The following is a 57,671-nucleotide window of genomic DNA, read 5'->3' on the forward strand; positions in this document are numbered from 1 at the left end:
AATACCCGGTCCCATCCCGAACCCGGAAGTCAAGCCCTTCAGCGCCGATGGTACTGCAACCGAGAGGCTGTGGGAGAGTAGGACGCCGCCGGACAAAATTTCAGGTAGAGGCCGCCCTTTGGGGCGGCCTCTACTGCTTTTACCGACGAATTGGTCTGCGGATCGTTCGAATTCGGCTGCGGTACGCAGCAGTGAGGAAGGCAGCTATGGCTGACGAGCGCCGTAGCAACAGAGGCGGTAAGCCCGCTGGACGCCCCGGGCGTCCGAAGAGCTCAGGTTCAGGTTCATCATCCACCGGTGGCCGTGGCGGCCGATCGGGTGACGGCAAGCCGAGCGCTGGTCGTCCGAGTGGCGGTCGGCCAGGCGCCGGCCGGAGCAGCGACCGCCGCGAGGGCGGAGCTGGCCGTGGCGGCGAGCAGCGTCGTGACGGTGGCCGCGGAGGCGACGAGCGTCGCGACAGCAAGCCGTCGACCGGACGCAGTGGCCCTCGCGCAGGCGGCCGCTCCGACGGTCCGAAGCGCTCTGACGGCCCGAAGCGCGGTAGCACCAGCGACCGCAAGGGCGGTTACTCCAAGGACCGCGGCGGCAAGCCTGGTGGCAAGCCCCCGCGTCGCTTCGACGAGCCGCGCGAGGAGCGCACGGCGGATCAGCGGATCTACGACGGTCCGGAGCTGCCGGAAGAGGTGACGGGCAAGGAGCTGGACCGAGCGATCTCGGCTCAGCTGCGAGGTCTGCCCGAGAAGCTGGCGGCGCGGATCGCCCGCCACCTGGTCGCTGCCGACATGTTCATCGACTCCGACCCCGAGCTGGCCTACCAGCACGCGAAGGCGGCCAAGTCGCGTACGCAGCGGATCGCTGTGATTCGTGAGGCACTGGGTGAGGCTGCCTACGCCGCCGGCCACTACTCCGAGGCGCTCGCCGAGCTGCGTGCAGCCAAGCGGATGAACGGGGCGACGGCGTACCTGCCGATCATGGCGGACTGCCACCGCGCGCTCGGCCAGCCCGAGCAGGCGATCAAGCTGGCGCACAGCCCGTCCGTGGCGAACTTCGAGGCGCCGGCGAAGGCCGAGATGACGATCGTCGAGGCCGGCGCTCGTCGGGACATGGGTCAGTTCGACGCGGCCCTGCGGATCCTCGAGCAGTCGCCGCTCAACAACAAGGGCCGCGAGGCCTGGGTGGTGCGGCTGCGCTACGCGTACGCCGACACGCTCCAGGACGCCGGCCGGGACAAGGACGCGCTGACCTGGTTCCACCGCACCTACGCGATCGACTCCGAGGAGATCACCGACGCCGCGGCGCGGGCCGAGGTGCTCGAGAAGACGGTCGAGAGGGACTGACGTCCCCTCAGAACGAGCAATCAGTGGCGATCGGCATCCGTGCCGGTCGCCACTGGCCGTTTTGCTCCGATACTGGAGATCCTGGGCTCGGTAGGTAAGAATGGACGCACAACTACATCCGTGTGATCACCGAATTGTTCCTTCACGCATGATCGAGCCCGCTGGGGAAGGCGTAGCTCGCGCCGCAACGAAGGAGATATTCGGTGACCACTCAGATCAAGGACCCGAGCGCCTCGCGTGGCATCGCACGAGGCGTTGTGTTCGTGCATTCGGCTCCCTCCGCGCTCTGCCCTCACATCGAATGGGCCGTCGCGGGGGTGCTTGGTGCGCCGGTGAACTTCGACTGGACGGCGCAGCCCGCCCAGGCCGGCACCTACCGAGCCGAGCTCTTCTGGTCCGGTGCGGTCGGATCCGCAGCGGCGATCGCGTCGGCGCTGAAGGGATGGACGCACCTGCGCTTCGAAGTCACCGAGGACGGCACGTCGACCTCTGAGGGTGCGCGCTACTCCTTCACACCCGACCTCGGCGTCTTCCACGCCGTCACCGGGATGCACGGCGACATCATGATCCCGGAGGACCGGCTCAAGGCCGCGGTCGTCAAGGCCGCCCTCGGCGACACCACGCTCGAGCTCGAGGTCGACAAGCTCCTCGGCAAGCCGTGGGACGACGAGCTGGAGACGTTCCGTCACGCTGGGGAGGGCGCCCCCGTACGCTGGCTGCACCAGGTCGTCTGAGCGACCCTGTCGGCCGCAGAGCACGGCTGACGAAGACTGAGGCCCCGGAGCGTGAGCTCCGGGGCCTCAGTCCGTGTCTGACCGGTGCCGGTCAGAGTGGGATGTTGCCGTGAGCACCGCGGCGTACGCCGACGGTCTGGATCGCGTCCTCGAAGGCGGCCGCGATCGCCCCGCGGGTCGCCGACGGCTCGATGACTTCGTCCACGACACCGATCTCGACAGCCTTGTCCACACCGCCGGCCAGGCGCTCGTGCTCGGCCGCGAGCTCCGCCTCGACCTGAGGACGGAGATCGGGAGCGACCTCGGCGAGCTTGCGGCGGTGCAGGATGCGGATGGCGGCGACCGGGCCCATGACCGCGACCTCCGCGCCCGGCCAGGCGAAGACCTTGGTTGCGCCGAGGGAGCGGGCGTTCATGGCGATGTAGGCGCCACCGTAGGTCTTGCGGGTCACCAGGGTGACCCGGGGGACCACGCACTCCCCGAAGGCGTGCAGGAGCTTGGCTCCGCGGCGTACGACCCCGTCCCACTCCTGGCCGACGCCGGGCAGGTAGCCAGGGACGTCGACGACGACGATCAGCGGGACGCCGAGGGCGTCGCAGAGGCGTACGAACCGGGAGGCCTTCTCCGCGGAGAGGGAGTCGAGGCAGCCGCCGAGCCGCAGCGGGTTGTTGGCGACGACACCGACGGTGCGGCCGCCGAAGCGACCGAGCGCGGTGACGATGTTGGGGGCCCAGCGAGCGTGCAGCTCCTGCATGGTGTCCTCGTCGAGGATGTTCTCGACCAGTGGGTGCACGTCGTAGGCGCGCTTCTTCGACTCAGGCAGCTGCTCGGCGAGGTCCTTGTCCTCGACCGCGGCGACGTCGAGGCCGCCCTGGGAGCCGAGGAGGGAGGTGACCGTGCGGGCCTTGTCGAGCGCCTCGCGCTCGGACTCGGTGAGGATGTGCACCACGCCGGAGCGGCGGCCGTGCGGCTCGGGGCCACCGAGGCGCAGCATGTCGACGTCCTCACCGGTGACGGAGCGTACGACGTCCGGACCGGTCACGAAGATGCGGCCCTCGGGGCCGAGGATGACGACGTCGGTGAGGGCGGGACCGTAGGCAGCGCCACCGGCAGCAGGACCGAGTACGACGGAGATCTGCGGGATCTTGCCGCTGGCCTGCGTCATCGCGTGGAAGATGCGGCCGACCGCGTGCAGGGAGAGTACGCCCTCGGCGAGCCGGGCACCGCCGGAGTGCCACAGGCCGATGATCGGGCTGCCGTCGGTCATCGCGCGGTGGTAGGCGTCGACGACCACGCGGCAGCCGAGGTCGCCCATCGCGCCGCCCATGACGGTGGCGTCCGAGCAGAAGGCGACCGCCCGGGTGCCGTCCACCTCGCCGACGGCGGCCAGCATGCCGGAATCGTCGTCGGGGGAGATGAGCTCGACCGTGCCCTCGTCGAAGAGCGCCCGGAGGCGGGTCAGCGGGTTCCGGGGATCCTGGTCGCGAGGAAGCTTCTGCTGCTTCCTCGCGCGCGCAGGTGCGGGGACCGCAATGGTCATCAGATGCTTCCGTAGACGACCGCGACGTTGGCGCCACCGAAACCGAAGGAGTTGTTGAGGGCCGCGATGTCGCCGACCGGCAGGTCGCGGGCCTTAGTGGCGATGTCGAGCTCGACCGCGGGGTCGAGGTTGTCGAGGTTGATCGTCGGCGGCGACTGGCGCTGGTGGATCGCCAGGACGGTCGCGACGGTCTCGAGGGCTCCGGCACCACCGAGCAGGTGGCCGGTCATCGACTTCGTCGAGGTGACCACGACGTTCTCGACCTGCTTGCCGAGGGTGGCGTGGAGCATCAGGCCCTCGGCGATGTCGCCCTGAGGGGTCGAGGTCGCGTGGGCGTTGACGTGGACGATGGTGTTCGGGTCGATGTCGCCGTCCTCGAGTGCGCGCTTGATGGCGCGGCTGCCGCCACGACCCTCAGGGTCGGGCTGGGCGATGTCGTGGGCGTCGGCGGTCACGCCGGCGCCGAGTACCTCGGCGTAGATCCGGGCGCCACGGGCCTGGGCGTGCTCGAGCGTCTCGAGCACGACGATGCCGGCACCCTCACCGAGGACGAAGCCGTCACGGCCGGTGTCCCAGGGGCGGCTGACCGCGGTCGGGTCGCCACCATCGGGGCCGGAGGCGGTCTTGGAGAGGGCCATCATGTTGGCGAACGCGGCCATCGGCAGCGGGTGGATCGCTGCCTCGGTGCCGCCCGCGAGCACGACGTCGGCGCGGCCGAGACGGATCTGGTCGGCGGCCAGGGCGATCGCCTCGGAGCCGGAGGCACAGGCAGAGATCGGGGTCTGAGCCGCGGCGCGGGCGCCGTAGATCAGCGAGATGTTGGCTGCCGAGGCGTTGGCCATCAGCATCGGGACGGCCAGCGGGCTGACCCGGCGCGGCCCCTTGGCCAGAAGCGTGTCGTAGTTGTCGAGCAGGGTGGTGACGCCGCCGATACCGGTGGCGACAGCGACACCGAGCCGCTCACCGTCGAGGCCGGCCTCGGTGGCCGTGCCCTCGAAGCCGGCGTTCTTCCAGGCCTCGGCCGCGGCGACCACGGCGAACTGGGCAGAGCGGTCCAAGCGTCGGGCCTTGACCCTCTCCAGGACCTCGGACGGCTCGACGGCGACGCGGCCGGCGATGCGTACGGGAAGGTCCTGGGCCCACTCCTCGGTGAGCTCGCGGATGCCGGAGCGGCCGGCGATCAAGGCATCCCAGGTGGTGGCTACATCTCCGCCGACCGGGTTGGTGGTGCCCAATCCAGTGACGACGACTCGGGTGCGGCTGCTCATGTGGTCTCCGTGTGAGGTGTTTGGCGCGTTGGGTCAGGTGAAGCAGATCCGGCGGCTCGGCCTGGGAGGGTTGGCCGAGCCGCCGGGGCGCGTCAGGCGTTCGCGGAAGCCTTCTCGATGAAGCTCACTGCGTCGCCAACGGTCTTGAGGTTCTTGACCTGCTCGTCGGGGATGGATACGCCGAACTTCTCCTCGGCAGCGACGACGACCTCGACCATGGACAGCGAGTCGACGTCGAGGTCATCGACGAACGACTTGTCGAGCTGAACGTCGGCGACATCGATGCCGGCGACCTCGTTGACGATCTCGGCGAGGTCGGAGCGGATCTCTTCGGTGGTGGCCATATGTGGTGCTTCCTCTCGGATTTTTGTGTGTTGAAACTCTGGGGTGGTGCCGGACTACGGAACGACGACGACCTGGGCTGCGTAGACCAGTCCGGCGCCGAACGCGATCAGCAGGGCGGTGTCGCCCGACTCAGCCTGACCCTCCTCGATCATCCGCTCAAGGGCAAGCGGGACCGAGGCGGCCGAGGTGTTGCCCATGGTGGCGATGTCGCGGGCGATCTTGACCGTCTCCGGAAGCTTCATGGAGCGGGCCAGGGCGTCGACGATGCGCATGTTGGCCTGGTGCGGGACGAAGCAGTCGAGCTCGTCGGCGGTGATGCCGGCTTTCTCGAGCGCCTCTTGGCCGACCTTGGCCATCGCGAAGGAGGCCCAGCGGAAGACAGCGTTGCCTTCCATCGTCAGCCAGGGAGTCTCCTTGGCTTCGTTCGCGTCGAACCAGTCGGGGGTCTGGATGTGGTTGGCCTTGTCGCCGGAGGAACCCCATACGACCGGACCGATCCCGGGCTCCTCGCTCGGGCCGACGACCGCGGCGCCCGCGCCGTCGGCGAAGATGAAGGCGGTGCCACGGTCGTGCGGGTTCGTGATGTCGGAAAGACGCTCGACACCGATGACGAGTACGTTCCGGGCGCTGCCGCCGCGGATGAAGTCGCTGGCCATCGCGATGCCGTGGCAGAAGCCGGCACAGGCCGCCGAGACGTCGAAGGCGGCCGGGTGGTCGGCACCGAGCTCGTCGGCGATCAGCGCGGCCACTGCGGGGGTCTGGCGCATGTGACTGACCGTGGCGACGATGACGCAGTCGATCTGGTCGATGCCGATCTTGGCGTGCTCGAGAGCCTTGCGCGAGGCGGCGACCGACATCATCTGCACGGTCTCCTCCTCGCCTGCCCAGCGACGCTCGGTGATGCCGGACCGGGTGCGGATCCACTCGTCGGAGGAGTCGATCAGGTCGACGATCTCGCTGTTGGGGACCACCCGGGTGGGGCGATAGCCGCCTACGCCGAGGATACGGGCGTGCGGTGAACCTGTCGGGGCTGAGATCACGTGTGCTGGACTCCTGTCGGGTGCAGACGCAGCAGCGGCTGACCGGGGGAAACGAGGTCGCCGTCCTCGACGAGCCACTCTATGACCTCGCCGCCGTGGGCGGACGTGATCGCAATCGTGTCACGGAGGCTGGCGATGGCGCCGATCTCGGCGCCGGCCGGGATCACGTTGATTCCGGACACGGTCTCGGAGAGCTTGAAGGTGCCCTTGGACGGGGAGACGACCATGCGCCAGGTCGGCGTGGTCTCGATCGGGTTGGCCTCGCCGTGCTTCTCGACGAACGCGCGGGCGTCGTCGAGCTGGTCGGGGGTCTTCAGGGCGAAGGTCTCGACGCCCTTGAGGGCACGCTTGGCGATCCCGGTCAGGGTGCCGGCCGGCGGCATCTCCAGGATGCCGGTCACGCCGATGTCGGACATGGTGTCGAGGCAGAGGTCCCAGCGCACCGGGTTGGCGATCTGGCCGACGATCCGGTCCAGCGCCTTGGCCCCGTCGTGGACGATCTGGCCGTCCTTGTTGCTGATCAGGCGCGTACGCGGGTCGTGGGTCGAGACGCTCTGGGCCAGCCGGGCGAGGTGGCCGACGGCGGGCTCCATGTGCTTGGTGTGGAAGGCGCCGGCGACGCTGAGCGGCATCAGTCTGGCCTTGGCGGGCGGATCGGCGGCGAAGGCCTCGAGCTGCTCGAGGGTGCCCGCGGCGACGATCTGGCCGGGGCCGTTGTCGTTGGCGGGGGTGAGGCCGTGCTTCTCGATCGCGGCCAGCACCTCCTCGCGGACGCCGCCGAGGACCGCGGTCATGCCGGTCGGCGTCTTCGCGGCGGCCTCGGCCATGGCCTTGCCCCGCTCGCGTACGAGGACCATCGCCTGCTCGGCGCTGATCGCGCGAGCGCCCGCGGCGGCGGTGATCTCACCGACGCTGTGGCCGGCGACGGCACCGATCTTGCCGAAGGCGTCCGCGGGCTGCGGGAAGAGCTCGAGGGCCGCTACCAGGCCGGTGGCGACCAGCAGGGGCTGGGCGATCTCGGTGGCGCGGATGGTCTCTGCGTCGGCATTGGTGCCGTAGTCGATCAGGTCGATGCCTGCGACGGTTGAGAGCCACTCCATACGAGCGGCGAAAGCGGGGTCCTCCAGCCACGGGGTGAGGAATCCTGGTGTCTGAGCACCTTGTCCTGGGGCGACAATGACGAGCACGCAACGATAGTCCCGTCTGGAGGGGTGTCGGTTCACCTTCAGCGGCAACGAATATCTGTCGCGCAATCTTGTAGGGTTTCTACAACTTGCGTCGCTGCCAGAGTCAGTGGTCCTGTTGCCGGCCGAGAATCAGGGCAACCTGCAGGGCGAGAGCGTCGCGGGAGTCGGTCGGGAGGAACCCGGTGAGCTCGGCGACCTGCTTGAGCCGATAGCGCACGGTGTTGGGGTGCACGAACAGTGTGCGACCGGTCGCCTCGAGCCCGCCTCCGGCGGCGAAGTACGCAGCCAGCGTCTCGATCAGGGTGCTGCGGGCCTCCACCAGCGGCCGATAGAGATTCTCGATCAGGTAGCGGTGGGCCCACGCGTCGCCGGCCAGGGCACGCTCGGGCAGGAACGACTGGCTGCGTGCCGGGCGAGGCGCGTCGGGCCATCCGGGCGCGGCCCGGTAGGCCGAGAGCGCGGCCCGGGCGGACTCGGCGGCGGTGGCGAGCCCGGCCGCCATCGGTCCGACCACGACGGGCCCGTCGGCGAAGAGGTCGGCGATGCGCTCGGCGGCCTCCAGCGGGTCCTCGATGCCGCCGAGCAGGGCGACGAGGCGATCACCCTGGACCGCGCACAGGGTGTGCAGGTCGTGGGCGCGGGCGCGGCGGCGTACCTCCTCCATGGCGGCGTCGAGGCGGACGCCGTCGGGCGCGTGGCCCAGCACCGCGCACAGCGGCAGGTCGGCGTCCCAGCCGAGCGCGCTGGCCCGGGAGAGGACGACCTCGTCGGTCTCGGCGCGCAGGACCGCGTCGACCACGAGCGCCTCGAGCCGGGCGTCCCAGGCGCCGCGCTGCTCGGCGGCGCGGGCGTAGACCTCCGCCGTGGCGAAGGCGACCTCACGGGCGTAGCGGCCGATCGCCTCGTGGACGTCGGCCGCGTCCTCGGGCCCGAGGAGGTGGTCGATGTTGGCCTCGACCACCTCGATGGAGAGGCGTACGAGATCCACGGTCTGCTGGAGCGTGATGATGCCGGTCAGCGCACGCGGCGCGACGCCGAACATCGACGCGGCCAGGTCGGGCTTGGCGGTGTCGGCGGAGGCGCCGCCGCCGTACCAGCCGACGAACTCCTTGATGCCGGCCTGGACGATCAGGCCGACGAGGGAGCGGTTCTTCGCGGAGAGGTCCTTGAACCACGGCATCGCGTCGTCCATCCGCGACGTGGCGGCCGTCGCCAGCCGGCCGGTCGCGCGCCGAAGCGCCGTCGCCGTCCGTCGACGTGTATCGAGGCTCGCCTGATTGGTCACACTGCTGATCCTTCCACCTGGAGATGCGGCCGGGGGCCCGGAACAGACGCTCCGAGCCCCCGACCTGACGGACAGACGCTCAGGCGTCTCCGCCCTCCTGCATGATGCCCTTCGTCGACGTCGGGTCGTCGATGCGGTAGGTGTCGAAGGCCTTCTTCACCAACGCGGCGTCGATCTCGCCGGCCTCGGCCAGGGCCTGGAGGGCCTGGACGACGACGGACTGGGCGTCGATCTGGAAGAAGCGACGCGCGGCCGGGCGGGTGTCGGCGAAGCCGAACCCGTCAGCGCCGAGGACGCGGTAGTCGTCGGGCACCCAGCGGGCGATCTGCAGCGGGACGGCCCGCATGTAGTCGGAGACCGCGATGACGGGGCCGTTGGACGCCGAGAGCTTCTCGGTGACGTACGGCGTGCGCGGGGTCTCACCGGGGTGGTTGAGGCTCCACTGCTCGGCGTCGATGGCGTCGCGGGCGAGCTCGTTCCACGAGGTGACCGACCAGGTGTCGGCCTTGACGCCCCAGTCCTCCTCGAGGATCCGGGCAGCCTCCTCGACCCACGGGAAGCCGACGCCGGAGGCGAGCAGGCGGACCTTCGGGCCGTCTCCTTCGGCGGTCGAGACCTGGTGGATGCCCTTGAGGATCCCCTCGAGGTCGACGTCCTCCGGCTCCTTGGGCTGGCTGACCGGCTCGTTGTAGACGGTCAGGTAGAAGATGACGTTCTCGCCCTGCGGGTGCTCCTCGGAGGTGCCGTACATCCGCTCGAGACCGCTCTGCATGATGTGGGAGACCTCGTAGGCGAACGCCGGGTCGTAGTGCACGACCGCCGGGTTGGTCGCCGCCAGCAGCGGGGAGTGACCGTCGGCGTGCTGGAGACCCTCACCGGTCAGCGTGGTGCGACCGGCGGTGGCGCCGACCAGGAAGCCGCGGCCCATCATGTCGGCCATCGCCCAGATCGAGTCGCCGGTGCGCTGGAACCCGAACATCGAGTAGAAGATGTAGAACGGGATCATCGGCTCGCCGTGGGTGGCGTACGCCGTGCCGGCTGCGGTCGCCGAAGCCACCGCCCCCGCCTCGGAGATGCCCTCGTGCAGGAGCTGGCCCTGCGCGGACTCCTTGTAGGAGAGCAACAACTTCCGGTCGACGCTCTCGTACTGCTGGCCGCCGGGGTTGTAGACCTTAGCGCTCGGGAACATCGCGTCCATGCCGAACGTGCGGTACTCGTCGGGAGCGATCGGCACGATGCGCTTGCCGATCTCCGGGTCACGCATCCAGTCCTTGAGGAGCCGGACGGTGGCCATCGTGGAGGCGATCTTGTTCTTGCCGGAGCCCTGCTTGAGCTCGGCGTAGACCTTCTCGCCCGGCAGGGTGAGCTGCTTGAACTCGACCCGGCGCTGGGGGAGCGGGCCGCCGAGCTGCTTGCGGCGCTCCATCATGTATTCGATCTCGGCCGACTCGGGACCCGGGTTGAAGAACGGTGCCGCACCGGTCTGCTCGTAGGTCGCCTCGAGCTCCTTGTCGGAGATCGGCAGGAGCAGACGGTCGCGGAACTTCTTCAGGTCCGCCATGGTCAGCTTCTTCATCTGGTGGGTGGCGTTCTTGCCCTCCAGAGCGTCGATCGTCCAGCCCTTGATGGTGTGGGCCAGGATGACGGTCGGCTGCCCGACGGTCTTGGTGGCCGCGTCGAAGGCCGCGTAGACCTTGCGGTAGTCGTGGCCGCCGCGGGGGAGCTTGCGGATCTGCTCGTCGCTCATCTGCTCGACCATCTTGCGCAGGCGCGGGTCGGAGCCGAAGAAGTTCTCCCGGACGTAGGCACCGGTCTCGACCGAGTAGGTCTGGAACTGGCCGTCGGGGGTGGAGTTCATCTTGTTGACCAGGGCGCCGTCGACGTCCTTGGCGAGCAGCTGGTCCCACTCGCGGCCCCAGATGACCTTGATGACGTTCCAGCCGGCACCGCGGAAGTTGGACTCCAGCTCCTGGATGACCTTGCCGTTGCCGGTCACCGGGCCGTCGAGCTGCTGCAGGTTGCAGTTGATCACCCAGACCAGGTTGTCGAGCTCTTCACGGGCGGCGACCCGGATGGCACCGAGCGACTCGGGTTCACCCATCTCGCCGTCGCCGAGGAAGGCCCATACGCGCTGGTCGGAGGTGTCCTTGATGCCGCGGTTCTGCAGGTAGCGGTTGAACCGGGCCTGGTAGATCGAGTTGATCCCGGTCAGACCCATCGAGACCGTCGGGAACTCCCAGAAGTCCGGCATCAGGCGCGGGTGCGGGTAGGAGGAGATGCCCTGGCCGACGCCGTGCTGCACCTCCTGGCGGAAGCGGAAGAGCTGCTCTTCCTTGAGCCGGCCCTCGAGGAACGCACGCGCGTAGATGCCGGGGGAGGCGTGGCCCTGGATGAAGACCTGGTCGCCGCCACCGGGGTGGTCCTTGCCGCGGAAGAAGTGGTTGAAGCCGACCTCGTAGAGGCTCGCGGAGGACTGGTAGGTGGCGATGTGGCCGCCGACCTCCAGGCCCTTGCGGTTGGCGGAGGAGACCATGACGGCGGCGTTCCAGCGGATGAAGGCCCGGATGCGTCGCTCGATGTCCTCATCGCCCGGGAACCACGGCTCGCGGTCGGAGGGGATGGTGTTGATGTAGTCGGTGCTGCGCAGTGCGGGGACCCCGACGGACTTCTCTCGGGCTCGCTCCAGCAGACGCAGCATCATGTAGCGGGCTCGCTCGCGTCCGCTCGACTCGAGCATCGCGTCGAACGAGCCGAGCCACTCACTGGTCTCTTCGGGATCGATGTCCGGAAGCTGGGTCGGTAGACCCTCGTGGATTACGGTCGGCTGGGCGGGGGTCGGGCCCTGCGGACCACCAGTCGTCTCGGTGGATTCTTCGGTCACGTCCTCAATGGTCGCACGCGGTCTAGAGCGGTTGCCCATCCGCGGTGGGTTACTGGACAGTAGGCGGTTTCTGCTGGTCAAACCCGGAAAATTCGTTCGTACGCCGAGTTGCTAATCTGCCGCCGTGACCAGCCTGGATCGTGACAATGCCGCTGCTGACGTCTTGGTGGTAGGTGAGGCGCTGGTCGACGTGGTTACGACGGCCGACGGAGTGACCCAGGACCATCCCGGCGGCAGCGGCGCCAACGTCGCCGTCGCGCTGGGCCGACTCGGCCGTCCGGTGCGCTACGCCGCCTCCTACGCCGACGACGCCCGCGGGCAGGCCCTGGCCGCCCATCTGGCCGACTCCGGGGTCCAGATGGCGTGCGACCCGCACGTGCTGGCCCGCACCTCGACCGCGCAGGCCACCATCACTGCCGACGGGTCGGCGACGTACGTCTTCGACCTGGAGTGGAAGCTCGGAGAGATCGCGGTGGGGACGCCGCGGTTCGTCCACGTCGGCTCGCTCGCGCCCGTGCTCTCGCCGGGCGCCGAGACGGTCTTCGCGCTGCTCGACGGCCTCCCCGACTCCGTCCGGGTCCTCTACGACATCAACATGCGGCCCACGCTGACCGGAACCGGCCAGGAGGTCGTCTCGCGGATCGAGCGGGCGGCGGCGTACGCAGATGTGGTCAAGGCGAGCGACGAGGACCTGGAGACGCTCTACCCCGGTATCGGACTCGACAAGGCGGCCGCGCGGCTGCTCGAGCTCGGTGCCGGCGCGGTCGCGGTGACCCGCGGCGGCGACGGGGCCAGCTGGATCACCGCCTCCGAGCGGATCGATGTGGCGGCCGAGAAGGTGACGGTCGTGGACACCATCGGTGCCGGCGACACCTTCTCCGCGGGCCTCGTCGACGGCCTCTGGGACGACTTCGAGCGCGATCGGCGCGAGGTGCTCGCCCACGGCGTCCGGGCGGCGGCGGTCACCGTCTCGCGCGCCGGTGCCAACCCGCCGACCCGTGCCGAACTGGGCTGAGCAGCTAGCCCGCTTCTTCGAGGCCGGCCCGGAGCGCTGCTCGGGCGCGATGCAGGCGTGACTTCATCGCAGGCAGGCTCAGCCCCAGGTGCTTGGCGACCGATCTGCCGCTGTAGCCGTGTACGTCACGCAACAGCAACACCTGCCGTTGGTCGGGTGGAAGCCCCGCGATGGCCGCGGCGACGAGACGAGCCTCGATTCCTGCCAAGGCGGTCTCCTCCGCCGACGAGCTCGCCCCAAGGGGCAGATCGGTCACCTCGGCGAGGACGTGCCTGCTGCTGATGGCCCAGCGGCGTACGCATTCGTTCCGCACGATCGTGAACATCCACGACGCCAACGCTCCGGTCGCTCGCAGCGTCCCGATCTTGCGATAGAGGATGACCAGCGCCTCCTGCGTCGCATCCTCTGCGTCCTGTTCGCTCATGCACAGCGACGCGGCGAACCGCCGCACGTGCGGGTGGGCCCCTTCGATGAGCACCGAGATCGAGGCCTCGTCGCCGGCCTGCGCCGACCGGACGACGGCCATGTCGGGCCACGGGCGGTGCGTACCACCGACGGTCATGATCACCCCGCGCGTTGCGGCAGGGCGTCGAGCGCCGCGAGGGCATCGCGGTGACGGTAGCCGCCGGTGGGCATGGTGACGATGTCTGCGTACGTGACCCGGCCGGTGGCGTCCACCACGACCGTTCCGGACTGCATCATCGAGCCGAGCAGGCGGCGGGCGAGGCCGAGGTCACCGTGGAGGCCGGGGACGACGGGGAAGGAGACCTGCCGCCGGTCCACCCAGGCCTGGGCCGCTGCTGCTTCCTCCGGGACAGCGATCAGGACCCGGACGCCTCGGTCACGGAAGTCCTTCGCGTTGGACGTGAGGGTGCGTACGTGGGCGTTGCAGATCATGCAGGTCGTGGTTCGCATGAAGTAGATGAGCGTGCCCCGGTGGCCTTCCCCGAGGAGATCGGCCGTCGTGCCGTCGCTCAGCTGCACGGAGGTGTTCTCGATCGTGCTTCCTACGTCGATCACGTGTGTTCCTCTCTGTTCTGCCCGCGGCGCGGGCTATCGCAGATAGGAGTGGTCCAGCGCGCAAAAGGATTCACATCGGCCGCGGCCGGACCTCAGTTCTCGAGCGCGAGCCGCTCGGCGAGCGTACGTCCCAGCCAGGCCGCGGAGCGGATGGCGCTGCCGCAGTTGGCGACGAGGACGCCTGGGCTGGGCTCGTCGACCACCAGCGTCTTCTGTGCGGTGTCGACGCCCCAGAGGATGTCGTCGACGCGGGCATCGCGGAGCCAGGGGAGTGTCGTGGCCAGCCCGCTGTCGAGGATCTCCTTCCAGTGGTCGACGGGGCCCGAGGTGTCCTCGTCCTCGACGATGTCCTCCTGCCCGACGACGACGCGCAGCTGGCCGTCGATGAGCTTCACGAAGACATAGCCGAATCCGTCGCCGATCGGCACGATCGTGTGGGGCAGCTGCTCCCGTTCGGGAGGAACCGGGAGGTCGAGCACGAACAGCTGGCGCTTCTCGGCCTCGGCGCTGACCTGCGGAAACACCGAGGCGTTCGCGGCGCCCATTGCGCCCAGGACCCGGCCGGCGCGGATCGCGCCGCGCGAGGTCTCGACCACATGACCGCTGCCGTCAGGGCGTACGCCGGTGACGAGCGCGTCGACCAACGTCGCTCCCGCTTCCTGCGCCTGGTCGCGGAGCAGCCCGACGAGCCCGGTCGCGGAGACGTTGAGCGCGGGGATGTGCTCGCCGGTGTGCAGCAGGTGGTAGGTGTTCTCGATCATGCCCAGCTCCGCGTCCGCGTCGGCTGCGGCGCCGCGGATGAACTGCTCGGTCTGGGTCGTCATCTCGCGCTTGACCGGGTCGGGCCACGTCCACCGGATGCTGCCGCCCGAATAGCGGTAGGTCGCGACGTGGGCGGGGTCGTCGGCGGGGTCGTGGTCGATGAGGACCACGCGCAGGTCGGGCCGGGCCAGGAAGATGGCCGTCGCGGCGCCGATCGGGCCTGCTCCGCAGATCGCTACGTCGGCCTCTGCGAGCTGAGTCATTGGTTGGTCAGCGGTCAGGTCGGCGGGCAGATCAGTCAACGAAGTCCTTCCGGGTGGTACATCAGGCCGGTGCGCGAATATGCGTCCAGAAGGCTATCGGCTGGGGTCCGTTTCTGGCTCAGCAACTGGTCCAGACAGGCGAGGTGGCCGACTTCGTGCCGCAGGCCAGCACGTTCGGTGAGTGCCCGGCGGGCGGCCGCGAGCACCTCACGGGCGCCGGCGGCGATCTCCGGATCGGCGAAAGCCGCGGTCGCGGCTCGTTGGTGCAGGTCGCGACTGGGCGCGTCGGCCAGCCCGGGAAGGTCGTCGGCGAGGCAGACACCGAGCGTCAGCGCCGCGCCGGCGAGCAGCACGTCGCGGGAGAGGAAGGCGTCGTAGGCCTTGAACTCGATGCGTCCCTCCTCGCGCGGGATCCGCGGCGGATGGACCATGGTGGCCTCGGCGCCGGCGGGCGCGTCGACGAAGCAGCGCGCCGCGACCCGTCGCCAGGTGCGCTCGTAGGTGCGCTTGCTGGGGCCGCGCCACGCCCGGCCGGCGTGGAAGGGCGAGCTGAAGCTGAACGGCACCATGAAGGGGCTGTAGTGGGTCAGCCGACGGGTGACCTCGACGACCTGTTCCGCGGAGAACCCGGGGAAGGAGAGGTTGATGTCGGGGCCGTAGCTCAGGTTGGAGACCTCGGCGTGGTCGTACTCACGATGCTCGGCCCGCATCTTCCGCTCCCACTCGTTGAGCGGCGGGTCGAGGACGTACGCCTCGCGGACCGGGTTGAAGCCGACGATGCCCAACTGCATGCCGAGGGGAGCGAGGCGCTTGGTGATGTCGTCCTGGAGTTCGATCAGCCGGTCGGCGGCCTCGGTCGTGCTCGAGCAGATCGGGGTGCGGATCTCCACCCCCTTGACCAGCATCGTCGTGAAGGTGCCGTCGGCGTCGAACCGCTCGTCGCCTTCGAGATACCAGTAGCCGCTCTTGATCCCCAGGTCACCGCGGACGAGGCCTTCGTCGGTGGTGCCGGAGCCGTCGGCGAGGGCGCGTTGGAGGGTGTCGAAGTCGAGATCCCCGAAGTCATGGAAGATGCCCGTGTCGCGAAACGAGCCCGCGCCTACGTCGGGTGACTCCGTCACGAGGGCATACTCGAACTCGAACCCGGCGGAGTAGAGCACGGCGCAACTCTAGGGCAGTCCGCGAGGCGTCATCCGCATTTCTCGGAAATTAGGTTAGGCTCCCCTCATGTTTCGCGCGGTGAAGCCGGAGTCAAAGCCGGAGACGCGGGTCGTGGTCACCTCGACCCGGCGTCTCAGTGCTGGGATGACCCGCGTCCATTTCCGCTCCGAGGATCTCTCCGCGTTCGAGGGCAGCGTGTGCACCGACCGGTTCGTGCGTCTGGAGATCCCGGTCGGCGACGGCTCGACCGTCTGCCGCACCTATACGGCGCTGGACCCGTCGGTCGCCGAGGGAACTCTGGCCGTCGACTTCGTGCACCACGGCGACGAGGGCGTGGCGGGCCGGTGGGCGGCGACGGCCGGCCCCGGTGACGTGCTCACCGTGCGCGGGCCGGGTGGGACGTACGCTCCGGACCCGGCCGCCGACTGGCACCTGCTCGTCGGCGACGAGTCCGGTCTGCCCGCGATCCGGGCGGCGCTGGCGGCGCTGCCGGCCGATGCCGTGGGCTACGCCGTGATCGAGGTGCCCTCCACGGAGCATCTCCAGCGGGTCGAGGCGCCGGCCGGGGTCGAGGTGCGCTGGCTGGACGCCACCGTCGCACCGCCTTTGGAGGTCGTCGTTCGCGAGCTGCCCTGGCTGCTCGGTCGGGTGCACGCCTTCGTGCACGGCGAGGCCGAGGTCACGATGCAGCGGATCCGTCCCTACCTGCTGCGCGATCGTGGGATGCCACGCGGTGACGTCTCGATCTCCGGCTACTGGCGCCGTGGGAACACCGAGGAGAGCTTCCGTACGTGGAAGCGCAGCCAGGCCGCCGAACGCCAGGTCGCGCACTCAGCACACTGAGATGGAGCCGCGGCCGCCCGGCGAGGGCGGCCGCGGCGTACTCAGTCCGCGGCCAGCGGCGTCACCGTCATCCGGTCGAGGTTCGGGGCCCACGGCGACCGAAGGCCAAGCTCCGGATAGCGGTCGGAGATGTAGGTCTCCCCGTTCCAGTCCGGCAGCTCCTCGGAGCGGAAGGACAGCGTGTTCTCGCCTGCCTTCAGCTCTGCGTAGAACGTCAATGTCCAGAAGCCGTTGTCGTGGAAGCTGTGCGGGAACCAGACCCGGCGGGCCTCGTCGCCGTTGACGCTGACGTCGGCGTGCCGGGCCAGCGGGTCCGGGTTGTAGTGCGAGGCGGGTGACTGCTCGCCGTTGGAGTAGCGCACCGTGATCGCGTACGTCCCGGCCCGAGGTGCCGTCGTGGCCAGCGTCAGCGCGTTGCCGTTGCCCGGGTCGCCACCGACACCGGTGACCGCCTTGCCGCCGTCGGCGAGCGGGTAGGACGCGACCTTCGCCGAGCCCTCGAGCGCCCCGTCCTCGGCCTGGGTGGTCACCGATTTCAGCGCGCCCGCCGACGGACCGACACGGAGCCGGTCGACCAGCAGCCTGCCCTGCTCCGCGGTCAGGGTGATCTTGTTGATGCCGCCGGAGAGGAGCACGTCACGCGAGACCGACCGAGCGACAACCCCGAGGTTCTCTCCGTTCAACGCTAGACGAACGCGCCCGGACCCGAGGGTGTCGAACCGGAGGCGGTGCTCGCCGTCGTCGGGGGAGTAGACCCAGAACGTCGCGGTACCCCGGGCGAGGTCTGCGGCGCCGGACCCGGACACCCTGGCCTTCGAGTAGTCGGCCCGTGCTCCGTCGGTGATCGTCGCGTCCTCACCCTCGTAGGTGCGTTGCGTGGCGGCAGGGTTCGACAAGGAGAGGTCGATCTTGTCGATGATCGCGTCCCCTCGGGTGCCCTCAGTGCCGTCGAGGCTCCGGGCCGCGATCGAGATCGTGTGCTTCCCCGCGGTCAGGTCGACCGTCGTGTCGGCGTGGTCCCACACCACCCACTTGTAGCCGAGCGGCAGGTGGATCTCCTGCTCCTGCTTGCCGTCGACCGTGATGAAGGCGTTGGTCGGACCCTGTTCCTTGACCAGGCCGTAGGTGTTCAGAGAGTTCGCGAACACGCTCAGGTCGTAGGTCCCGTCCTTCGGCACGTCCACGGCGAAGTCGAGCTTCACGTTCGAGTCGGTGCGGATGCCGCCGACGTTGTAGGAGCCGGAGGTGTAGAAGCCGCCCAGGTTGGAGGGGCTGCCCTCGGGGCCGTTGCGGGTGTAACCCGAGCCCGAGTGCGCGGCGTCCTCGGCCTCGTACGTCGCCCGCCACTGCTGCGGCGGCGCGGCCTCCGCGGTCGCGTTGGCGCCGGGCGTGACGATGATCTGGTAGGCGGACTCCGCCGAGAGGGCGGGGACGCCGTCCTTGCCGAACCAGAACCCGACACCGCCGTCACTGACCGGGAGGTTCATCTCCGCGACCTCGGCCGGCCCGCTGTTGTCGCCGAGCTGACCCGACCAGCCGATCTCCTTGATGGCGACGTGCACGCTGGTCCCGAACGTCGTCGGGTCGACGCCTTCGAGGTCGACGTACGACTCCCCGTCGGCACCGCCGATGATCGCCTCTGCCCGTCGTCGATCGCGATCGAGGGCCGCGACGCCCTGAAGCGTGTAGCTCTCGTTCGGACGGGGCGGGGTCAGCTTGACCGTCTGGCCGGTCATCTGGCTGTAGGCGTTCAGCAGCCACCACTGCCCGTTGGCCTTGTTGGCCTCGACGGCGGAGTCGGACAGGTTGCCATCGATGTTCCAGTAGGCGATGTCGCCGTCGACCTTGCTGTCCTCGAGCGCTGAGACCCACTGGATCATCTGACCCGGGACGGACGTGTGGTAGTTGAACGCGTACTCGTTGATGTTGATCGGCAGATGCTTCCCCACGTACGGGGTGCCCTGGTAGATCGTGTCCTCCCACCCGCGGAACCTCGCCACGTTGGTCCGGATCGAGGCCGGGTTGCTCAGCTCGTGCCAGGTGATCACGTCCGGCATCGTGTCGTTGGCCAGCGCGTGCTTCATGAAGCCCTGCACCTGGTCATAGAGGATGCTCGTGTTCGGACCGGCGATCCGGGCGTCGGGGAGCTCGCTCCTGATGAGGGCGTGGACCTCGTCCCAGGCCTTGAAGTAGTGCTGCGGGTCGTCGAGCCAGCTGACCTTGTTGTAGCTCCATTCGCCGGTGCCGAACATGTTGCCCTCGGGCTCGTTGAACGGCACGAAGACGACGTGGCTGCGGTACTTCTCCGGCAGCGCCTTGACCTGCTCGACCTGGGTCCTGATCTTGGCCTTGAAGTCGTCCAGCTTGGCCTGCGGGGTGTCGCCCGGCCACTGGTAGGGGAACCCGCGGTAGATGTCGGTCATGTAGATGTAGACGTCGCCGCCGGAGCCGTCCACCAGCGGCTCGAGCACCTCGAGGGCGTCCGCGCCCGGGTGCTGCGGACCGTCCTGGGCCTTGGTCGACACCGTACGCAGGTTGATCCCGTCGATCAGGTTGCTCGACGGGAGGTCCTTGCCGTAGACCCCGTAGAGCGTCCCGGACGCGCCTCCCATGACGTCACCGGTGGGCTTGGCCAGGTCGATGTCGACCTGGTTCTCGTATCGAACGGTCACCTCGGCCGAGACCGGCCGCCCGGCGGCGGCGCCGGTCACCGTGAACCTGCCGCGGTCCGCGTACTTCGCCGGATCCACCTCGTCCCAGGTGATCGGTACGTCGCGGTCGTAGCCGTCACTGAACGTGGCCCGCACCGAGGCCGGCAGGTCCGGCTCCTTGCCGACGTCGGTGTAGACGTCGAAGGAGGTCTTTGTCGGCTCGACGATCGTGGGAGGGGTGGCTCCGGTGGCCTGGACCAGCTGCTCCGGGGTGAGTGCCGCCCCGTAGAACGTCACGTCGTCGAGCGAGCCGCCGAACAGGTTGTCGGCGGGGAACATCGACCTGCCGAGGTACCCGCTCGTGGACGCGCCCTCGACGAGGTCTGAGGCGGTGATCTTCGTGGTGGCGGTCGCGACGGCGGCGCCGTCGAGGTAGGTGGTGAGCCGGTCCGACTCGGTGTCCAGAGTGACCGCGACGGTGTGCCAGGACTTCTCCGGGAGCGGGGCGTAGCCCGAGTTGGTCGCCTCGGCGCCAGTGCCCGCCACGGCCGCCGTACGCAGCACCGACCCGTTCGACGGCGTGAGGAACAGATAGCGACTGGTGTCCTTGCCCAGGTCGAGGATCCGCTGCCAGGAGCCGCCACCTCCGTCCCAGCTCACCCGCGCGGTGACGGTGAGGTCGGTGCGTCCCTCGAGGACGCCCTTGGGGAGAGTGACGTAGGCGCCGTCCGACGAGGACGGCCCGCCGGGCAGGTGCAGAGCCTGGCCGCCGCCGTCTCCGGGGACGGTGTTGGCGGTGCCGCCGTTCACCAGGACGCCGTCGAGCCCGTTGCCGGAGTCGTCGGCGACCGTGCCGGTGGCCGGGTCGTCGTCGAAGGCGTAGTGGACGACCGGGTCAGGCACGGCGACCTCGGCGGCACCGGCGCGTGGGACCGCCCCGGGCATGGCCAGCGCGATCGCGGCGACCGCGGCCACGGCGGCCGCCCGGGTTGGTGTGGACATGAAGGGTGATCTCATCGGTAGCTCCTTCTGTTGTGGGGTCAAGACCGCCGAACGTGATCGGCGGCGAAGAGGAGGTAGACCGCGGCGGTCCAGGTGTAGGCGCGGTCACGCAGCCCCGCGCCGGTGCGGGCGTCGAAGTTCTCGGCGAAGCCGGACTTCTCGCACAGCGCCCTGAACCGCTCGCTGACGACGTCGGCGACGGCCGTGAACCCGCTTCGGCGCAGGCCGTCCTCGATGAGCGCGGTCGACGGCGCCCAGATCGGGCCTCGCCAGTAGCCGTCGTCCTGGTAGTGGGGCGAGGAGACCGGCTCGGTGGCAAGTCCGTAGTCGGTCAGGTGATCGCCGAGCCGGTCCGCCATCGTCGTACGGATGTCGGACGGGAGCCGGTCGCCGAGCACCAGCGGCAGCAGGTTCAGCAGGCTGGTTCCGGTGCTCCGGCGACCCGAGAGCGCGCCCACGGCGACGAACTCGGTGCCCGTCCAGAGCTGGTCGACCAGCGTACGAACGAGCTCGTCGCCGACCTTGCGCCAGCCCGCCGAAGGGTGGCCGAGCTCGTCGGCGAGGTCGGCGAGGACCTCGAGCTGCACCGCGAGGAACGCGGCGAGGTCGGGTGACTCGATGACCCGGTCGAGGTCGAACGTGGTGGAGTTGTCCCACCCACTGTCGTTGCCGTGCTGGTAGTAGGGCAGGTCGTGGCCCGGCCGTCGCCTGGAGTCGATCCAGAACCGGCTCCATCGGACCAGGCCGTCGTGGATGCGCTCGAGCTCGTCGGTGTCGAAGGCCCGGGCCGAGGTCGCGCGCAGCCGGCTCAGCGCCCAGCCGTGGATCGGCGGCTTCACGTAGTTGTAGAGGACCTCGGTGTGCGTCACCGAGTCGGGCAGCGCGCCGCGGTCGTCCTGGTGGTCGAACGGCGCGAGGAACTGGTCGAGCGCGGCGTCCGGACGGCCGGGGGCGAGCGCCATCGCGTTGAAGCAGTGGTCCCAGCTCCACAGCTTGTCCATCCAGTGCTTTGACATCAGCACCGACTCCCGGCCCAGCAGACCGCTGGGAGCGACCGTCGCCGACCACAGGACGTACGCCGCCAGCGCCGCCGCCGGGGTGCGCCCGTCACGCCACGGGGCGAGGTCGTCGAGATAGCCGGCGAAGTCCTCTGCCGAGTCCGCGACGACCTCCTCGAAGGTCGCTGCCTCCGCCGGCACCGTCTGCTGCGAGGTCGCCTCGCGTACCTCGGCCTCCCAGTCGCCGCCGTCGCTTCCGAGCAGGATCGACCTCGTCGCCTCGCCGAGGGCCTCGGAGCCCTCGACCGAGTGCTCCCCGCGGAGCATGGTGACGCGGTAGCGGTGACCGGTCTCGTAGCTGGTGAAGACGACGGCACCGTCGCTCGGGTCGGTGAACAGGTAGGTTCCGGTGAACGGGGTGAGCCCGGCAGCGGCATCGCCGAGCCGCAGCGCGAGGCCGGACCCACGGAGCCGTACGGCGTCCGTGCCGGCGAAGGCCGCCTCGACTCGGCCGTCCTCCCGCGCCCAGGTCAGGACCGCAGGTTCCGCGGACCAGGTCGTCTCGACCGGCCGGCCGACGCGCTCCGGTCGCAGCGCGAGCACGCCGTGGAACCCGTTGCGGTGGGAGACGAGGTGGATCGTGTCGGTGCGGGTGTGCAGGGCGACCACGGGGGAGAGGTCGAGCCAGGAGCCGCGCCGGGAGAACGGGATCTCCCGGACGTCGAAGGCGGCCTCGGTCGAGGTGTCGTGCAGCGGCATGCGGGGTGTCCTTCAGTCCTTGACGGCGCCCGCCGTCACTCCGGCGGCGACGTACCGCTGGGCGACGACGAGCAGGATGGCGGTGGGGATCGAGGCGACGACGGCGGTCGCCATCAGCGGGCCCCACTCCTGGTTCTGGGAGCCGATGTAGTCGTAGAGCCCCATCGTGATCGGGCGCAGCGCGCCGCCCTCGCGGTTGAGGGTGGAGGCGAAGATGAAGTCGGACCACGCCCACAGGAAGGCGAACAGCGAGACGGTCACCGCCGAGTTGCGCGAGATCGGCAGGACGACCTGGGTGAAGGTCTTCCAGTGGCTCGCGCCGTCGATGGCCGCGGCGTGGAGGAGGTCTCGCGGGATGCCCGCCATGAACGCGGAGAACAGCATCACGCCGAACGGGATCGCGATCGTGGAGTCGGCGACGATCAGGCCGGGGACGGTGTCGAGGATCCCGAGGTCGGTGTAGACGGTGTAGAAGCCCAGCGCCATCACGACGCCGGGGACCATCTGCGCCACGATGAGGCAGAAGTTGAGCACCCGCCGGCCCGGGACGAACAGCGACGACATCGCGTAGCCGGCCGGGGCCGAGACGAGCAGCGTGAGCGCGACCGTCCCGATGCCGATGACCAGGCTCGTCCCGAGATAGGGCAGCTGGTCCTGCAGCACCACCTGGTAGTGGTCGAGGGTGAACGCCTTCGGGAACAGGCCGCCGCTGCGGATGGCGTCGCGCTGGGTCAGCGAGACGTTGATCATCCAGTAGAGCGGGAACAGCATCATCGCGGTGAGGACGAGGCCGATGCCGGTCTTCAGCCAGGCAGAGGCGGTCCGTGTGGTTCGAGTCGAGGTGTCCATGTCAGGCCTCCTTGCGCTGGACGGCGACATAGACCAGCCCCATGAGCAGAGCGACGAGCAGCAGGATCGTGCCGACGACGGACGCCTGGGAGTACTCGATGACTGCCGAAGTGCCCTTCCCGAAGGCCATCCCGTACGCCCAGGTCGCCAGCGTCTGGGACGACCCGGCGCCGGCTGTCATGATCCAGATGATGTCGACGACCTTGAGGGTGTAGACGAAGCCGAGCAGCAAGGTGATCGCGGTGACGGGCCGCAGCAGCGGGAACGTGATCGACCAGAACCGGCGCCACGGGCCGGCGCCGTCGAGAGCGGCCGCCTCGTAGAGCTCGGCCGAGATGTTCTGCAGCCCGGAGTAGAGGATGACCAGGTTGAACGGGATCCCGAGCCAGATGTTCGCGATCATCACGGCCCACAGCGAGTTGTCGGCGCTCAGCCACCAGACGGAGTCGACGCCGAAGGCTCCGAGGAACCGGTTGACGATGCCCGAGTCCGCGTCCATCATCCACTGCCACGTCGTCGCCGAGACGATGATCGGGAGCAGCCACGGGACCAGGAAGAGTCCACGCAGGAGCACCGACAGCGGGAAGTGGCGGTGGAAGTACGTCGCGAGCGCCAGCCCGATGACGTACTGGAAGACCAGCGATCCGACCACGAAGATCGCTGTCTGCTGCACGATCGGCCAGAACTGCGGCGCGGTGAGCACTTCGCGGTAGATGTCGGTCCCGGCGAAGGGCGCCTCACCGGTGACGTACGTTGCCCGGGTGAAGCGGTGCAGGCTCATCGACACGTTCTCGGCCAGCGGATAGGCGTAGAAGACCACGAGGTACGTCACCAGCGGAGCGACGAACGCCACGCCGGCCCAGCGGCGGCGGTGATGCCGGCGCCGGGGAGGGGGCGCCGAGGCCGGCACCGTCTCCGGTGCCGTCCGGCGTTCCAGTGTCGAGACTGTGGGATTCCTGGTCACTGTTTCGTCCGTTCTCCAGGGTCCGGTCGCGGGTCAGTTGCCCTTGGCTTCCTGAGCCGCGGTCTCGAACGCTTCCTTGACCTGATCGGCGTCACCGGCGGCGTTGAGCGCGGCCTGCTCGGCCTTCGACAGTGCGGCCGAGGTCGCGAGGTAGCTGGTGCCGAGGTCGGTCGTGCGGCCCTGGGCGCTGGAGATGGCATCGGCCCACGGCTGGTAGTGCTCCGTGGAGGCGATCTGCTGCTTGCGAGTGGCCTCGGAGGCGGTGAAGTAGCCGAGCATGTCGTCGGTCTCGACCTGCGTCTTCGAGCCGAGCAGGCAGTCGAGCACGTCCTTGGCGGCGGCGTAGTGGGCGTCGCTGTTCTCCTTGTGCAGCGGCACCACGCCGAACTCGCCGCCGGTCGGCACCGGCGCCGCGCCGCCGTCCTGGCTCGGGATGGGCATCATCTTGATCGGGAATTTCTGCTCGGTCGCCGCCTGGGCGAACCACGAGCCGTTCTCGGCGAACGCGTAGTCGCCGGTGAGGAACAGGTCCCAGGACGCGGACTGGTTGTCGGTGACGGCCGACTTGGGGGTGTACCCCTTGCCGATCCAGTCCGAGACGAGCTGGCCCGCCTCGACGGCGTCGGCCGAGCCGATGTCGGACAGGTCAGCGCCGGATCCCCAGAACCACGGCAGGAACTGGAAGGTGCCCTCCTCGCCGGGGACGCCCGCGAACGTGATGCCCTTGTGGCCGGCTCCGGTCACCTTCTCCAGGGCGGCGTTCAGGCTCGCCCAGTCGGTGATGCTCGCCGGGTCGACGCCGGCGTCGGTGAGGACCTTCTCGTTGTAGTAGAGGCCGAGGGTGTTGGCGCCGACGGGGACGCCGTACGTCTCGCCGTCCACGGTGCCCGGGCCGGCGAGGTTGGCATCGGCGTCGGTCGCCTCGAGGCCGACCTCGTCGATGGGGGCCAGCAGGCCGGACGCGGAGGCCTCGGGCATCGCCGGGTTGTCGAGGAACACCACGTTGGGTGCGTTGTCCTCGCGGACGGCTGTCGTGAGGTTGTTGATCAGGTCGGTGTTCGGGGCGGCGGTGCGCTTGATGGTGGTGCCCTCCGGTGCGCACGACTTGACGTACTTGGCCCAGTCCGAGCTGTCGTCGTACTGGGGGTAGGGGTCCCAGAACCCGATCTCGGTGACCTTGCCCGACTCTTCCGAGGAGCCGCACGCCGCCAGAGACATGGTCAGCGCGGCCGCGGTGAGGAGGGCGACCGTACGACCGTGGGGGCGGCGTGTGGTGGGGGTGCTGTTCATCTCGTGTCCTCTCGCATCATTGCGTGGGTTGTTGAACCGGTTCGACATTGGGCGCGACGAGGCGCTCCGTACGATCCCGGCGGTGGGTCAGCTGGTGCTGCCGCGGTCGCGGAGCACCGGGGTGACGAACCGGACGATCGGCGGTCCGGCCGTGACCGGGTCGGTGACCCGGCCGATCAGCCGGGAGACCGCCTGGCGTCCGAGCTCGTCCGCGGCCGAGTCCACGGCTGTATAGGGGAGCGAGAACTCCTCGCCGAAGTCACGCGAGTAGAGGCTGACCACGCTGAGGTCCTCGGGGACCCGAACCCCACGATCGCTCAGGATCGAGGGCAGCGCGGCGACCGTCGCGTCGTTGTGGACGATCAGGCCGGTCGCGGTCGGGTGTGCGTCGAGGATGCGGTTGACGGACTCGCCGATCGCAGGCTGGCGCGACTCGCCGTGGTAGCAGTGGATCTGGATGCCGTGTCGCGCCGCGCGCTCGACGGCCGCGTCGCGGAACCGCCAGGCGTAGGTCCCGCCGCGCTCGACCACGTGGTGCGGCGGCGCGATCAGGATCAGCTCGCGATGATCGCGTTCGTGCAGGTGGTCGACGAGCATCCTGGCCGCCTCGCCGAAGTCGAGGTCGACGAAGTCCAGGCCGGCGGTGTCGCGGGCGAGGCCGAGCAGCACGCCGGGCTTGCCGACCTTTCTCAGTGCCTCGAGGCGCGGGTCCTCGGCGGTGACGTCGAGGAGGACGATGCCGTCGACCATGCGGGAGTCCGCGATCCGGTGGATCGCGGAGGGGCCGTCGGGGTCGGTCACCATCAGGATGTCGTAGCCGAGCTCGCGAGCCCGCATGGAGATCGGCAAGACGTACTGCAGCATGGCCGGCGCGAACTCGTCCTCGTGGAACTGCAGCAGCAGCCCGAGCACCATCGTCTGCGAGGTGGCCAGTGCGCGTGCGCCGGCGTTCGGGGTGAAGCCGAGCTCGCGGATGGCCTGCTCGATCCGCTCCCGCGTCTCGGTCGAGATCGTGCGCTTGCCGGAGAGGGCGTAGGAGACGGTGCTCCGCGAGACGCCCGCGTGCCGCGCTACGTCTTGGATGGTGGCCAACTCGCTACCTGACTTTCGAACCGGTTCGACACTGGAATTGACTAGAGTGTGATGAGGATCACGCGTCGTGTCAAGGGGTCTCGACAGGGTTCGACCGTCGCCGGACGTGAGGTCACGACGGCGGGGAAGGTGGCTGAGGTCAGCGGGAGCGGGTGGGCGGGACGATCTCGACCGGGCCGTCGACCCGGGCGGCGACCCAGGCGCGGTGGAAGTCGCTGCCAGGGGCGACCTCGGCGCGGCGCTCGGGTTCGCTGGTCAGGTCGACGGGGCACTCGAGCCGCTGTCGTGGCGTGGGTGTGGGGCGAGGGCCGCTGTGCTCGGCGATCGCCTCCGCCAGTGCCTCGGCGACGGGCTTGCGGCGGTGGTCGACGGTGAAGAGACCGAGGTCGTACTCGCGATCGGGGAAGTCGACCAGCGATCGGTCCAGGTCGTGGGAGCACCACCAGGTGATGCCGTACAGGGCCGGGTTCTGGACGACGTGGTCGATCGTGCCGGTGACGAACTCGCGCACGCTGTCGGGTCCGATCTCCGGCAGGGGAGCGCCGATCTCCTGGAGCCAGACCGGGCGCCCCGGGTCGACGGCGTACGCAGCGGCCAGCTCGACCAGGTAGTCGGCATGCGTGAGCGTGGCCGGCCCCAGGGGCGCGTCGATCGCGCCGACGCCGTTGAAGACCCAGGAGTGCACGGTGCTGAGGTCGCCGAGAGTGGTGACATCGGCGGGCCCGAAGGGGTGGTCGGGCGCGTAGAAGGCATCGTCGAAGAGCGAGTGGAGGCAGAGCAGGCCGGGAGCGGCCTTGCGGGCGGTCTCGAGGAGCTCCTCGGCCCAGGAATGCGACTCGGCGATGGTGGTCGGGTTGGACGGCCACAGGTTGTTGACCTCGTTGCCGAGGGTCAGCGCGAAGACATTGTCCCGGGTGGCGACCGCGCCGGAGAGGGTGTCGACGTAGGTGCGCAGGCCGTCTCGCACCTCCGGGTGGCTGAACAGCGATCGCTGATGGTGGGTGAGCACCCAGGACGGCAGGAAGTCGAAGCTCGACAGGTGGCCCTGGACCAGGTCGACGCAGACGTCGAGCCCGCGGGTGGCGGCCAGGTCGATGGTGGTGAGCACGTCGTCGACCGCCGAGGACCGGATCAGCGAGCGGTTGGGCTGGATCCACGGCCAGACCGGGAAGATGCGTACGTGGTCGAGGCCGAGCCCGGCGAGGTCGTCGAAGTCGCGGGCGATCTGGTCGGCGTCGAAGTCGAGCCAGGAGTAGAACCAGCCGGATGAGGGCACGTGGTTGGCGCCGAAGCGCAACGGGGCAGTGGCTGAGGGCGTCGGAAGAGCTGGCACCCGCGCAATATAAACCGATTAAGTAAACAGGGGCAATCAGTGTCCGGCAGGCGGAGCCGTGCTCTCCCGCGGGACGAGCACCGGGGTGCTCGACTGATGACGGACCGTGAGACTCGGGTCGGCGATCAGCCGGAGCAGCCCGCGAGCGGCCTCGGTGGCCCAGCCCTGGGTGTCGCGGGTCAGGGCGGTCAGCGAGGGGTGGGTGAGCCGGGCGAGCAGCGAGTCGTCGAAGGAGAGGATCGAGAGGTCCTGCGGCACGCGCACGCCCATCTCCAGGGCGACCCCGAGGCCGGCCACGGCCATCACGTCGCTGTCATAGACGATTGCGGTGGGCCGCTCGCGCCGCGACAGCACCCGGCGGGTGATGACCGCTCCCTCGGAGTCGCTGTAGTCGGTCGGGATCGAGACCACCTCTGCGAGCTCGTGGCGTTCCTTGGCCTCGGTGAGCACGTCCATCCGGCGTTTGGTGTGCAGGAACTGCGGCATGCCGGCGACGTGGACGACGTGGCGGTGGCCGAGCGCGGCGAGGTAGTCGACCGCCTCGTGCATGGCCTCGCTGTCGTCGGCCCAGCTGAAGCTCAGCGATGTGTCTTCGAGCGGCCCACCGAGCACCATCACCGGGACCTCGAGTGCCTCGAGCGCCGCGAACCGGGGATCGTCGATGAGCGGGTCGAGCAGCACGAAGCCGTCGACCCGCTGCTCGGCGGTCCAGCTGCGGTAGGCGGCCATCTCGGCCTCGGGGTCCTCCACCACGAGCAGCTGCAGCGCCGTGCCGTCCTCGGCCAGGCCGGCCTGCAGGCCGGAGACGATCTGGCCGAAGAACGGCTCGAGGCCGAGCGTACGTGCGGGGCGGGGCAGGATCAGGCCGACGGCTCCGGCGCGGGAGTTGCCGAGGGACCTGGCCGCGCGATGGGGGCGCCAGTTCATCTCGTCGGCGACCGCGAGGATGCGCCGCCGGGTCTCCTCGCTGACCCCCGGCCGTCCGTTGAGCGCAAACGAGACGGCGCCCTTGGAGACGCCGGCGCGCTCTGCGATGTCCGCGATCGTGGGTCGTGCCATCGACAAGTCCTTCCTGGGACGAGGCCGGGAGCGATTGTGGCGCCCCTCACACGGATGCCTTGACGGCACACCTCGTTCGGTGAATAGTACGGCCCGAACTTAACCGCTTTATCAAAAGCTTTCAGCAAGGAGCCAAAAATGAGCGTACGCCGGTTGGTGGGGGTCGCCGCTGGGTTGGCCATGGGCATCACTGCGATGACGGGTTGCGGGGCCGGTGACGAGCCGTCCGCCGGTGACCTCGAGGGCAAGATCGAGGGCAAGGTCTCGATCCAGACCTGGGCGCTGAAGCCCAAGTTCACCGACTACGTCGAAGGCGTGATCGCCGACTTCGAGAAGGAGAACCCGGGCGTCGAGGTCACCTGGCTCGACCAGCCCGGCGACGGCTACGACCAGAAGGTGCTCACCCAGGCATCCTCCGGCGACCTTCCCGACGTCACCAACCTGCCTCCGGACTTCGCTCTTCCGCTCGCCCAGCAGGACCAGCTCCTCGACCTCGAGGAGACCGACGTCGACCTGGAGGGGACGTTCGTCGAGGGTGGACTGCAGGGCTACCAGTACGACGGCCTCGACGGCACCTACGGCTACCCGTGGTACCTCGGCACCGATGTGAACTACTGGAACAAGGACATGCTCGCCAAGAACGGGCTCGACCCGGCCAGCCTGCCTACCGACCTCGACTCGCTGATCGAGCAGGCCAGGACCCTCAAGGAGAAGTCCGGCGGCAAGGTCTACCTGATGACCCGCAAGCCCGGGCTCAACGACCTGCAGCAGGCCGACGTACCGATCTTCAACGACGAAGGCACCGAGCTCACCTTCAACACCCCTGAGGCCGTCGAGCTCGTGCAGAAGTACGCCGACGCCTATGCGGACGGGCTGCTGCCGAAGGACATCCTCACCGACACCTTCCAGGGCAACGCGGAGCTCTACAACCAGGAGAAGGCCGCTTGGACGACCGGCAGCTCCAACATCTCCGGTCTCGAGGAGGCCAACCCGGCGCTCGCCAAGGGCACCGAGATCTCGCCGGCCTTCGGCGACGGCCCGCTCTACGTCCAGGGCCTCTCGGTCAACGCCAACAGCGAGAACCTCGCCGCCGCGAACGCGCTGGCCCAGTTCGTGACCAACCCCGACAACCAGCGCGAGTTCGCCAAGCTGGCCCCGGGTGTCTACCCGAGCACCGTCGCCTCGCAGGAGGACCCCTACTTCACCGAGGACGACGGCTCCGTGGCCGCCAAGGCGAAGGTCACCGGCCTGAAGACCCTGACCACCGCCATCCCGAACAACCCGAGGGTCTCGCCGGCCATGTCGACCATCATCGACCAGCAGATCGGCCTCGCCATCAGCGGTGATGCGACGGCACAGGAAGCCCTCGACAAGGCCGTCGAGGAGTGCAACAAGCTGCTGGCGCAGTGACGGACTCCCCAGTGCCCGACTCCACCGGGATGACCAATCGGGTGCGTGAACACAAGTGGTTCACGCCCTGGTTGCTCGTCGCGCCCGCGACCCTGTGGCTGTGCGTGTTCAACCTCTATCCGGCGTTGAACACGGTCTACATGGCCTTCACGAACAAGAAGCCGCTCGGCGGAGGAGAGTTCGTCGGGCTCGCCAACTTCGAGCGGATGCTCGATGACGACCAGCTCGTCTACGCCCTGACCAACTCGGTCCTCTACATGCTGGTCTGCGTACCTCTGCTCACCATGCTGCCGCTGCTGCTGGCGGTGCTGGTGGAGAAGAAGCTGCCCGGCCTGACCTTCTTCCGGGTGGCGTTCTACACCCCGGTCGTCGCCTCGGCAGTGGTCGTCGCGCTGATCTGGAACTGGATGCTCGACGACCGGGGCGCCATCAACGCGATCCTGCAGGCGCTCAAGGTGGTCCAGGAGCCGCTGCCGTTCCTCACCGACCGCTGGTTGCTGCTGTTCAGCGCGATCAGCCTGACGGTCTGGAAGGGCCTGGGCTACTACATGATCATCTACCTCTCCGCGCTCGGGAACGTCGGCAAGGAGCTGCACGAGGCCGCCGCCGTCGACGGTGCCGGCCCAGTGCGCCGGTTCTGGAGCATCACGGTGCCCGGCGTACGCGGCACGATGCTGCTGATCACCATCTTGATCACGGTCTCCTCGCTGCGGGTCTTCTCCGAGCTCTACGTGATGACCGGCGGCACCGGCGGACCGGGAGGCCGGGTCAGCTCGGTGGTGATGCTGATCCAGATGTACTCCACCGGCTTCACCGGCCACCTCGGCTACGCCTCGGCGCTGAGCCTGCTGCTCTTCGTTCTGACCCTCGTGCCGATGGTGCTGCTGGTCCGTCTCAACAGGAAGGACGGCTGATGACCAACGACAGGAAGCAGAAGTCGTACGCCTTCCACCGGATGTCGGTGGGGGAGGTCGTGCTGCGCTACGCGCTGCTGGCGGTGGTGCTCGTCATCACGGTCCTGCCGTTCGTCTGGCAGCTGTCGACGTCGCTGAAGGGGATCGACGAGAACATCTACACCTCGACCCCGCGGTTCATCCCGGAGGACCCGACGTTCGCCAACTACACCAAGGTCGCCGAGGTCGTGCCGGTCATCGACTACGCGATGAACTCGCTCATCGTCGCGGTCCTGGTCGTGGGCGGCAACGTCCTCGGGGCCACCATGGCGGGCTACGCGCTGGCGAAGCTGCGCTTCCGCGGGAGCAGGCTGGTGCTCGGTGCGCTGCTGGCCACCCTGATCCTGCCGGGCGAGGCGACGATCATCGCCCAGTACGTCACCGTCCGATCGCTCGGGCTGACGGACACCCTGCTGGGCGTCGCGCTGCCGGGCATGATCGGGATGATCAACGTCCTGCTGATGCGGGCGGCGTTCACCGCGATCCCGGACGAGCTCGAGATGGCCGCCAAGGTCGACGGTGCCAACGCCTGGCAGCGGCTGATCCACGTCAACCTCCCCGGCGTACGCGGCATGCTCAGCGTCATCTCGATCTTCGCGTTCATCGGGGCCTGGGACGACTTCCTGTGGCCGCTGATCGTGCTGACCGACCCGGAGAACCTCACGCTGACCGTCGGCCTGCAGTATCTGTCGGGCACATTCACCAACAACCCCCGCCTGATCGCGGCAGGCACGATGATCTCGTTCGTCCCGATCGTGATCGTCTTCGCGGTGCTGCAGCGCTACTTCTTCCGCGGGGTCGAGGAAGGGGCCATCAAGGGATGACCGACCTGCAACTGACCACCGCCGAGATCGCCCGCTTCGAGGAGGAGGCTTCGCGCCTGCTGTCGTTCGCCCGGGCCTCCCGTCACGACGGCGGGGGCTTCGGGTGGCTCGACGAGCGCGGTCGGCTCTCTCCCGAGCGGCCCGTCGAGACCTGGATCACCTGCCGGATGACGCACGTCTTCGGGCTCGCGCAGCTGCGCGGTGACGCCTCGGCTGCTGCGTACGTCGACCACGGGGTCGCCGCACTGACCGGGCTGCTCCACGACGACGACAACGGCGGCTGGCACTCCGCGGTCTCCCCGGAGACCGGCGAGGTGGTGAGCACCGTGAAGGAGGGCTACGCCCACGCCTTCGTCGTGCTCGCCGCCACCACCGCGTACGCCGCCGGCCACCCCGGCGCGGAGGCGCTTCTCGACGACGCGCTGAGCCTGATGGAAGAGCGGTTCTGGCGCGAGGACGACGGCATGATCCTCGACGTCTGGAGCGCCGACTGGGCCACCTTGGACGGCTATCGCGGCGTCAACGCCAACATGCACGCCGTCGAGGCGTTCCTCGCGGTCGCCGAGGTGACCGGGCGCCGGGTGTGGCTCGAGCGTGCGCTGCGGATCCTGGAACGGGTCGTGCACGGCTTCGCGCGCGAGCACGACTGGCGGCTGCCGGAGCACTTCGACTCGTCCTGGACGGTGCGGCTGGACTACAACGTCGACGAGCCGGGCCACCCGTTCCGGCCGTACGGCGTCACCATCGGGCACCTCTTCGAGTGGGCGCGGCTGGCGCTGCACGCGCGCACGCTGCTCGGGGCATCGGCTCCTTCGGGGCTGCTCGAGGATGCCGTGTCGCTCCTCGCGGCGGCGGCCTCGCGCGGGTGGTCGGTCGACGGAGCTCCCGGCTTCGTCTACACGACCGACTTCGCCGACAAGCCGGTCGTGCGCGAGCGGATGCACTGGGTCGCTGCCGAGGCCGTCGCCGCGGCCTGGACCCTCTTCCGCGACACCGGCTCCGCCGCCGCGCTCGCGGACGTACGCCGCTGGTGGGCCTATTGCGAGGAGCATCTGGTCGACCGGGAGGGTGGTTCGTGGCATCACGAGCTCGACGCCCACAACCAGCCCTCGGCCACCGTCTGGCCGGGCAAGCCGGACGTCTACCACGCCTACCAGACCGTGATCCTGCCCCTGCTCCCTGCCGGCGCTAGTTTCGCCGGGGCAGCTGTCTCGCTGGTCGGGGCCACTTCGTTCAGACCCGGCGAGCGCCAGCGAGCCGGTGTCGAGACCAGCGGGAGGACTGCGTGAGTCACTTTCTCGGGAACGGGCCGGCCGACCCGGTCAACGCGCGTGCGGGCGTGGGGTACTCCTCGTCGCAGGCGTGGTGCTTCGAGGTGGAGCCCGGGGTCGGTGATGTGGAGGCCGAGCTTCCGCTGGAGGCGCCGATCGAGGTGGCCGACGGGGACGAGCTGCGCTTTGTGGTCTTCCCGGAGTCGGCGTCGACCGATGAGCGGCGGTGGGACTCGACGTACGTCTGTCTCGACGCGGTCCTCGATGACGGGCGGCGGCTCGGCGAGATCGGGCTGGTCGACCAGTACGGGCAGGCGCTGACTCCGGCCGCGCAGGGGGAGGGGCGTCGGGCGTGGGTGGACCAGTGGAACCTGCGGCGCGTCGCGCTGGCCGGGCTGGCCGGCCGGCGGATCGAGCGGCTCCTGGTCGTGGCCCGTGCCGCTGAGGTGCCGCTGCGGGTGTGGGTCGATGACGTCGGCGCACGCCCGGCCCGCCCGCTGCCGGCGGAGCCGCTCGACCAGGTCGACATCCGCCGCGGAACGCACTCCAGCGGCAGGTTCTCGCGTGGCAACAACGCGCCACTGGTCGGGCTGCCGCACGGGGGCGTCTTCGGGCTGCCGATGACGAACGCCGCCGCGGGCAACTGGCCCTACGCCTGGCACGCGCACAACCGCGACACGGCCGGTGGGCCGAATCGGCCGGCGATCGAGGCGTTCGCGACCTCGCACATCCCGAGCCCGTGGATGGGCGACCACGGGGTGTTCGGGGTGATGCCGAGCCCGCTCATCGAGCCCGACGACGACCGGCGCGCGCGGGCGCTGGGCTTCGACCATGCCGACGAGGAGGCCGGGCCGCACCGCTACGCGGTCGCGCTCGACGGTGGCGTCACCGCCGAGCTCGTCCCCGGCGACTTCGCGCTCGGGATGCGGTTCACCGGCGCCCGCTCGCTGGTGCTCGACCACCATGGCGAGATCCGGTCGCTGACCTGCGCCAATGATGTGTACAGCGGCAGGGAGGGCCTGATCGTCCGCGCCCTCCTCGACGACCGCGAGGGCAAGCCCGCCCAGCACATCCACCTCCGCGTCGAGGGCACCTCCCAGCTGCGTCTGGGCGGGGGCCGGCTCCGCGGCCACATCGCGCTGAACGGGGCGGGGACCGTCGACGTGCGGCTGGGCATCTCGACCGTCAGTGACGAGCAGGCGGCAGCCAACCTCGCGACCGCCGGGAGCTTCGACGAGATGGCCGAGACAGCCCGTGCAGCGTGGGAGCAGGCGCTGGCGACCGTCGAGGTCGAGGGGGCGAGCGAGGACCAGCTGGTCTCGATCCGGTCCGGGCTCTACCGGCTCTTCCTCTACCCCAACCGCTACGGCGAGGGGCCCACACACGCGCACACCTCGCCGTACGACCTGACCACGGTCAGGCACGCGCCGATGACGGTCACCCACGGCTTCTGGGACACCTACCGCACGGCCTGGCCGCTCCTCGCGCTGCTCGACCCGGCCGGCGCCGGCGAGCTGGCGGGGGGTTTCGTCGAGCACTTCCGTGACCGTGGCTGGACGCCGCGCTGGAGCGCTCCTGCCGCCGAGGACTGCATGACCGGGACCACCTTCGACACGGTCCTCGCCGACCTGGCGCTGCGGGGCGTCCCCGGGATCGACCTCGAGACCGCCTACGCCTCGGCGCTGAAGAACGCGACCGTGCCGGCCGATGACGCCCGGGTCGGGCGCAAGGGGCTGCCGCGCGCGATCTTCCGCGGGTACGTCGACACCGAGACCCACGAGGGCATGTCCTGGACGCTCGACAACGCGATCAACGACTGGGGCATCTCCCGCCTGGCCGGTGTCCTGAACGAGGACCGGGCGAATGAGGACCTGGCCGCCGAGGAGGCCTACTTCGCGCGCCGGGCGCTCGGCTACCGCAACGTCTTCGACACCTCGCGCGGCTTCTTCATCGGGAGGACCCCGGCCGGTGACTGGCGCGAAAGCTTCGACCCCGACGAGTGGGGGCACGACTACACCGAGACCAACGCCTGGGGGACCGCCTTCACCGCGCCCCACGACGGTGCCGGGCTGGCCGCGCTCCACGGCGGCGAGGACGCGCTTGGCGCGAAGCTGGACGAGCTCTTCGCGCGTCCCGAGACCGGCGCGGCATCGCTGTCGGGCCACTACGGGTTCGCGATCCACGAGATGACCGAGGCCCGGGACGTACGCATGGGGATGCTCGGCCTCTCCAACCAGCCGGCCCACCACATCCCGTTCATGTACATGTTCGCCGGGCGCCACGACGACGCCCACCGGATCGTCCGCGAGTGCCTCGGACGGCTCTTCGTCGGGTCCGACCTCGGCCAGGGGTATCCCGGCGACGAGGACAACGGCGAGATGTCGGCCTGGTACGTCTTCGCCACGATCGGCCTCTACCCGCTGGTCCCCGGCTCGGCCTCGTACGTGATCGTGCCGCCGTCGGTGCGCCGGACCGTGCTGCGGCCACGCGACGGCAAGGAGATCCTGATCGAGGCGGTCGGGAGCGGTGGCTTCATCCGCTCGGTGACGCTCGACGGCGCGCCCTGGGACGAGATCTCGATCCCGCACGCGCGCCTGGTCGACGGCGCACACCTGGTCATCGAGCTCTCCGAGGTGCCGTGCGGCTGGGCGCAGGATTCCCGGCCGCCGTCGGCCTCGCGGATCGCGCCGGGGCTGCCGGTGTCCGACGTTTCCGTCGTTGTCGCGGGCTCGTTGACCGACGACACAGGCGAGACCGCGATCGCGCTGACGGCGGGGGAGCAGGTGGAGGTCCCCCTCGTCGGCGAGCGGCGGCTCTCCCTCTACACCGTGACCTCTGCCGAGCCGGGAGATCTGGCCTGGGCGCTGGACTACCTCGATGCCGACGGTGCGACGGTGGCCCGCGAGGAGCGGGTTGCTGAGACGTACGCCTGGGCTGGTCAGACCCGGGTTTTCCGGATCAGGCGCGGCGGCCCGGTCGTGGCCGGCGCCGTACGGTTCACCGCGTTGTCCGACTGCGTGCTCACGCAGCTGGAGCTCATCGAAGACGACCTCGAGAACAGACAGGACGAGCACTGATGCACGACGACGTACATCTCACCGAAGGCCGCGTGAGCCGGGTCCTCAAGGAGCGCCTGTGGCCGGCGGTCCACACCACCGCGGCGCCCGTGAGCGTCGAGTGGCACGAGCTGCCGGGGGAGCCGATCGCTCCCGCGGAAGGGCTGGCGCTGGCGTACGAGAAGGTCGAGGTCGGCACCGACTGGGGTCCTGCCTGGGGAACGACCTGGTTCCGGATCACCGGGACCGTGCCCGCGGAGTGGGCCGGCAAGCGGGTGGAGCTGGTCTGCGATCTCGGCTTCGACGTCAACATGCCCGGCTTCCAGTGCGAGGGGCTGGTCTACACACCTGACGGCGAGCCGATCAAGAGCCTCAACCCGCGCAACCAGTGGGTGCTGGTGGCCGAGGAGGCGACCGGCGGCGAGGAGATCGAGCTCTTCCTGGAGGCCGCGGCCAACCCGGTGCTGCTCGACTATCACCCCTTCCTGCCCACCCAGGAAGGCGACATCCAGACCTCCTCGCCGAAGAAGCTCTACACGACCCGGCGGATCGAGCTGGTCGTCTTCGAGAAGGACGTCTTCGAGCTCTGCCTCGACCTGGAGACGCTCCACGAGCTGCAGGTCGAGCTGCCCGAGGGGCCGCGCAAGTTCCGCATCCTGCAGGCCATCGACGACGCCCTCGACCGGGTGGACCTGCAGCGGATCGCGGAGACGGCGGCTTCGGCCCGCTCGGCTCTCACTGGGGTCCTCGAGGCGACCTCGCACGACTCCGCCCACCAGATCTCCGCGATCGGCCACGCCCACATCGACTCCGCCTGGCTGTGGCCGGTTCGCGAGACGATCCGCAAGGTCGCCCGCACCACCTCCTCGATGACCGAGCTGCTCGGCGAGGACCCCGACTTCCGCTACGGGATGTCGAGCGCCCAGCAGTACGCCTGGCTCAAGGAACACCGTCCCGAGGTCTACGCCAAGGTCAAGGCCGCGGTCGCCGAGGGCCGGTTCATCCCGCTCGGCGGCATGTGGGTCGAGTCCGACACCACTATGCCGTCGGGGGAGTCGCTGGTGCGGCAGTTCCTCTACGGCCAGCGCTTCTTCGAGACCGAGTTCGGGATCCGCTGCCGTGGCGTCTGGCTGCCGGACTCCTTCGGCTATTCGCCGGCCCTACCGCAGCTGATGAAGCGGGCCGGCTTCGAGTGGTTCTTCACCCAGAAGATCTCCTGGAACCAGGTCAACAAGTTCCCCCATCACACCTTCGAGTGGGAGGGCATCGACGGATCTCGCATCCTGAGCCACTTCCCGCCGATGGACACCTACAACTCGCGGCTCTCCGGCGAGGAGGTCGCCAAGGCGTCGCGCCAGTTCCGCGAGAACAGGCTCGCCACCGGCTCGATCGCCCCTGTCGGCTGGGGCGACGGCGGTGGCGGCACCACCCGCGAGATGGCCGGCAAGGCCCGTCGTCTCGCGGATCTGGAGGGTTCCGCCCAGGTGTCGTGGCGCCACCCCGACGACTTCTTCGCCGAGGCTCGTGAGGAACTCGCCGAGCCGCCGGTGTGGGTCGGCGAGCTCTACCTCGAGCTCCACCGCGCCACCCTCACCTCCCAGCACCTCACCAAGCAGGGCAACCGGCGCTGCGAGCACCTGCTCGTCGAGGCCGAGCTGTGGTCGGCCACCGCCACTCTGCGCGGGCTGGCGGACTACCCCTACGACGAGCTGGACGCGCTGTGGCAGCAGATCCTGCTGCAGCAGTTCCACGACATCCTGCCCGGCACCTCGATCGCCTGGGTCCACCGCGAGGCGGCCGCCCAGTATGCCCGGGTCGCCGAGGCCGCTGCGGCGCTCATCGACCGGGCGCTCACCGCGCTCGCCGGCGAGGGCACGGTCGCCCTGCGTGCCGACGGGCGCTCGGGTGCGGTCACCGCGGCCGAGCCCGTGGCGGCGGTCTCTGTGGTCGAGCAGGGTGGGACGTACGTCTTGGACAACGGCCTCGTCCGGGTCAAGGTCTCCGCCGAAGGGCTGATCACCTCGGCGCTCGATCTGGAGACCGGGCGCGACGCGATCCCGGCCGGGGCCGAGGCCAACCTGCTCCAGCTCCACCAGGACTTCCCGAACATGTGGGACGCCTGGGACGTGGACCGGTTCTACCGCAACCGGGTCACCGACCTGCGTGACGTCACCTCCATCTCGGTGACCCCCGATGGGCTGGTCATCGAGCGGCCCATCTCCGCCGACTCCTCGACCACGCAGGTGCTGTCACTCGCTCCCGGCTCAAGGGTGCTCGACATCTCCCAGAGCACCGAGTGGCACGAGACCGAGAAGTTCCTCAAGGTCGCCTTCCCGCTCGACATCAAGGCCGAGCAGACGCTCGCCGAGACCCAGTTCGGCTACCACCGCCGCCCGACCCACACCAACACCTCCTGGGAGGCGGCGAAGTTCGAGACCTCGATGCACCGCTGGGTGCTGGCTTCGGAACCTGGGTTCGGCGTCGCGCTGGTCAACGACTCGACGTACGGCTTCGACGTCACCCGTCCTTCCGCGCTGACCACAGAGGTGCGGCTCTCGCTTCTGCGGGCCCCGCGCTTCCCCGATCCGGAGACCGACCAGGGCGTACAGACCCACCGCTACGGCCTGGTCATCGGTGCCTCCGTCGCGTCGGCGACCGAGGCCGGGGCCGCGCTCAACACGCCTGCCCGCTCTGTGTCGGGAGCCCAGCCGGTCGAGCCGCTGGTGACCGTCTCCGGCGAGGGTCTGGTGATCTCGAGCGTGAAGCTCGCCGCCGACCGCTCCGGCGACCTGGTCGTACGTGTCTACGAGTCCACCGGTGCGCGTACGCAGGGGGAGCTGCGCGTCGGAACAAGCTTCGGGCGGGTCGATGAGATCTCGCTCGTGGAGGACCCGATCGCGGAGGTGAGCGCTGACGGCGGTGTCGTCGCGCTCAGTCTCGGTGCCTTCGAGGTCCGCACCCTGAGGTTCCACCGCAACTAAAGGAGATCCGCCACATGTCAGTTCCCCACATCTCACGCAGACGCATGCTTCTCGGTGCCGGAGCGGCAGGCATCGCGGCCACCGGCCTCGGCTTGGCCTCGTCGGCGAACGCGGCGCGCCCGCTCGCGTCGCCGACGCTGATGACCGGCTATGTCGAGGTCAACAACTACAGCGTCGGCAACGTCGCCAAGTACGAGCTCGCCGGAGGCGGCAACGTCTTCGACATCGGCCTGATCTTCGCCGCCAACATCAACTACGACGGCCAGCGGGCCTACCTCTACAACAACCCGCAGGTGCAGGCGCAGCTCGACGCCGCGGACGTGCACATCCGCCCGGCCCAGGCCAAGGGCATCAAGATCCTGCTCTCGGTGCTCGGCAACCACCAGGGCGCCGGCTTCGCCAACTTCCCCGACCGTGCCGCCGCCGAGGCGTTCGCCGACCAGCTCGCCGAGGTGGTGAACCGCTACGGACTCGACGGGATCGATTTCGACGACGAGTGGTCCAACTACGGCGCCAACGGCACCGGCCAGCCCAACGACTTCTCCTTCGTCTACCTGCTCCAGGCGCTGCGCTCGCGGCTTCCGGACAAGCTGATCACGCTCTACTTCATCGGCCCCACCGCCGAGCGGCTCTCGTACGGCGGGGTCAACGCCGGGGACCTGCTCGACTACGCCTGGAACCCCTACTACGGCACCTGGGGCGTCCCCGACGTACCCGGCCTCGGCAAGCCCTCGCTGGCGCCCGCGGCCATCAACATCCAGGGCACCTCCTCCTCGACCGCCGCCAGCCTCGCCTCCCGCACCGTCTCCCAGGGCTACGGCGTCTTCAACACCTACAACCTCGGCTCCGCCGACGCGAGCGCCTACCTCTCCACCGTCACCCGCAACCTGTACGGCAAAGCGACCGTCTACACCGGCTGACCTGGGCGCGTCGGTTTCCTCCAGGGTTGGCGGCTCCGCGCTGCCGCATTCTTGGCCGCCGACCCTTTTGGGAGGGTCTTCTCGATTGTCCCCGGAGTAAAGGACGGCCTTCGGCCGCCGGCTTCGCCGGCCGCTTCGCGGTCCTTGACACCGGGGACAATCGAGAAAAACTTGGCTGGCTATCGGGTCGGCGGCCAGCCCTGTCGGGCTTCGGTTTGGGTTGGGTGCCGGCGCCCGCCGGCGCTGGTTGGTGGCTTCTTCGTCGGTTGACGTATCTGCGCCATTCCAGGGACTGGGAATGGCGTCAATGTGCCATCTGACCTGGGGAAATACGGTTCTCAGGTGCACTGTGCTCTGGTAAAATATGGGTCATGGAAGCACTCCTCGACCCGGGCGACACGACAGGCAGTTTGCTGGCTGCGGTGCGTACGTCTCGGGCGATCGCGGAGCAGGCTGATCGGGATGTGTTGATCGCTGCCGCCAGGTTCGCGGCGCTGCATTCGGTCGACTCGCTTGAGGAGTCTGCGCGGCTGGATGCGGATACGTTCGGGGACCGGATGCTGCCCCTGGCCGGCCCCGGGGCGCCGCTAGTGTCGGAGGCCGCGGCGGTGGAGTTCGCGGCTGTGTGGGGCCGATCGACCCAGGCGGGCAAGAAGTTCCTCGGGGACGCGGTCGAGCTGCGCTACCGGCTCAGGCATGTCTGGGCGCGGATCCTGGACGGGTCGCTGTTGGTGTGGCGGGCTCGACGGATCGCTGACCTGACCCGGCACCTCGATGCCGAGGCTGTGGCCTGGGTCGACAAGCAGGTCGGTCCTCATGCTCACAAGATGGGTCCGGTCCAGTTGGAGCGCGAGGTCACTCAGGCGGCCGCGCTGTTCGAACCCGACCTCGCCGCTGCGATCGCCGAAACTGACGCGGTCGAACATCGCTCGGTGACCATCACGACCAACCAGACGACCCCCTTCGTCGGCGCAGGTGCCGAACAAGGACAGGCGGTCCTGGCGCTGGGCTATGTCGACGCGGTCCTCGACGCTGCGGACGCGCTGGATCTGGAGCAGGCCATTGCCGCGATCGCGCACGGTCTCCTCGACCAGGACGGCTACGCCGATGCAAGCCTGGACGTACGACGGGCCGCGGCGCTCGGGGTGCTCGGGCGGGCCTACAACTCAGGTTCCCTCGACGGCGTCCCCGGAGCGGCCCGGGTGGTCGAGCTGGTCATCCACACCGACACACGCGAACTAGCCGGAACCGGCCTGGTGGGTCTCAGAAACACTCGTGGTCTGGCCAGCATCGAACGCCTCGAGCAGTGGGCCACCACCCCCGGCACGGTCGTCAAGCCGATCATCGTGGTCGACCTCGCCGAAGCCATCGAGGCCGCCGGCTATGTCCCGACCGCCCGGCAGCGGCGTCAGGCCGCACTGATCCACCAGAAGTGCTCCTTCCCCTACTGCCAGGCGCGCGCTGAGCACTGCGACCTTGACCATCGAGTCGCCCACGCCGACGGCGGTCCGACCAGCAGCCACAACCTCACTCCGCTGTGCCGACAACACCATCGGATGAAGACCCACTACGGCTGGCGCTACCACCGGATCCGAGCAGGCACCTACCGATGGCGCAGCCCCCATGGCTACGAGTACGTCGTCAGCCCAGTCGGCACGATCGATGTGAGCAACGACCTCGCTCCACCACTCACGCTTGCCGCGTGATCTGGTCGAGCGCACGGATCGCGGGATACGTGTTGATGTGCGGGAAGTCGGTCCGGTAGTACTCCGACCAATAGCTCGTCGCGCGCGCTCGTGTGAGCGCGATGAAAGCCGGGTTGGACCCAGCGAAGTGCTGGAGCCCACGGGCCACGTTCGGATAGGTCATCGCCCCGTCAGCCAGGAACTCCTCGATGTCGATGCAGATCTCGACGACGTACTCGCCGAGCAGTTGCACGACGAAGGGCGCGCACCAGTCCATATCCGCGCTCAACGCGAGGCCGAGGGCGCGCTGTCGGGTTCGTCCGTCGGGGTGCCGGGTATAGATGCAGCCCGCAGCTGCTCGGCTCGGCGGTGTGAGGCGCTCGAACGCGCCTGCTGGAAAGACGTTGTAGATCCGGTTCGGAATCTCGAGATGCTCGCCGTGAATCGTGACCTCGGGCCACTCGGCGTTGTTGGTCTCTTGGATCAGGCCCGGGGACGAGAACTCGGCTGGTGGAACCAGGTCGACGGCGTGATGAGCGGCCGAAAGTGCAACCGAGGGGAAGGCACGGAGCAACTGGGATCGCAGCTGTTCCCCTCGATCTGGTTCCGCCCGGTCGATCACACGGACATTCTCTACCCGGTCGGGACCGCGGAGACCTGGCGCCTGGGAGTATCGTTCGCCCCCGGACCGCGGCGGCCGGTCCTGAGGGAGAAGAGGCGGCTTAGATGGGTGTCACGAGCGAGAGCGGTCGGATCGTCGCGGGTGGCCGGAAGGGCAACTACGTACGTCTGGCCGAAGGCCCGCAGGAGCGCCACGTCTCGCGCACCGATCTGGCCCGGAGGCCTGAGGAGCTGGGCGACCCGGTGCTGACCGTCGCGCACCTGTCCGACATGCACATCTGCGACCACCAGTCGCCGGCTCGGGTCGAGGTCCTGGACCGGCTCATGGACCCCGACGCGACGACCCGCGAGCTGATCGACGAGATCGGGACGTACCGGGCCCAGGAGCTGCTGACCGCGCAGGTCGGCGCGGCGATGGTCGAGGCGGTCAACGAGATCACCGAGGGCCCCATCGGCGGTGGCCCGCTCGACCTGGCGATCGCGACCGGCGACAACACCGACAACGGGCAGTACAACGAGCTCGACTGGTATCTGACGCTGCTCGACGGCGGCCGGCTGACTCCCGACTCCGGCGACATGCTGCACTACGAGGGCGTCGCCGACCTGCCCGACAAGCGCTTCTGGCACCCCCAGGGCGAGACGTACGACATGCGCCGAGGGGACCACGGCTTCCCGCTCGTCCCAGGGCTGCTCAAGGCCGTGCGCAAGGCGATCGACTCACCCGGGTTGGAGGTGCCGTGGCTGGCCGTCAACGGCAACCACGACGGGCTGCTGCAGGGCACCGTGCCGGGCACCTCCGCCATCGGTGAGATCGCGGTCGGCGATCTGAAGGCGATCGCCATGCCCGAGCACTGGACCGACGAGGCCAAGGCGAAGCTCATCGCCGGGCTGATCTCCGGTGACCCGGTGGCGCTCGGGATGCTGGCCGAGCTCGAGCCGTACGAGGTGACTCCCGACCGGCGCCGTCGGCAGACCACGCTGCAGGAGTTCGTCGACTCCCACGTGCACGACGAGGCGAAGCCGCCGGGCCACGGCTTCCACGCGGGCGGAAATCCGTACTACCGCTACGACGTCAACGACGAGGTCACCTTCGTCGTCCTCGACACGGTCAACCCGGCCGGCGGCTTCCAGGGGTCGATCGACGCCGAGCAGCTGGACTGGCTCGACGCGGTGCTCGCCTCCACCGACTACGACGAGCGGCTCGCGGTGATCGCCAGCCACCACGACGTGGCCTCGCTGGTCAACGACATGGGCGGCGCCGGCGGCAAGCGGCGGGTGCTCAGCGACGAGGTCGAGCAGACCGTCTCACGCCATGAGAGCGCCGTGCTCTGGCTCAACGGGCACACGCATCGTACGTCGGTGAAGCCTCGCGGCTCCTGGTGGGAGGTCACCGCTCCGTCTCTGATCGACTGGCCGCAGCAGGGCCGGATCGTGGAGCTCATCTCCGACGGGGACGTGCTCACCATCGCCACCACGATGCTCGACCACGCCGGTCCGGCGCGCTGGAGCGGGTCGATCGAGGAGGTCGGCCATCTCGCCTCGCTCTCTCGTGAGCTGTCCGCCAACGACTGGCAGGGACCGAAGATCCGCCTCGCCGAGCACCCGTCAGCAGGGACGGCGCAGGATCGCAACGTACTGCTCCATCTGCTCGATCCGAGGGCCTGAGGGGCGTCCGACACGCCGTTATCTAGCGAATGACAGGCGAGTGGGGTTGCGTGGACCAGCGTTCTCCGCTGGACTACCACCAACCAAGTTCATGCAAGCGGCGTGGACATCAAGCTTTTGGAGGAACGACACGTGAGCTCGACCGCAGCCACAGGGCCTGCGGACCGGCTGGGCCTCAAGTCCGGCATGGTCATCCAGGAACTGGGCTGGGACAACGATACTGATGACGAGCTGCGGGTCGCCATCGAAGATTCCGTCGACGCGGACCTGGTCGACGGCGACTACGGCAACGTGGTCGACGCCGTGCTGCTGTGGTGGCGCGACGACGACGGCGACCTCGTCGACGGTCTCGTCGACGCGCTGACCGACCTTGTCGGAGGTGGCGTCATCTGGTTGCTGACGCCGAAGGTGGGCCGCCCTGGTGCGGTCGACCCGGCCGACATCGCCGAGGCCGCGCCGATCGCCGGACTGTCCCAGACCACCACCGCATCTGTGAGCAAGGACTGGGCCGCGACGCGTCTGCTGGCGCCGAAGACTCCGGTCTGATGCCGGCGATTCTAGGGACCGCTGGACACCCACAGGAGACCTAGTGTGAGCCTGGCTAGACTCCCAACGGTGTTCTCGACTACGGCTGCCAAGGCGCGCACCGCCGGATCCGCGGCGATGATCCTGGCCGGCTCCGGCATCGTCCGGCCGGTCAACCCTCTCGGGCTCGCACGGACCGGTCTGGCGCTCGCGCGCTGGGGCACCGGGCCGGCCGGAGGATTCATCGGCCTCGCCCACCGCTACCCGCGACGCACCGCGCTCATCGATGAGCTCGGATCGTTGACGTACGCCGACCTCGACCGCCGCTCCAACGCGATCGCCCGGGCCCTGGCGGCCCGGGGGATCGGTGAGGGCGACGGGGTCGCGATCATGTGCCGCAACCACCGCGGTTTCGTCGACGCGACCCTGGCGGTGGCGAAGCTGGGCGCCGATGTCCTCTACCTCAACACCGCCTTCGCCGGTCCGCAGCTCGTCGGGGTGCTGGAGCGGGACAAGCCCGCCCTGATCATCCACGACGAGGAGTTCACCGGGCTGCTGTCCTCGGCGACCTCGGCCGAGCGCCTGGTCGCGTGGGTCGACTCCGCGGATCCTGGTGAGACGACCGGAGCGAGGTCGAGCGGCGAGCTTGCTCGTCCGCTCGCGCCGAGCGAGGGAGTAACCGCGCGAAGCGCGGAGACCCTCGAGTCGCTGGTCACCGGCGACGCGCGGCCGGTGCAGCCGCCGAAGCGGCACGGCCGGATCGTGATCCTCACCTCCGGCACGACGGGGGCGCCCAAGTCGGCGCCGCGTCCGGAGGCAGGGTTCGACGCCGCCGTCGCGCTGATGTCGCGGATGCCGATGAAGGACGGGTGGCGGTGCTTCATCGCCGCGCCGCTCTTCCACACGTGGGGGCTCGCCCACCTGCTCTTCGCCGAACTGCTCGGCACCACCATGATCCTGCGCCGCCGGTTCGACCCGGAGGACGCGCTGGCGACGTTGGAAGAGACCCAGGCCGACTCGCTCGTGGTCATCCCGGTCATGATGCAGCGGATCCTGTCGCTGCCGGAGGAGACCCTGGCTGCGTACGACCTGGAGGGGATCGCCTCCCGGCTGAAGGCCGTCGCGTCCTCAGGCTCGGCACTGCCCGGCGACCTGGCCCTGGAGTGGATGGACCGGTTCGGCGACAGCCTCTACAACGTCTACGGCTCGACCGAGGTCTCCTACGCCTCGATCGCCGACCCGGTCGACCTGCGCGAGGCGCCGACCTCGGCCGGCAAGGTGCCCTGGGGCACCCAGATGCGGATCCTCGACGGCGACGGCGTCCCGGTGCCCGATGGTGAGGCCGGCCGGATCTTCGTCGGCAACGGGCTCCTCTTCGAGGGCTACATCAGCGGCGGCGGCAAGGAGGTCATCGACGGTCTGATGGCGACCGGCGACGTCGGGCGGTTCGGTCCCGACGGCCGACTCTACGTCGAGGGTCGCGACGACGACATGATCGTCTCTGGCGGCGAGAACGTCTTCCCGCAGGAGGTCGAGGACTGCCTCATCCGTCACCCGCTCGTCGCTGACGCTGCCTGTGTCGGGGTCGACGACGCCGACTTCGGCAAGCGGCTGCGCGGGTTTGTGGTGCTGGTCCCTGAGGCCGAGGACGACGTCGATGCGGCATTGAAGGACTGGGTCAAGGAGAATCTGGCTCGCTTCAAGGTGCCGCGCGAGATCGTCGTGACCGACGCTCTGCCGCGCAACGCGACCGGCAAGGTACTCCGGCGCGAGCTGGCCACCTGGGACATCGAGGCGGCAGGATCGAACGGCGAGAAGGTGGCAGAGCAGTGAGTGGACTCGAGATCGGTGGACCGGCTCCGGACTTCACGCTCCGCGACCAGTTCGGCGCCGACGTCACGCTCTCCGACTTCCACGGCAAGAAGGCGGTCGCGATCTTCTTCTTCCCGTTCGCCTTCTCCGGCGTGTGCACCGGTGAGATGAGCGGCCTGCGCGACCGGCTCGACGAATTCGTCACCTTCGACACCGAGGTCCTGGCGATCTCGTGCGACCCGGTGTACGCGATGCGGCAGTTCGCCGACACCGACCGGCTCAACTTCTCGGTGCTCTCCGACTTCTGGCCGCACGGCGAGGTCACCCAGGCCTACGACGTCTTCAACGACCGCACCGGCGCCCCGCGACGGTCCTCCTACATCATCGACAAGTCGGGCGTCGTGCGGTGGGCCGTACACAACGACAACGCCGACGGCCGCGACCTCGACGAGCATCTCCGGCAGCTCCACGCGGCGGTATGGGGGAAGTAGTTTACGGGTCATCAAAGGTCCGTTAACAGCCTGGTTACATGGCTTTTCCTATGCCCTGGGTGGGATCTAGTCTTGAGTTGTTGAGCCGCTGATGACCCGAGACGTCAGCGGCTCAACTTCCATTTACGGCCCGGTTTCTCTGGCCCGCCCCTGATCGCGTACTCTTGGGGCGCTTCGGACGCATAGCTCAGTTGGTAGAGCGCCTCCCTTACAAGGAGGATGTCGGGGGTTCGAGTCCCTCTGCGTCCACCACCTTGTTTCGCCAGGTCAGGACCCTGTTTCGTCACCGTCCTCATCCTCTCCGGCCTCCTCGTCGGGCTCAGATGCCCCCAGGATGCCCCCGAGCCGCTTGGCCGAGTCCCAGAGGTTGTCGTCGATCAGGTGGCCATAGAGGTCCATCGTCATGGCTGCTGAGGCGTGCCCCAGGATGCGCTGCAGCACCTTCGGGTCAGCGTCGGCACCCAGCCAGAGTGAGGCGCAGGTGTGGCGGAGATCGTGAACCCGGAGTGTGGGACGACCGATCGTCTTCACAGCCTCGGCCGCCGGGCAAGTTGCCCGACCCGATCGGCCGTTACGACAACTTCGATCCCGTCGAGCCGCTACCGTTCCGCCCCATGGATGCGCTCCTGCTCATCGTCGTCGGCCTCGCGATCGTCGCCGCCATCACCATCGCAGTCGTCGCGCTTGTCGTGTACCTCGTGAAGCGATAACCGAAGCCGTCCGGACTCAGCCATGCCTGCGACCGGGTCCTATCGCCGATGACGAGGGCGGGGGCAGCCGTAGCGGCGTAGGCACTCCAGCCCTCGACGAGTCGACCAGGCGTAGGCTCTCGTACGTCAGGGGCAAGCCCCCGAACCCCCGCCAAGGGGGCCAGGTGCTGGAATGGGTGACGCTCCGCCCCCGCGATACGGACTCCCAGCGATGCCCCCGTGGTGTTCCCAGAGCACTCGAAACGGCCCCGAAGAGCCATGAACATCCATGACGAAAAGCCAGTGGGCGTAAGGGTGGGGGGAGTAGGGCACCGCTTCCCGCATCTGACTTACACGGAGGATGTCGGGGGTTCGAGTCCCTCTGCGTCCACCAACGCCGCCGGTCAGCCCACATCCTGACTCAGCGGTTCTCGTGAGATTTCCGTGCGTTGGCCGCGAGCTCCGCTCCCGCCTCAGTGAGGTCGACGACTGGCTGGCAGATCTCGGTGGAGGCGCCGGGCGCCCGTTCTTGACTCACCTGTCGTTGACGACGTCGGGACGGGCGAGCCATGATCGGTGGATTCGAGGTGTCGACTCGAGGTCCGTCTGACCAGATTGCCGGGAGGTGCCATGGGAGTTCCCGCATTGGCGCGCCTGACGGCGGATCGCGGACGCGCGGTGCTGTCGGAGACCGAGGACGCCGACCAGGTCATCGAGGCGTGCACCGGTGCTCTGCGCCCCCACTCCCTTGCGGTCCGCCAGGGTGGGGCGCAGCTCGCGACGACCCTGACCCACGTCCCGCTGCAGGACGCGTCGGTGAATCTGCTGCGCTACGGGGCCGAGGTCACGGTCAGTTCTGGCGACGGGGTCCTCGACGACTACCTCCTGACCCTCCCGGTCGCTGGCGCGGGCGTCTTCCGTTACGGAGGCGCGGAGGTGCTGGCGACCCCGGGACGCGGTGTCATCATCGGTCCGCACCGGGAGTTCGAGTTCGCGTTCGACGCGGAGTGGGACCAGGTGATCGTGCGTCTCGACCGGGCCCGGGTCGAGTCGGTGGCGGCCGCGCTGACTGGGGAGGTCGGACCGGTCCACTTCGATGTCGCCCTGGCCGAGAGTGTCATCAGCCTCGACGGCTTGCTGGAGTCGGCCGTCAGTCTTGTCGACTCGGCCACGGTCGAGCATCGTCCGCAGCTACTGTGGCAGCTCGAGCAGGTGATCATCGAAACCCTGCTTCTCGCGCAGCCGAACAACCGGACTTCCGCCGATCCAGAGCGTGCCCGGCCGGTGTCGCCGCGCTTGCGGCAGGCGATGGACTTCATGCTCGACAGGCTTGGCGATCCGGTGACCGTCACGGCGGTGGCGGGGGCGAGCGGTATGAGCGTACGTAGCCTTCAGGCTGGCTTCCGGCGTGAGCTCGGGACCACCCCGGTGCAGTGGCTGCGTTCCCAGCGGCTCGAGCGTGCGCACGCCCTGCTGGCCGGCGGCGCTCCCGGGCTGTCGGTGACCGATGTCGCCTACAGCTGCGGTTTCTTCCACCTCGGCGAGTTCGGCACCGCGTTCCGCAGCCGTTACGGCGTCACCCCCTCCGCCGTTCTCGCTGAACGTCGCTGACCAACCTCCTCGCGCAATCCCGAGTGCGCGACGGCGTCTTTCCGATATCGGGTGTGGCCCCGATCACAAGATCGTTGGGGCATGCAGATGTCGCTCCTCCAGCTCGCCAGTCCGGACCGTGAATCGGTCGAAGACCGACTTGCCCGCGTCGACCGTACGGTCCGCGCCGAGCGTGCCTTGCACGACGTCGATCTGCTGGTCCTGCCGGAGATGTGGACAGCCGGCTACTTCTCCTTCGAGCAGTACGCCGAGCGCGCCGAGCCTTTCGAGGGCCCGACTCTCTCCGCAGCTCGAGGCTGGGCCGCTTCGCTCCAGCTGTTCGTGCACCTCGGTAGCTTCGTCGAGGTCGACGCCGAGGGTCGGTTGCACAACACCTCCGTCGTCGTCGCCCCTGACGGCAGGGTCGTTGCTCGATACCGCAAGGTCCACCTGTTCGGCTACGGCTCCCGCGAGTCGGAGCTGCTGACGCCGGGCGATGGCCTCGGCGTCGGCCCGGCAGCGGGTCCCACCACCGGAATCACGACGTGTTACGACCTGCGCTTTCCCGAGCTCTTCCGGTGCCTGGTCGACGAGGGCGCGGAGCAGGTGGTCGTCTGCGCCGCCTGGCCCGCAGCTCGCCTCGAGCATTGGCGCTTGTTCACCTCCGTGCGCGCCGTCGAGCAGCAGGTCAACCTGATCGCCTGCAACGCGGTCGGTGAGCAGCAGGGCGTCGCCCTCGGTGGGCACAGTCGCGTGATCGCGCCAACCGGCGAGGTCCTCGTCGAGGCCGGCGCCGACGAGGGCTTCACGTACGCAGGAATCGACCCCGGCCTGCCGAGCCGGTTCCGCGCTGAGTTTCCCGCCCTGGCCGACCGCCGCTGGCCAGCCACGCCCCGATCAACGCCCACCCAGATGAAGGAGTACGCATGAGCACGACCGCGACGCGCCTCCGGCTCGGCACCACCGACGGTGTCGACGTCGAGATCGCAGCCACCCACCTCGTCGTCGCCGGATACACCGGCCGCGACCAGGAGGCGGTCCGCCACCACATCGACGAGCTCGCCGCGATCGGCGTGCCGGAGCCGGAGACGGTTCCGGCCTTCTACCCGCTCGACGTCGACCGACTGACCACCGCCGGCCACATCGAGGTCGGCGGCGCCGAGACCTCCGGCGAGGTCGAGCCGGTGCTCATTCGGGCCAACGGCACCTACTACCTGACCGTCGGCTCGGACCACACCGACCGAGAGATGGAGACCGTCGGCATCCAGCTCTCGAAGGCCGCCTGCCCCAAGCCGATCGCCTCCACCCTCATCGAGCTCGGTGACCCGCCTGCCCTCGTCGACTGGGACGCCATCGTCGTCCGTAGCTGGGTCGACGGCGACCTCTACCAGGAGGGCACCCTCGCCTCGATGCTCCCGATCACCCAGGTTCTGGCCGAGTGGGACCAGATCGGCGGCAGCGCCGACGTCGCCCTGGTCCTCTTCGGCGGCACCCGGCCGCTGATCGACGGCACCTTCCGCTACGGCCGGGACTGGCGCATGCAGCTCGAGGTCCCCGGCCACGCACCCATCGAACTCACCTACACCGTCTCTGTCAGGAGCAACTGATGCGTACCAGCACCGACTACCTCGCCTCCCTCGACGACGGCCGCCGCGTCATCATCGACGGCAAGCCCGTCGAGCACGTCGCCAGTGACCCGGCCTTCGCGCCGATCGCCAGCACCATCGGCGCCCTGCTCGACCTCGCTGTCGATCCCGCCAACGGGATGCAGGTCCACGACGAAGCGACCGACCGCCCGGTCAACCGCCTCTTCCTCGCGCCCCGCAGCCCCGAGGACCTGCAGTCCTGGCGCGACGCGGCCCAGGTCTGGGCCGACCACACCCACGGCTGGGTGGGACGCTCGCCCGACCATGTCGGCGCCTTCGTGGCCGCGTTCTCGGCCCACCCGGAAGCATTCGCGACCGAGCGTGGTCTGGCCGACAACGTGCTCGCCTTCCACCGCCGCGTCGTCGAGAACGATCTGTACGTTTCGTACGCGATCATCCCGCCGCAGGTCTCGCGGGCCACGACCGCGCACGCCTGGGAGGGCGACTTCATCCAGGTCGGCGTCAAGGAGGAGCGCGAGGACGGCATCGTCGTCCGCGGTGCCCAGATGCTGGCCACCGGTGGCGCGGTCGCCGACGAGATCCTGGTGTCGTGCATCAAGCCCCTTCAGGCCGAGGATGCCGACTTCGCGGTCAGCTTCACGGTCCCGGTCAATGCTGACGGCCTTAGCCTCTACTGCCGCCGTCCCTACGCGCCGGGCGTGACGAGCGAGTACGACTACCCGCTCAGCTCCCGCTTCGACGAGACCGACGCGCTGCTCGTCTTCGATAACGTGTTCATCCCGTGGGAGAACGTCTTCGTCTACAAGGACGTCGTCGGTCTCCGCAAGCAGTTCTTCGAGACCGCAGCTCACGTCCTCGGCAACTTCCAGGCCCAGATCCGGTTCGCCACCAAGCTGAAGTTCCTCGCCGGCATCGCCCGCAAGGTCGCGGCCGTCAACGGCGTCGACAAGTTCCCCGGTGTCGTCGAGAAGCTCGGCGAGCTGGCCAGCCTGGTCTCGGTCGTCGAGTCCGGCGTCAACTCCGCCCAGTTCACAGCGACGACCGATGCGCAAGGCCTGATCCGCCCTGGCGCCCAGGCGCTCTACGGTGCGATGGGTCTCCAGGCTGAGATCCACCCGCGCGTCATCGGCATCCTGCGCGACCTCGTCGGCGGTGGCGTCCTGCAGGTCCCCTCGAGCGTGCACGAGCTCGTCGAGGAGGCCACCCGCGACGACATGGAGCGTTACGTCAGCAGCCCCGGCCTCTCCTCGATCGACCGGGTGAAGCTGTTCAAGCTGGCCTGGGACGCGATCGGCAGCGAGTTCGCCGGCCGTCATCAGCAGTACGAGCTCTTCTACTCCGGCGCCCCCTTCGTCGTGAAGGGCTACGCGTTCCGCAACTTCGACTACGACGGGCCGCTCGCGTCCGTCGAGGAGTTCCTGGCGTCGTACGGCGTCACCGAGCTCGCCGCCATCACCGAGGAGGTCACCGCATGAGCAAGCCCGAGATCGAGTTCACCGCGATCACCGACATCGACTACACCCTGTGCCCGGGGGACAACCCGCTGATCAAGGAGCGGATCCTCGCGACCGACCCCATCGGCGGCACCGCCACCCGCATCCTGCGCTATGAGCCCGGGGCCGACTCCACCGAGCTGGGCGTGCAGAAGCACGAGTTCTGGGAGGAGGTCTACATCATCGAGGGCTCGTTCCACGACCTCTCGTTGGACCGGACCTTCGTGGCGGGCGAGTTCGCCTGCCGCCCACCGGGCATGCCACACGGCCCATGGCGCACCGACGAGGGCGTGACCACCTACGAGGTCCGCTATCACGCCCGGGCCGAGGACTGAGGGAGATGGGGACGATGACCGCATCCCTGGTCGACTCGATGGCGATGCGGCAGACCATGGGGCGCTTCGCCACCGGCGTCGCCGTCATCACGACCGAGCACGACGGCGTCCCGCACGGGATGACCGTTAACTCGCTGACATCGGTCTCGCTCGATCCGCCGCTGCTCCTGGTTTGTTTAAACCACGGAGCCCGCAGCGCGGAGGCGGTCACGTCCGCCGGGCGGTTCGCGGTGAACATCCTCGCGTCGCGACAGCAGCCCATCGCCCTGCGCTTCGCCCAGCGGGGGGAGGACCACTTCGCCGGACTGGGCCTGGAGTACGACGGGCACCGAGTGCCCGTCGTACCGAGCGCGCTGGCCCACCTCGACTGCGACGTCGAACGGGTGGTCGATGCGGGCGATCACACGGTCGTCTTCGGGGCTGTCAGGGGTGTCTGCTCCCGCGAGGGAGATGCCCTCGGGTTCCATGGCGGACGCTTCGCAGACGTCACCCCGCACGGGCACGACCCCGAGCACTGGTTCTTCTAGGCCTACCTGGCCGGAACGAGAAAGGCCCCGGCGGCTGCTGCAACAGCCCCCGAGGCGAGGTCATCGGACACGCACCCTTCAGGAGAGACCCATGTCCCGAACAACCCTCGATCAACATAGCAAGCAGTCTCAGCGAACGTCGCACACCAGCCTTCCGGTCGTCGCCGGCTCGAGCCTCGCCGGCACCGCCGTCGAGTGGTACGACTTCTTCCTCTACGGGACCGCCTCGGCGCTGGTCTTCAACACCCTCTTCTTCCCGGCGTCCGACCCGCTCGTCGGCACGATCCTGGCTTTCGCGACGTACGCCGTGGGCTTCCTGGCGCGTCCGATCGGCGCCATCGTCCTGGGCCACTTCGGCGACCGGCACGGACGCCGCGCGACGCTGATCGCGAGCCTCCTGCTGATGGGAGGATCCACCTTCCTGATCGCGTTCCTGCCGAGCTACGCGACGATCGGGATCGGCGCGCCGATCCTGCTCGTGGTCCTACGCCTGGTGCAGGGCTTCGCGCTGGGCGGCGAGTGGGGTGGCGCCGTACTTCTCGTTTCCGAGCACGGCGACGAGAAGCGGAGGGCGTTCTACGCCTCCTGGCCCAACATCGGCCCGCCCCTCGGCAACCTCGCGGCAGCAGGTGTGCTCCTCGCCCTCAACAGCGCGCTCTCCGAGGCGGACTTCCTGTCGTGGGGCTGGCGGATCGCCTTCGGCCTCTCGGCGCTGCTCGTTCTCATCGGTCTGTGGCTGCGTCTCTACGTCGCCGAGACCCCGCTCTTCGAGCAGGCTCAGAAGCGTGCCGATGCCCAGCCCAAGGGGCTGCCCGTGGGCGTCGTCGTCCGCAAGCACTGGAGGATGGTGCTGCTCGCTGCCGCAACTCGCTTCGGCGAGAACGCCGGCTTCTACATCTACTCGCTGTTCGTGATCACGTACGTCACCAAGATGCTCCACCTCGACCAGTCGACAGCTCTGACGGCCGTGCTGATCGGCCAGGGTGTCGCGGTGGTGGCAATCCCCTTGATCGCGGTGCTGGCGGACCGCATCGGCCGACGCCCGATCTACCTGGCCGCGTCGATGGCGACGATCGTCTGGTCCTTCGTCTTCTTCGGCCTGCTGGACACGAAGAACACTGGCTTGATCGTGCTGGCCGTCACCGGGGGTCTGCTGATCTTCGCCGCCTTCAGCGCGGTGATCGGCGCCTTCTTCTCCGAGCTCTTCCCGACCGAGGTGCGCTACTCAGGAGTCTCGTTGGCCTACAACCTGGCCTCCGTCCTCGCCGGCTCACTCGCTCCGATCATCGCGATCGCGCTGTATCAAAAATTCGGCACCGGTTACGCGATCGCGGCCTACCTCGCCGCGATGGGCGTGGTGTCGCTTGTCGCCTCCCTGATCGCGAAGGAGACCCGGGAGACGGACCTGGCCACCGTCGGGCAGGACTGAACGCGCTCGGGGCTCAGGCTGTCGACGGGCCGACCTCGGCGGCCACGCCGGCCAACATCATCCGGAGACCGCACTCGAAGGCGGCCTCTGCGCGGTGGGCGGCGTCGCGCTGCGAGGCCAGGGCAACGGCGAGACGGGGGACATCGACTCCCTCGGGGATCTCCCACATCACATCGGGTGCCGCGAGGTCGAGCGCGGAGCCGATGACGAAGCTCTCTACCGCCGTCAGCACCTCCATGGCGTGGTCGACAGGGAAGCCGACTTCCTCCAGGAGAATGACCATCCGGTCGTACGCAGCCAGCACCTGCGGCGACCGGATGGTCGTTGTCGTGAGAAGCGGCACGACGCGCGGGTGCGCGGCGAAGACTGCGCGGTAGGAGCGGAAGAAGCCCGAGACGGCGACGTCCCAGGGGCTCTGGTCGAGCGTGGAGGTGTCCATTTCGGCGCTCACCTGCTCGCGCAGCAGTTCGATGACACCCGTGCGGCCATCGACGTGGTGGTACAGCGAGGCGGTCTGCACTCCGAGCCGGCGGGCCAGCTCGGGAAGGGTGAAGTCGCCGGTCTCGTCGACCAGTTCGAGCGCCGTGGCGCCGATCCGGTCGCGGTCCAGCAGCGCCTTGCGGGGGCGTCCGGCGCGCCGCTGAGTGATCTGTGTCACGAGAAACTCTTCCCTTCGGGGCTCAGGAGTCGTACGCTACCGCACAACCTAAATCTAATCGGTTTCGATTAATAAGGAGACCGCCCCATGTCCACCACCACCCACACAACCGGGTCATCGCCCGGCCTCAAGCGCGACGCCCTCGGCACCAGTGATCTCGTCTTCATCGTCGTCTCGGCCGCCGCACCACTGATGGTGATGGTCGGCGTCGCGCCGCTTGCGCTGATGATCGGCGGCATCGGGGCACCGGCCGCGTACGTCTTCGCGGGCGTATCGCTCGCCATCTTCGCCGTCGGCTTCACGACCATGTCGCGGCACATCGACAACGCCGGCGCGTTCTACTCCTACATCGCGGTCGGCCTCGGTCGTACGGCCGGTGTCGTCTCCGCGCTCGTGGCGCTGGTCTCCTACAACGCGCTCCAGATCGGCGTCTACGGTCTCGCCGGCGTCGCCATCCAGAGCACCTTCGCCGAGGTGTTCGGGATAGATCAGCCCTGGTGGGTCTACGCCATCGTCTGCGTGGTCGTCGTCTGGTACGTCGGCTTCCGCAGCGTCGACTTCGGTGCGAAGTTCCTCGCGGTGCTGCTCACCGCGGAGACGGGCCTGCTGCTGGTGCTCGCCATCGCGATCCTCGTCCAAGGTGGCAGCAGCGAGGGGCTCGGCCTCGACTCGTTCGCACCTGACAACGTGTTCGTGCCGCCGATGACCGTCATCCTGCCGACCGCGTTCGCTGCCTTCATGGGCTTCGAGGCCACCGTGATCTACCGTCGCGAGACCCGCGACCCGCGGCGCACCATCCCGCGTGCGACCTACCTCGCCGTCGCGGTCCTCGCGGGCACCTACGCGTTCATCGTGTGGAGCATCGTCCAGGCATTCGGTGCCGCTGGAGCGGTCGAGGCGGCTACCACGAACGGGGTCGGGATGTTCTTCGTCGCCGGCGAAACGTACCTCGGCACCTGGTTCACCACGGCCATGCACCTGCTCATCGCCACCAGTGTGGTCGCGAGCCTGGTTGCCTTCCACAACGCGGTGACCCGCTACGCGCTGGCCATCGCCGCCGAGGGTCTGCTGCCCGCGGTCCTGACGAAAGTGCATCCGAGAACTCGGGCGCCATACGTTGCTGGACTGCTGCAGACCGCGCTGGCGCTGGTCATCGTCGGAGGCTTCGCGATCGCGAACGCCGACCCCTACACGCAGCTGCTGATCTGGGTGAACACCCCCGGAATCTTCGGGATCCTGCTGCTACAGGTCGCCGCCGCGATCTCGGTCGTCGCCTACTTCCGCAAGCGGTCCACAGGCGAAGGGGTCTGGCGCACCGTCATCGCCCCGGTCGTCTCCGCCGGCCTGATGCTGTTCGCGATCGTGCTGTCCGCGAAGAACATCTCCTTCCTGACAGGAACCACCGGTCTGGTGAACCAGGTGCTGCTGCTCACCATCCCCATCACCTGCGTTCTGGGTGTGGTGTGGGCGGTCTGGCTGCGCCGCAACCGCCGCGACGTCTTCGACGGCGTCGCTGCGACGTGCGACAGCACCCCGGAGGTGGCGGCGTCGTGAGTGCCGACCTGCTCCTCGTCGGGGCCACCGTCCGTACCCTCGACCCGGCTCGTCCCGCGGCCCGCGCCGTCGCGATCCGCGGGGATCGGATCGTCGGGCTCGACGACGATGCCCTGGCTTTGCGGAGCGCCACGACCGAGGTCGTCGACCTCGCCGGCGCCACAGTGACGCCCGGCCTTGTCGACGGGCACCTGCATGCCCTGTTCGGGGTGACTGCCTTCGTCGGCGTCGACCTCTCCGGCTGCCGAGACCTCGACGACCTGCGTACCGCGCTCGCGGGCGCATTGCCCGGCAGGGACGGTTGGGTGACGGGCTTCGGCCTCGACCACAACGTCTTCGGTGGTGCCCCGATCACCAACAGGGAGCTGGAGGAGGTGCTCCCGGGAGCCGCGGTCGTGATCGTCCTGTACGACGGCCACTCGTCGCTGGCCAGCGACGAGGCGCTGCGCCGAGCCGGTGTCACCGGCCCCCGCCGGTTCGAGCAGCGTGCCGAGATCGTGTGCGACGACGCGGGGCGGCCGACCGGGCTGCTGCTGGAGCATGCCGCGATGGAGACCGTGCGCGACCTCATCCCACCGATGGAGCAGGCCGAGCTCCACAAGCGGCTCCTCGAGGTGATGGACGGCATGGCGGCTACCGGGCTCACGGGCGGGGTGATGATGGATGCAGAGGGCGGCGCGCTCGACGTGCTCGCCGCTGTCGAGGCGGCCGCCGAGCTGCCGGTTCGGCTGCGGGTGATGCCGTGGTGCATGCCGGAAAGCGACCTCGCGGCTCTCGATGCTCTACAACGGCGCCGTGGCCGGCGCTGGGCCGTGGGCGGCGTGAAGTTCTTCATCGACGGAACCGTCGAGGGCGGCACCGCCTGGCTCGGCCACGCTGACGGCCACGGGCAGGGGG

Annotated in this window: 47 protein-coding genes, 1 tRNA gene and 1 rRNA gene (1 of these 49 running past the window's edge); 27 read left to right on the forward strand and 22 right to left on the reverse strand. The window is 69.0% G+C overall.

Going from position 1 to position 57,671, the window contains the following annotated elements; genetic code table 11:
• The 3 genes from rrf to ABTW65_RS27070 form a co-directional block, all read left to right on the forward strand.
• Positions 1-94 (forward strand): 5S ribosomal RNA (gene rrf / locus ABTW65_RS27060); the annotation flags it as partial.
• Positions 95-206: 112 nt separating this feature from the next.
• The gene (locus tag ABTW65_RS27065; RefSeq protein WP_350665960.1) at positions 207-1,337 is read left to right on the forward strand and encodes a tetratricopeptide repeat protein; all 1,131 of its coding nucleotides are present in this window, start codon (positions 207-209) and stop codon (positions 1,335-1,337) included.
• 203 nt (positions 1,338-1,540) lie between these two features.
• Entirely contained in the window at positions 1,541-2,071 is a 531-nt protein-coding gene (locus tag ABTW65_RS27070) for a DUF3145 domain-containing protein (RefSeq protein ID WP_160028558.1), read from the forward strand.
• A 91-nt stretch (positions 2,072-2,162) separates the two neighbouring features.
• Here ABTW65_RS27070 and ABTW65_RS27075 read toward each other — a convergent pair whose 3' ends face one another.
• The 7 genes from ABTW65_RS27075 to aceE form a co-directional block, all read right to left on the reverse strand.
• Entirely contained in the window at positions 2,163-3,611 is a 1,449-nt protein-coding gene (locus tag ABTW65_RS27075; protein WP_350665961.1) for an acyl-CoA carboxylase subunit beta, read from the reverse strand.
• Positions 3,611-4,879, reverse strand: coding sequence for a beta-ketoacyl-[acyl-carrier-protein] synthase family protein (locus tag ABTW65_RS27080; RefSeq protein WP_350665963.1), 1,269 nt, complete (start codon positions 4,877-4,879; stop codon positions 3,611-3,613). Before ABTW65_RS27080 ends, ABTW65_RS27075 begins: the two co-directional genes overlap by 1 nt.
• Positions 4,880-4,971: 92 nt before the next feature.
• Positions 4,972-5,223 carry an acyl carrier protein gene (locus tag ABTW65_RS27085; protein WP_091051955.1) on the reverse strand — a complete coding sequence of 84 codons (252 nt, stop codon included), beginning with the start codon at positions 5,221-5,223 and terminating at the stop codon, positions 4,972-4,974.
• A 54-nt stretch (positions 5,224-5,277) separates the two neighbouring features.
• Positions 5,278-6,264 (reverse strand): beta-ketoacyl-ACP synthase III, encoded by a 987-nt coding sequence (locus ABTW65_RS27090; protein WP_350665965.1) that lies wholly within the window; start codon positions 6,262-6,264, stop codon positions 5,278-5,280.
• A complete protein-coding gene (locus tag ABTW65_RS27095) occupies positions 6,261-7,451 on the reverse strand; it encodes an acyltransferase domain-containing protein (protein ID WP_350665967.1) in 1,191 nt (396 codons plus the stop codon). Before ABTW65_RS27095 ends, ABTW65_RS27090 begins: the two co-directional genes overlap by 4 nt.
• A 103-nt stretch (positions 7,452-7,554) precedes the next feature.
• Positions 7,555-8,736: a PucR family transcriptional regulator gene (locus tag ABTW65_RS27100; RefSeq protein ID WP_350665969.1), complete on the reverse strand. Its 1,182-nt coding sequence runs from the start codon at positions 8,734-8,736 to the stop codon at positions 7,555-7,557.
• 79 nt (positions 8,737-8,815) lie between these two features.
• Positions 8,816-11,617, reverse strand: coding sequence for a pyruvate dehydrogenase (acetyl-transferring), homodimeric type (gene aceE / locus ABTW65_RS27105; protein WP_350665971.1), 2,802 nt, complete (start codon positions 11,615-11,617; stop codon positions 8,816-8,818).
• A gap of 124 nt (positions 11,618-11,741) precedes the next feature.
• Between aceE and ABTW65_RS27110 the strand changes: the two genes are divergently transcribed.
• Positions 11,742-12,632: a carbohydrate kinase family protein gene (locus ABTW65_RS27110; RefSeq protein WP_350665973.1), complete on the forward strand. Its 891-nt coding sequence runs from the start codon at positions 11,742-11,744 to the stop codon at positions 12,630-12,632.
• A gap of 4 nt (positions 12,633-12,636) precedes the next feature.
• On the opposite strand, the gene ABTW65_RS27115 is transcribed toward ABTW65_RS27110, so the two are convergent.
• The 4 genes from ABTW65_RS27115 to ABTW65_RS27130 form a co-directional block, all read right to left on the reverse strand.
• On the reverse strand, positions 12,637-13,194 hold the full coding sequence (locus tag ABTW65_RS27115) for an RNA polymerase sigma factor (RefSeq protein ID WP_350665975.1): 558 nt from the start codon (positions 13,192-13,194) through the stop codon (positions 12,637-12,639).
• Positions 13,195-13,196: 2 nt separating this feature from the next.
• Positions 13,197-13,652, reverse strand: a complete 456-nt coding sequence (locus ABTW65_RS27120) for a peroxiredoxin family protein (RefSeq protein WP_350665977.1) — start codon at positions 13,650-13,652, stop codon at positions 13,197-13,199.
• Between the two features lie 92 nt (positions 13,653-13,744).
• The gene (locus tag ABTW65_RS27125) at positions 13,745-14,716 is read right to left on the reverse strand and encodes an NAD(P)/FAD-dependent oxidoreductase (protein ID WP_350665979.1); all 972 of its coding nucleotides are present in this window, start codon (positions 14,714-14,716) and stop codon (positions 13,745-13,747) included.
• Positions 14,713-15,837 carry a glutamate-cysteine ligase family protein gene (locus ABTW65_RS27130; protein ID WP_350665981.1) on the reverse strand — a complete coding sequence of 375 codons (1,125 nt, stop codon included), beginning with the start codon at positions 15,835-15,837 and terminating at the stop codon, positions 14,713-14,715. Before ABTW65_RS27130 ends, ABTW65_RS27125 begins: the two co-directional genes overlap by 4 nt.
• A 67-nt stretch (positions 15,838-15,904) precedes the next feature.
• On the opposite strand from ABTW65_RS27130, the gene ABTW65_RS27135 reads away from it, so the two are divergent.
• On the forward strand, positions 15,905-16,681 hold the full coding sequence (locus ABTW65_RS27135) for a siderophore-interacting protein (RefSeq protein WP_350665983.1): 777 nt from the start codon (positions 15,905-15,907) through the stop codon (positions 16,679-16,681).
• 41 nt (positions 16,682-16,722) lie between these two features.
• On the opposite strand, the gene ABTW65_RS27140 is transcribed toward ABTW65_RS27135, so the two are convergent.
• The 8 genes from ABTW65_RS27140 to ABTW65_RS27175 form a co-directional block, all read right to left on the reverse strand.
• Positions 16,723-20,349 (reverse strand): LamG-like jellyroll fold domain-containing protein, encoded by a 3,627-nt coding sequence (locus tag ABTW65_RS27140; protein ID WP_350665985.1) that lies wholly within the window; start codon positions 20,347-20,349, stop codon positions 16,723-16,725.
• Between the two features lie 23 nt (positions 20,350-20,372).
• Positions 20,373-22,091 (reverse strand): amylo-alpha-1,6-glucosidase, encoded by a 1,719-nt coding sequence (locus ABTW65_RS27145; protein WP_350665987.1) that lies wholly within the window; start codon positions 22,089-22,091, stop codon positions 20,373-20,375.
• Between the two features lie 12 nt (positions 22,092-22,103).
• A complete protein-coding gene (locus tag ABTW65_RS27150; protein ID WP_350665989.1) occupies positions 22,104-22,940 on the reverse strand; it encodes a carbohydrate ABC transporter permease in 837 nt (278 codons plus the stop codon).
• A 1-nt stretch (position 22,941) separates the two neighbouring features.
• A complete protein-coding gene (locus ABTW65_RS27155) occupies positions 22,942-23,904 on the reverse strand; it encodes a carbohydrate ABC transporter permease (protein WP_350665991.1) in 963 nt (320 codons plus the stop codon).
• 33 nt (positions 23,905-23,937) lie between these two features.
• Positions 23,938-25,194 (reverse strand): ABC transporter substrate-binding protein, encoded by a 1,257-nt coding sequence (locus ABTW65_RS27160; protein WP_350665993.1) that lies wholly within the window; start codon positions 25,192-25,194, stop codon positions 23,938-23,940.
• Between the two features lie 87 nt (positions 25,195-25,281).
• Positions 25,282-26,286, reverse strand: a complete 1,005-nt coding sequence (locus ABTW65_RS27165) for a LacI family DNA-binding transcriptional regulator (RefSeq protein ID WP_350665995.1) — start codon at positions 26,284-26,286, stop codon at positions 25,282-25,284.
• Between the two features lie 139 nt (positions 26,287-26,425).
• A complete protein-coding gene (locus ABTW65_RS27170; protein ID WP_350665997.1) occupies positions 26,426-27,619 on the reverse strand; it encodes a glycoside hydrolase 5 family protein in 1,194 nt (397 codons plus the stop codon).
• A gap of 36 nt (positions 27,620-27,655) precedes the next feature.
• The gene (locus ABTW65_RS27175) at positions 27,656-28,678 is read right to left on the reverse strand and encodes a LacI family DNA-binding transcriptional regulator (RefSeq protein WP_350665999.1); all 1,023 of its coding nucleotides are present in this window, start codon (positions 28,676-28,678) and stop codon (positions 27,656-27,658) included.
• 138 nt (positions 28,679-28,816) lie between these two features.
• Here ABTW65_RS27175 and ABTW65_RS27180 point away from each other — a divergent pair, with 138 nt between their 5' ends.
• The 8 genes from ABTW65_RS27180 to ABTW65_RS27215 all read left to right on the forward strand — a co-directional run bounded on the left by ABTW65_RS27180 (position 28,817) and on the right by ABTW65_RS27215 (position 41,799).
• Positions 28,817-30,088: an ABC transporter substrate-binding protein gene (locus ABTW65_RS27180; RefSeq protein WP_350666001.1), complete on the forward strand. Its 1,272-nt coding sequence runs from the start codon at positions 28,817-28,819 to the stop codon at positions 30,086-30,088.
• Positions 30,085-31,002, forward strand: a complete 918-nt coding sequence (locus ABTW65_RS27185) for a carbohydrate ABC transporter permease (RefSeq protein ID WP_350666003.1) — start codon at positions 30,085-30,087, stop codon at positions 31,000-31,002. Before ABTW65_RS27180 ends, ABTW65_RS27185 begins: the two co-directional genes overlap by 4 nt.
• Positions 31,002-31,865, forward strand: a complete 864-nt coding sequence (locus ABTW65_RS27190) for a carbohydrate ABC transporter permease (RefSeq protein ID WP_350666005.1) — start codon at positions 31,002-31,004, stop codon at positions 31,863-31,865. The genes ABTW65_RS27185 and ABTW65_RS27190 overlap by 1 nt, the downstream gene beginning before the upstream one ends.
• Positions 31,862-33,154 (forward strand): AGE family epimerase/isomerase, encoded by a 1,293-nt coding sequence (locus ABTW65_RS27195; RefSeq protein WP_350666007.1) that lies wholly within the window; start codon positions 31,862-31,864, stop codon positions 33,152-33,154. Before ABTW65_RS27190 ends, ABTW65_RS27195 begins: the two co-directional genes overlap by 4 nt.
• The gene (locus ABTW65_RS27200) at positions 33,151-36,213 is read left to right on the forward strand and encodes a GH92 family glycosyl hydrolase (protein WP_350666009.1); all 3,063 of its coding nucleotides are present in this window, start codon (positions 33,151-33,153) and stop codon (positions 36,211-36,213) included. The genes ABTW65_RS27195 and ABTW65_RS27200 overlap by 4 nt, the downstream gene beginning before the upstream one ends.
• On the forward strand, positions 36,213-39,173 hold the full coding sequence (locus ABTW65_RS27205) for an alpha-mannosidase (RefSeq protein WP_350666011.1): 2,961 nt from the start codon (positions 36,213-36,215) through the stop codon (positions 39,171-39,173). The genes ABTW65_RS27200 and ABTW65_RS27205 overlap by 1 nt, the downstream gene beginning before the upstream one ends.
• A 14-nt stretch (positions 39,174-39,187) precedes the next feature.
• Complete coding sequence (locus ABTW65_RS27210) at positions 39,188-40,093, forward strand: endo-beta-N-acetylglucosaminidase H (protein ID WP_350666013.1); 906 nt, start codon at positions 39,188-39,190, stop codon at positions 40,091-40,093.
• 371 nt (positions 40,094-40,464) lie between these two features.
• Positions 40,465-41,799, forward strand: a complete 1,335-nt coding sequence (locus ABTW65_RS27215; protein WP_350666015.1) for an HNH endonuclease signature motif containing protein — start codon at positions 40,465-40,467, stop codon at positions 41,797-41,799.
• On the opposite strand, the gene ABTW65_RS27220 is transcribed toward ABTW65_RS27215, so the two are convergent.
• On the reverse strand, positions 41,783-42,400 hold the full coding sequence (locus ABTW65_RS27220; protein ID WP_350666017.1) for a hypothetical protein: 618 nt from the start codon (positions 42,398-42,400) through the stop codon (positions 41,783-41,785). The two genes, ABTW65_RS27215 and ABTW65_RS27220, sit on opposite strands and share 17 nt — an antisense overlap.
• A 104-nt stretch (positions 42,401-42,504) precedes the next feature.
• Here ABTW65_RS27220 and ABTW65_RS27225 point away from each other — a divergent pair, with 104 nt between their 5' ends.
• The 5 genes from ABTW65_RS27225 (at position 42,505) to ABTW65_RS27245 (ending at position 47,144) form a co-directional block, all read left to right on the forward strand.
• Positions 42,505-44,064, forward strand: coding sequence for a TIGR03767 family metallophosphoesterase (locus ABTW65_RS27225; RefSeq protein WP_350666019.1), 1,560 nt, complete (start codon positions 42,505-42,507; stop codon positions 44,062-44,064).
• Between the two features lie 132 nt (positions 44,065-44,196).
• Positions 44,197-44,610, forward strand: a complete 414-nt coding sequence (locus tag ABTW65_RS27230; protein WP_008358178.1) for a DUF3052 domain-containing protein — start codon at positions 44,197-44,199, stop codon at positions 44,608-44,610.
• A gap of 69 nt (positions 44,611-44,679) precedes the next feature.
• On the forward strand, positions 44,680-46,422 hold the full coding sequence (locus tag ABTW65_RS27235) for an AMP-binding protein (RefSeq protein WP_350666021.1): 1,743 nt from the start codon (positions 44,680-44,682) through the stop codon (positions 46,420-46,422).
• Positions 46,419-46,892 carry a peroxiredoxin gene (locus ABTW65_RS27240; protein WP_350666023.1) on the forward strand — a complete coding sequence of 158 codons (474 nt, stop codon included), beginning with the start codon at positions 46,419-46,421 and terminating at the stop codon, positions 46,890-46,892. Before ABTW65_RS27235 ends, ABTW65_RS27240 begins: the two co-directional genes overlap by 4 nt.
• 176 nt (positions 46,893-47,068) lie before the next feature.
• Positions 47,069-47,144, forward strand: a tRNA-Val gene (locus ABTW65_RS27245).
• A 15-nt stretch (positions 47,145-47,159) separates the two neighbouring features.
• Here the strand turns inward: ABTW65_RS27245 and ABTW65_RS27250 are convergent.
• Positions 47,160-47,423: a tyrosine-type recombinase/integrase gene (locus ABTW65_RS27250; RefSeq protein WP_350666025.1), complete on the reverse strand. Its 264-nt coding sequence runs from the start codon at positions 47,421-47,423 to the stop codon at positions 47,160-47,162.
• Between the two features lie 788 nt (positions 47,424-48,211).
• Here ABTW65_RS27250 and ABTW65_RS27255 point away from each other — a divergent pair.
• The 7 genes from ABTW65_RS27255 to ABTW65_RS27285 all read left to right on the forward strand — a co-directional run bounded on the left by ABTW65_RS27255 (position 48,212) and on the right by ABTW65_RS27285 (position 54,562).
• Entirely contained in the window at positions 48,212-49,192 is a 981-nt protein-coding gene (locus ABTW65_RS27255; RefSeq protein WP_350666027.1) for an AraC family transcriptional regulator, read from the forward strand.
• A gap of 81 nt (positions 49,193-49,273) precedes the next feature.
• Positions 49,274-50,101 carry a carbon-nitrogen family hydrolase gene (locus ABTW65_RS27260; RefSeq protein ID WP_350666029.1) on the forward strand — a complete coding sequence of 276 codons (828 nt, stop codon included), beginning with the start codon at positions 49,274-49,276 and terminating at the stop codon, positions 50,099-50,101.
• Complete coding sequence (locus ABTW65_RS27265) at positions 50,098-50,778, forward strand: DUF2848 family protein (protein WP_350666031.1); 681 nt, start codon at positions 50,098-50,100, stop codon at positions 50,776-50,778. The genes ABTW65_RS27260 and ABTW65_RS27265 overlap by 4 nt, the downstream gene beginning before the upstream one ends.
• On the forward strand, positions 50,778-52,253 hold the full coding sequence (locus ABTW65_RS27270; protein ID WP_350666033.1) for a 4-hydroxyphenylacetate 3-hydroxylase family protein: 1,476 nt from the start codon (positions 50,778-50,780) through the stop codon (positions 52,251-52,253). The genes ABTW65_RS27265 and ABTW65_RS27270 overlap by 1 nt, the downstream gene beginning before the upstream one ends.
• Positions 52,250-52,606 (forward strand): cupin domain-containing protein, encoded by a 357-nt coding sequence (locus ABTW65_RS27275; protein WP_350666035.1) that lies wholly within the window; start codon positions 52,250-52,252, stop codon positions 52,604-52,606. The genes ABTW65_RS27270 and ABTW65_RS27275 overlap by 4 nt, the downstream gene beginning before the upstream one ends.
• Positions 52,607-52,620: 14 nt before the next feature.
• Positions 52,621-53,133, forward strand: a complete 513-nt coding sequence (locus tag ABTW65_RS27280) for a flavin reductase family protein (protein WP_350666036.1) — start codon at positions 52,621-52,623, stop codon at positions 53,131-53,133.
• A 91-nt stretch (positions 53,134-53,224) separates the two neighbouring features.
• Positions 53,225-54,562: an MFS transporter gene (locus ABTW65_RS27285; protein WP_350666038.1), complete on the forward strand. Its 1,338-nt coding sequence runs from the start codon at positions 53,225-53,227 to the stop codon at positions 54,560-54,562.
• 13 nt (positions 54,563-54,575) lie between these two features.
• Here the strand turns inward: ABTW65_RS27285 and ABTW65_RS27290 are convergent, their stop codons facing one another.
• On the reverse strand, positions 54,576-55,220 hold the full coding sequence (locus ABTW65_RS27290; protein WP_350666040.1) for a TetR/AcrR family transcriptional regulator: 645 nt from the start codon (positions 55,218-55,220) through the stop codon (positions 54,576-54,578).
• A gap of 87 nt (positions 55,221-55,307) precedes the next feature.
• Between ABTW65_RS27290 and ABTW65_RS27295 the strand changes: the two genes are divergently transcribed.
• Complete coding sequence (locus ABTW65_RS27295) at positions 55,308-56,774, forward strand: APC family permease (protein ID WP_350666042.1); 1,467 nt, start codon at positions 55,308-55,310, stop codon at positions 56,772-56,774.
• Positions 56,771-57,671, forward strand: partial view of an amidohydrolase gene (locus tag ABTW65_RS27300; protein ID WP_350666044.1) — the 5' portion only. 683 nt of this gene lie beyond the right edge of the window; only the first 901 of its 1,584 coding nucleotides appear in the window; it begins with the start codon at positions 56,771-56,773; its stop codon lies beyond the right edge, outside the window. The genes ABTW65_RS27295 and ABTW65_RS27300 overlap by 4 nt, the downstream gene beginning before the upstream one ends.

Origin of the sequence: Nocardioides sp. NPDC127503 (genome assembly GCF_040302165.1) — a bacterium.
Lineage (GTDB): Bacteria > Actinomycetota > Actinomycetes > Propionibacteriales > Nocardioidaceae > Nocardioides.

Excerpts from the sequence above, each read along its gene's own strand:
- ABTW65_RS27195 (WP_350666007.1), top strand. The coding sequence starts at position 31,862 with ATGACCGACCTGCAACTGACCACCGCCGAGATCGCCCGCTTCGAGGAG.
- ABTW65_RS27215 (WP_350666015.1), top strand. The coding sequence starts at position 40,465 with ATGGAAGCACTCCTCGACCCGGGCGACACGACAGGCAGTTTGCTGGCT.
- ABTW65_RS27210 (WP_350666013.1), top strand. The coding sequence starts at position 39,188 with ATGTCAGTTCCCCACATCTCACGCAGACGCATGCTTCTCGGTGCCGGA.
- ABTW65_RS27180 (WP_350666001.1), top strand. The coding sequence starts at position 28,817 with ATGAGCGTACGCCGGTTGGTGGGGGTCGCCGCTGGGTTGGCCATGGGC.
- ABTW65_RS27160 (WP_350665993.1), bottom strand. The coding sequence starts at position 25,194 with ATGAACAGCACCCCCACCACACGCCGCCCCCACGGTCGTACGGTCGCC.
- ABTW65_RS27255 (WP_350666027.1), top strand. The coding sequence starts at position 48,212 with ATGGGAGTTCCCGCATTGGCGCGCCTGACGGCGGATCGCGGACGCGCG.
- ABTW65_RS27265 (WP_350666031.1), top strand. The coding sequence starts at position 50,098 with ATGAGCACGACCGCGACGCGCCTCCGGCTCGGCACCACCGACGGTGTC.
- ABTW65_RS27205 (WP_350666011.1), top strand. The coding sequence starts at position 36,213 with ATGCACGACGACGTACATCTCACCGAAGGCCGCGTGAGCCGGGTCCTC.
- ABTW65_RS27260 (WP_350666029.1), top strand. The coding sequence starts at position 49,274 with ATGCAGATGTCGCTCCTCCAGCTCGCCAGTCCGGACCGTGAATCGGTC.
- ABTW65_RS27075 (WP_350665961.1), bottom strand. The coding sequence starts at position 3,611 with ATGACCATTGCGGTCCCCGCACCTGCGCGCGCGAGGAAGCAGCAGAAG.
- ABTW65_RS27280 (WP_350666036.1), top strand. The coding sequence starts at position 52,621 with ATGACCGCATCCCTGGTCGACTCGATGGCGATGCGGCAGACCATGGGG.
- ABTW65_RS27190 (WP_350666005.1), top strand. The coding sequence starts at position 31,002 with ATGACCAACGACAGGAAGCAGAAGTCGTACGCCTTCCACCGGATGTCG.
- ABTW65_RS27270 (WP_350666033.1), top strand. The coding sequence starts at position 50,778 with ATGCGTACCAGCACCGACTACCTCGCCTCCCTCGACGACGGCCGCCGC.
- ABTW65_RS27115 (WP_350665975.1), bottom strand. The coding sequence starts at position 13,194 with ATGACCGTCGGTGGTACGCACCGCCCGTGGCCCGACATGGCCGTCGTC.
- ABTW65_RS27080 (WP_350665963.1), bottom strand. The coding sequence starts at position 4,879 with ATGAGCAGCCGCACCCGAGTCGTCGTCACTGGATTGGGCACCACCAAC.
- ABTW65_RS27175 (WP_350665999.1), bottom strand. The coding sequence starts at position 28,678 with ATGGCACGACCCACGATCGCGGACATCGCAGAGCGCGCCGGCGTCTCC.
- ABTW65_RS27065 (WP_350665960.1), top strand. The coding sequence starts at position 207 with ATGGCTGACGAGCGCCGTAGCAACAGAGGCGGTAAGCCCGCTGGACGC.
- ABTW65_RS27135 (WP_350665983.1), top strand. The coding sequence starts at position 15,905 with ATGTTTCGCGCGGTGAAGCCGGAGTCAAAGCCGGAGACGCGGGTCGTG.
- ABTW65_RS27295 (WP_350666042.1), top strand. The coding sequence starts at position 55,308 with ATGTCCACCACCACCCACACAACCGGGTCATCGCCCGGCCTCAAGCGC.
- ABTW65_RS27145 (WP_350665987.1), bottom strand. The coding sequence starts at position 22,091 with ATGCCGCTGCACGACACCTCGACCGAGGCCGCCTTCGACGTCCGGGAG.
- ABTW65_RS27225 (WP_350666019.1), top strand. The coding sequence starts at position 42,505 with ATGGGTGTCACGAGCGAGAGCGGTCGGATCGTCGCGGGTGGCCGGAAG.
- ABTW65_RS27150 (WP_350665989.1), bottom strand. The coding sequence starts at position 22,940 with ATGGACACCTCGACTCGAACCACACGGACCGCCTCTGCCTGGCTGAAG.
- ABTW65_RS27285 (WP_350666038.1), top strand. The coding sequence starts at position 53,225 with ATGTCCCGAACAACCCTCGATCAACATAGCAAGCAGTCTCAGCGAACG.
- ABTW65_RS27140 (WP_350665985.1), bottom strand. The coding sequence starts at position 20,349 with ATGAGATCACCCTTCATGTCCACACCAACCCGGGCGGCCGCCGTGGCC.
- ABTW65_RS27085 (WP_091051955.1), bottom strand. The coding sequence starts at position 5,223 with ATGGCCACCACCGAAGAGATCCGCTCCGACCTCGCCGAGATCGTCAAC.
- ABTW65_RS27275 (WP_350666035.1), top strand. The coding sequence starts at position 52,250 with ATGAGCAAGCCCGAGATCGAGTTCACCGCGATCACCGACATCGACTAC.